Origin of the sequence: Nocardia sp. NBC_00508 (assembly GCF_036346875.1) — a bacterium.
Taxonomy (GTDB): Bacteria; Actinomycetota; Actinomycetes; order Mycobacteriales; family Mycobacteriaceae; genus Nocardia.
Genome location: NZ_CP107852.1, coordinates 5102300 through 5159970, shown reverse-complemented (window position 1 = coordinate 5159970; position 57671 = coordinate 5102300). Strand labels below are relative to the sequence as shown.

At 68.4% G+C, this 57671-nt stretch carries 52 protein-coding genes (2 of these 52 running past the window's edge); 35 read left to right on the top strand and 17 right to left on the bottom strand.

Annotation, left to right across the window (positions count from 1 at the left end):
- Together nudC and OHA40_RS22945 are read right to left on the bottom strand one after the other, a co-directional pair.
- Positions 1 to 404, bottom strand: the 5' end (the start) of a protein-coding gene (gene nudC / locus OHA40_RS22950) for an NAD(+) diphosphatase (RefSeq protein WP_330228943.1). It extends 502 nt beyond the left edge of the window; only the first 404 of its 906 coding nucleotides appear in the window; it begins with the start codon at positions 402 to 404; its stop codon lies off the left edge, out of view.
- Positions 405 to 448: 44 nt separating this feature from the next.
- Positions 449 to 1504: a potassium channel family protein gene (locus tag OHA40_RS22945; RefSeq protein WP_330228942.1), complete on the bottom strand. Its 1056-nt coding sequence runs from the start codon at positions 1502 to 1504 to the stop codon at positions 449 to 451.
- Between the two features lie 304 nt (positions 1505 to 1808).
- Here OHA40_RS22945 and OHA40_RS22940 point away from each other — a divergent pair, with 304 nt between their 5' ends.
- Positions 1809 to 2222, top strand: a complete 414-nt coding sequence (locus OHA40_RS22940; protein ID WP_330228941.1) for a DoxX family protein — start codon at positions 1809 to 1811, stop codon at positions 2220 to 2222.
- On the opposite strand, the gene OHA40_RS22935 is transcribed toward OHA40_RS22940, so the two are convergent.
- Both OHA40_RS22935 and OHA40_RS22930 read right to left on the bottom strand, forming a co-directional pair.
- Positions 2179 to 6018 carry an ATP-dependent DNA helicase gene (locus OHA40_RS22935; RefSeq protein ID WP_330228940.1) on the bottom strand — a complete coding sequence of 1280 codons (3840 nt, stop codon included), beginning with the start codon at positions 6016 to 6018 and terminating at the stop codon, positions 2179 to 2181. The genes OHA40_RS22940 and OHA40_RS22935 overlap by 44 nt on opposite strands.
- A gap of 85 nt (positions 6019 to 6103) precedes the next feature.
- Positions 6104 to 9523 carry an ATP-dependent helicase gene (locus OHA40_RS22930; RefSeq protein WP_442943793.1) on the bottom strand — a complete coding sequence of 1140 codons (3420 nt, stop codon included), beginning with the start codon at positions 9521 to 9523 and terminating at the stop codon, positions 6104 to 6106.
- Positions 9524 to 9595: 72 nt separating this feature from the next.
- On the opposite strand from OHA40_RS22930, the gene OHA40_RS22925 reads away from it, so the two are divergent.
- From OHA40_RS22925 to narI, 15 genes are all read left to right on the top strand, one after another.
- On the top strand, positions 9596 to 10372 hold the full coding sequence (locus OHA40_RS22925) for an alpha/beta hydrolase (RefSeq protein WP_330228938.1): 777 nt from the start codon (positions 9596 to 9598) through the stop codon (positions 10370 to 10372).
- Between the two features lie 4 nt (positions 10373 to 10376).
- On the top strand, positions 10377 to 10730 hold the full coding sequence (locus OHA40_RS22920) for an MGMT family protein (protein ID WP_330228937.1): 354 nt from the start codon (positions 10377 to 10379) through the stop codon (positions 10728 to 10730).
- Positions 10731 to 10739: 9 nt separating this feature from the next.
- Complete coding sequence (locus tag OHA40_RS22915) at positions 10740 to 11495, top strand: VOC family protein (RefSeq protein WP_330228936.1); 756 nt, start codon at positions 10740 to 10742, stop codon at positions 11493 to 11495.
- A gap of 82 nt (positions 11496 to 11577) precedes the next feature.
- Positions 11578 to 13320, top strand: a complete 1743-nt coding sequence (locus OHA40_RS22910; protein WP_330228935.1) for an NTP transferase domain-containing protein — start codon at positions 11578 to 11580, stop codon at positions 13318 to 13320.
- Between the two features lie 548 nt (positions 13321 to 13868).
- Positions 13869 to 14042, top strand: coding sequence for a hypothetical protein (locus tag OHA40_RS22905; protein WP_330228934.1), 174 nt, complete (start codon positions 13869 to 13871; stop codon positions 14040 to 14042).
- 162 nt (positions 14043 to 14204) lie between these two features.
- Positions 14205 to 14555 carry a DUF1330 domain-containing protein gene (locus OHA40_RS22900; protein WP_330228933.1) on the top strand — a complete coding sequence of 117 codons (351 nt, stop codon included), beginning with the start codon at positions 14205 to 14207 and terminating at the stop codon, positions 14553 to 14555.
- Positions 14556 to 14634: 79 nt separating this feature from the next.
- Positions 14635 to 16332, top strand: a complete 1698-nt coding sequence (gene mtnA, locus OHA40_RS22895; protein ID WP_330228932.1) for an S-methyl-5-thioribose-1-phosphate isomerase — start codon at positions 14635 to 14637, stop codon at positions 16330 to 16332.
- Positions 16329 to 16904 carry a 1,2-dihydroxy-3-keto-5-methylthiopentene dioxygenase gene (locus OHA40_RS22890; RefSeq protein WP_330228931.1) on the top strand — a complete coding sequence of 192 codons (576 nt, stop codon included), beginning with the start codon at positions 16329 to 16331 and terminating at the stop codon, positions 16902 to 16904. Before mtnA ends, OHA40_RS22890 begins: the two co-directional genes overlap by 4 nt.
- Positions 16901 to 17593: an acireductone synthase gene (gene mtnC / locus OHA40_RS22885; RefSeq protein ID WP_330228930.1), complete on the top strand. Its 693-nt coding sequence runs from the start codon at positions 16901 to 16903 to the stop codon at positions 17591 to 17593. Before OHA40_RS22890 ends, mtnC begins: the two co-directional genes overlap by 4 nt.
- A 139-nt stretch (positions 17594 to 17732) precedes the next feature.
- A complete protein-coding gene (locus tag OHA40_RS22880; protein WP_330228929.1) occupies positions 17733 to 18578 on the top strand; it encodes a hypothetical protein in 846 nt (281 codons plus the stop codon).
- A gap of 2 nt (positions 18579 to 18580) precedes the next feature.
- The gene (locus OHA40_RS22875) at positions 18581 to 19054 is read left to right on the top strand and encodes an LOG family protein (protein WP_330228928.1); all 474 of its coding nucleotides are present in this window, start codon (positions 18581 to 18583) and stop codon (positions 19052 to 19054) included.
- Between the two features lie 908 nt (positions 19055 to 19962).
- Positions 19963 to 23673, top strand: coding sequence for a nitrate reductase subunit alpha (locus tag OHA40_RS22870; RefSeq protein ID WP_330228927.1), 3711 nt, complete (start codon positions 19963 to 19965; stop codon positions 23671 to 23673).
- Between the two features lie 10 nt (positions 23674 to 23683).
- Entirely contained in the window at positions 23684 to 25459 is a 1776-nt protein-coding gene (narH, locus tag OHA40_RS22865; protein ID WP_330234335.1) for a nitrate reductase subunit beta, read from the top strand.
- Positions 25456 to 26136 (top strand): nitrate reductase molybdenum cofactor assembly chaperone, encoded by a 681-nt coding sequence (gene narJ / locus OHA40_RS22860; RefSeq protein ID WP_330228926.1) that lies wholly within the window; start codon positions 25456 to 25458, stop codon positions 26134 to 26136. Before narH ends, narJ begins: the two co-directional genes overlap by 4 nt.
- Positions 26133 to 26891, top strand: coding sequence for a respiratory nitrate reductase subunit gamma (gene narI / locus OHA40_RS22855; RefSeq protein ID WP_330228925.1), 759 nt, complete (start codon positions 26133 to 26135; stop codon positions 26889 to 26891). The genes narJ and narI overlap by 4 nt, the downstream gene beginning before the upstream one ends.
- Before the next feature lie 60 nt (positions 26892 to 26951).
- Here the strand turns inward: narI and OHA40_RS22850 are convergent, their stop codons facing one another.
- Positions 26952 to 27404: a VOC family protein gene (locus OHA40_RS22850; RefSeq protein ID WP_330228924.1), complete on the bottom strand. Its 453-nt coding sequence runs from the start codon at positions 27402 to 27404 to the stop codon at positions 26952 to 26954.
- Positions 27405 to 27479: 75 nt separating this feature from the next.
- On the opposite strand from OHA40_RS22850, the gene OHA40_RS22845 reads away from it, so the two are divergent.
- From OHA40_RS22845 to OHA40_RS22800, 10 genes are read left to right on the top strand one after another with little or no spacing between them, the layout of a single operon-like run.
- Positions 27480 to 28406, top strand: a complete 927-nt coding sequence (locus OHA40_RS22845) for a hypothetical protein (RefSeq protein WP_330228923.1) — start codon at positions 27480 to 27482, stop codon at positions 28404 to 28406.
- Positions 28407 to 28411: 5 nt separating this feature from the next.
- Positions 28412 to 29662 carry an SRPBCC family protein gene (locus tag OHA40_RS22840; protein WP_330228922.1) on the top strand — a complete coding sequence of 417 codons (1251 nt, stop codon included), beginning with the start codon at positions 28412 to 28414 and terminating at the stop codon, positions 29660 to 29662.
- A complete protein-coding gene (gvpJ, locus tag OHA40_RS22835) occupies positions 29659 to 30066 on the top strand; it encodes a gas vesicle protein GvpJ (protein ID WP_330228921.1) in 408 nt (135 codons plus the stop codon). The genes OHA40_RS22840 and gvpJ overlap by 4 nt, the downstream gene beginning before the upstream one ends.
- On the top strand, positions 30063 to 30866 hold the full coding sequence (locus OHA40_RS22830) for a GvpL/GvpF family gas vesicle protein (RefSeq protein WP_442943791.1): 804 nt from the start codon (positions 30063 to 30065) through the stop codon (positions 30864 to 30866). Before gvpJ ends, OHA40_RS22830 begins: the two co-directional genes overlap by 4 nt.
- A 3-nt stretch (positions 30867 to 30869) precedes the next feature.
- Positions 30870 to 31094, top strand: coding sequence for a gas vesicle protein GvpG (locus tag OHA40_RS22825; protein ID WP_330228919.1), 225 nt, complete (start codon positions 30870 to 30872; stop codon positions 31092 to 31094).
- Positions 31095 to 31127: 33 nt separating this feature from the next.
- Entirely contained in the window at positions 31128 to 31460 is a 333-nt protein-coding gene (gvpO, locus tag OHA40_RS22820; RefSeq protein ID WP_442943790.1) for a gas vesicle protein GvpO, read from the top strand.
- Positions 31457 to 31849, top strand: coding sequence for a gas vesicle protein (locus OHA40_RS22815; protein ID WP_330228918.1), 393 nt, complete (start codon positions 31457 to 31459; stop codon positions 31847 to 31849). The genes gvpO and OHA40_RS22815 overlap by 4 nt, the downstream gene beginning before the upstream one ends.
- Entirely contained in the window at positions 31842 to 32636 is a 795-nt protein-coding gene (locus tag OHA40_RS22810; RefSeq protein WP_442943789.1) for a GvpL/GvpF family gas vesicle protein, read from the top strand. Before OHA40_RS22815 ends, OHA40_RS22810 begins: the two co-directional genes overlap by 8 nt.
- Positions 32633 to 32866: a gas vesicle protein gene (locus tag OHA40_RS22805; RefSeq protein ID WP_330228917.1), complete on the top strand. Its 234-nt coding sequence runs from the start codon at positions 32633 to 32635 to the stop codon at positions 32864 to 32866. The genes OHA40_RS22810 and OHA40_RS22805 overlap by 4 nt, the downstream gene beginning before the upstream one ends.
- Positions 32859 to 33164, top strand: a complete 306-nt coding sequence (locus tag OHA40_RS22800) for a gas vesicle protein K (RefSeq protein ID WP_330228916.1) — start codon at positions 32859 to 32861, stop codon at positions 33162 to 33164. The genes OHA40_RS22805 and OHA40_RS22800 overlap by 8 nt, the downstream gene beginning before the upstream one ends.
- Before the next feature lie 48 nt (positions 33165 to 33212).
- Here the strand turns inward: OHA40_RS22800 and OHA40_RS22795 are convergent, their stop codons facing one another.
- Positions 33213 to 33662, bottom strand: coding sequence for a cupin domain-containing protein (locus tag OHA40_RS22795; protein ID WP_330228915.1), 450 nt, complete (start codon positions 33660 to 33662; stop codon positions 33213 to 33215).
- Between the two features lie 346 nt (positions 33663 to 34008).
- Here OHA40_RS22795 and OHA40_RS22790 point away from each other — a divergent pair, with 346 nt between their 5' ends.
- Positions 34009 to 35712, top strand: coding sequence for a metallophosphoesterase (locus OHA40_RS22790; protein ID WP_330228914.1), 1704 nt, complete (start codon positions 34009 to 34011; stop codon positions 35710 to 35712).
- A 6-nt stretch (positions 35713 to 35718) separates the two neighbouring features.
- On the opposite strand, the gene OHA40_RS22785 is transcribed toward OHA40_RS22790, so the two are convergent.
- On the bottom strand, positions 35719 to 36057 hold the full coding sequence (locus tag OHA40_RS22785; RefSeq protein ID WP_330228913.1) for a TfoX/Sxy family protein: 339 nt from the start codon (positions 36055 to 36057) through the stop codon (positions 35719 to 35721).
- Positions 36058 to 36519: 462 nt separating this feature from the next.
- Between OHA40_RS22785 and OHA40_RS22780 the strand changes: the two genes are divergently transcribed.
- On the top strand, positions 36520 to 38793 hold the full coding sequence (locus tag OHA40_RS22780; RefSeq protein WP_330228912.1) for a hypothetical protein: 2274 nt from the start codon (positions 36520 to 36522) through the stop codon (positions 38791 to 38793).
- 16 nt (positions 38794 to 38809) lie between these two features.
- On the opposite strand, the gene OHA40_RS22775 is transcribed toward OHA40_RS22780, so the two are convergent.
- Both OHA40_RS22775 and OHA40_RS22770 read right to left on the bottom strand, forming a co-directional pair.
- Entirely contained in the window at positions 38810 to 39787 is a 978-nt protein-coding gene (locus OHA40_RS22775) for an alpha/beta hydrolase (RefSeq protein ID WP_330228911.1), read from the bottom strand.
- Positions 39788 to 39990: 203 nt separating this feature from the next.
- Positions 39991 to 40902 (bottom strand): NAD-dependent epimerase/dehydratase family protein, encoded by a 912-nt coding sequence (locus OHA40_RS22770; RefSeq protein ID WP_330228910.1) that lies wholly within the window; start codon positions 40900 to 40902, stop codon positions 39991 to 39993.
- A 140-nt stretch (positions 40903 to 41042) separates the two neighbouring features.
- On the opposite strand from OHA40_RS22770, the gene OHA40_RS22765 reads away from it, so the two are divergent.
- Positions 41043 to 42035: a GlxA family transcriptional regulator gene (locus tag OHA40_RS22765; RefSeq protein ID WP_330228909.1), complete on the top strand. Its 993-nt coding sequence runs from the start codon at positions 41043 to 41045 to the stop codon at positions 42033 to 42035.
- Between the two features lie 303 nt (positions 42036 to 42338).
- Entirely contained in the window at positions 42339 to 42914 is a 576-nt protein-coding gene (locus OHA40_RS22760) for a hypothetical protein (RefSeq protein ID WP_330228908.1), read from the top strand.
- Positions 42915 to 43081: 167 nt separating this feature from the next.
- On the opposite strand, the gene OHA40_RS22755 is transcribed toward OHA40_RS22760, so the two are convergent.
- From OHA40_RS22755 to OHA40_RS22730, 6 genes are all read right to left on the bottom strand, one after another.
- On the bottom strand, positions 43082 to 43834 hold the full coding sequence (locus OHA40_RS22755; protein WP_330228907.1) for a sirohydrochlorin chelatase: 753 nt from the start codon (positions 43832 to 43834) through the stop codon (positions 43082 to 43084).
- Positions 43831 to 45072: a uroporphyrinogen-III synthase gene (locus tag OHA40_RS22750; RefSeq protein ID WP_330228906.1), complete on the bottom strand. Its 1242-nt coding sequence runs from the start codon at positions 45070 to 45072 to the stop codon at positions 43831 to 43833. Before OHA40_RS22750 ends, OHA40_RS22755 begins: the two co-directional genes overlap by 4 nt.
- A gap of 5 nt (positions 45073 to 45077) precedes the next feature.
- The gene (gene nirD / locus OHA40_RS22745; protein ID WP_330228905.1) at positions 45078 to 45479 is read right to left on the bottom strand and encodes a nitrite reductase small subunit NirD; all 402 of its coding nucleotides are present in this window, start codon (positions 45477 to 45479) and stop codon (positions 45078 to 45080) included.
- Between the two features lie 64 nt (positions 45480 to 45543).
- A complete protein-coding gene (gene nirB / locus OHA40_RS22740; RefSeq protein WP_330228904.1) occupies positions 45544 to 48069 on the bottom strand; it encodes a nitrite reductase large subunit NirB in 2526 nt (841 codons plus the stop codon).
- A 29-nt stretch (positions 48070 to 48098) separates the two neighbouring features.
- Complete coding sequence (locus tag OHA40_RS22735) at positions 48099 to 49613, bottom strand: nitrate/nitrite transporter (RefSeq protein ID WP_442944072.1); 1515 nt, start codon at positions 49611 to 49613, stop codon at positions 48099 to 48101.
- A gap of 286 nt (positions 49614 to 49899) precedes the next feature.
- Positions 49900 to 51144 carry an MFS transporter gene (locus OHA40_RS22730; RefSeq protein WP_442943788.1) on the bottom strand — a complete coding sequence of 415 codons (1245 nt, stop codon included), beginning with the start codon at positions 51142 to 51144 and terminating at the stop codon, positions 49900 to 49902.
- 65 nt (positions 51145 to 51209) lie between these two features.
- Here OHA40_RS22730 and OHA40_RS22725 point away from each other — a divergent pair, with 65 nt between their 5' ends.
- Positions 51210 to 51881, top strand: coding sequence for a FadR/GntR family transcriptional regulator (locus OHA40_RS22725; RefSeq protein WP_330228903.1), 672 nt, complete (start codon positions 51210 to 51212; stop codon positions 51879 to 51881).
- A gap of 200 nt (positions 51882 to 52081) precedes the next feature.
- Positions 52082 to 53563, top strand: a complete 1482-nt coding sequence (locus OHA40_RS22720; RefSeq protein WP_330228902.1) for a nitrate/nitrite transporter — start codon at positions 52082 to 52084, stop codon at positions 53561 to 53563.
- 194 nt (positions 53564 to 53757) lie between these two features.
- On the opposite strand, the gene OHA40_RS22715 is transcribed toward OHA40_RS22720, so the two are convergent.
- Complete coding sequence (locus OHA40_RS22715; RefSeq protein WP_330228901.1) at positions 53758 to 54072, bottom strand: WXG100 family type VII secretion target; 315 nt, start codon at positions 54070 to 54072, stop codon at positions 53758 to 53760.
- Between the two features lie 92 nt (positions 54073 to 54164).
- Between OHA40_RS22715 and OHA40_RS22710 the strand changes: the two genes are divergently transcribed.
- From OHA40_RS22710 to OHA40_RS22700, 3 genes are all read left to right on the top strand, one after another.
- Complete coding sequence (locus OHA40_RS22710; RefSeq protein ID WP_330228900.1) at positions 54165 to 55856, top strand: alpha/beta hydrolase; 1692 nt, start codon at positions 54165 to 54167, stop codon at positions 55854 to 55856.
- A 1-nt stretch (position 55857) separates the two neighbouring features.
- The gene (locus OHA40_RS22705; RefSeq protein WP_330228899.1) at positions 55858 to 56430 is read left to right on the top strand and encodes an LppA family lipoprotein; all 573 of its coding nucleotides are present in this window, start codon (positions 55858 to 55860) and stop codon (positions 56428 to 56430) included.
- Positions 56431 to 56502: 72 nt separating this feature from the next.
- Positions 56503 to 56892 carry a DUF2511 domain-containing protein gene (locus OHA40_RS22700; protein WP_330228898.1) on the top strand — a complete coding sequence of 130 codons (390 nt, stop codon included), beginning with the start codon at positions 56503 to 56505 and terminating at the stop codon, positions 56890 to 56892.
- 134 nt (positions 56893 to 57026) lie between these two features.
- On the opposite strand, the gene OHA40_RS22695 is transcribed toward OHA40_RS22700, so the two are convergent.
- Positions 57027 to 57671 carry the 3' portion of an ESX secretion-associated protein EspG gene (locus OHA40_RS22695; protein WP_330228897.1) on the bottom strand. The gene runs 129 nt beyond the window's last position, so only the last 645 of its 774 coding nucleotides appear in the window; its start codon lies off the right edge, out of view; the stop codon is at positions 57027 to 57029.

The window sequence follows — 57671 nt, the reverse complement described above, 5'->3', positions numbered from 1 at the left end:
ACCGTGCCGTCCGCGCCGTTGAACCCGGCCTTGTCGTGCCAGTTCAGCAGTGCGATCGCGGCGGAGAGCAAACCGGCGGTGCGGTCGTCGACGCTGCCGCCCGCCAACGCGCGCAGGTCGGTGAGCGAACCCTCCAGCTCGGGATCGCGGACCGCCCACAGGTGGATGCCGTCCTCGATGCCCAGGAACACAGCGGCCGGGCTCGGCTCCGCGGACAGCTCGAGCGCGGCGGCCAAAACCAGCACGCCATCCTCGAAGCGCACCTGCCCGCGCCGGTTGATCCGCAAGAGTTTCGCCTTGCCCCAGGCCTCCTTCAGGGCCTGGGCGTCGCCCCGGATCTCCTCCGCGCGATCGATGACGGAACGGGACAGCAGAGGAACACCATTGAGCTGAAACGCAGGCACGGTTCGAGACTATCGCGCCGAGTTACCGCCCGGCTCGCCGCCGGTCACTTGCTCGTCCGGCGGATGTACAGCAGTTTGTCGCCCGCTTCGATCGCGTCCACCTCGGGCTCGCCGACACGGACCAATACTCCGGCGCGCACCACGCCGAGCACGATATCGCTGAGATGCCGTGGCGAGCCGCCGATCTCGGACGACTCCACCTCGCGTTCGGCAACCGCGAACCCTTCCTGGGGCGTCAGCAGGTCCTCCATCATCTCCACGACGGTCGGCGTGGTGGTGGCGATGCCGAGCAAGCGGCCCGCGGTCTCCGAGGACACCACCACCGAGTCCGCCCCCGACTGCCGCACCAGGTGGGTGTTCTCCGCCTCGCGGACCGCGACCACGATCTTGGCGCCCTTGTTCAGCTCGCGGGCGGTCAGGGTGACCAGCACGGCGGTGTCGTCACGGTTGGTGGCGACCACGACCGACGCGGCGTTCTGCACGCTCGCCAGCCGCAGCACGTCGGACTGGGTGGCCGAGCCGTGCACCGTGACCAGCCCGGCGTTCGCGGCGGCTTCCAGGGCGGCGACGTCGGTGTCGACCACGACGATGTCGGCGGGCTTCACCCCGTCGCCGAGCATGGCGTCGATCGCGCTCCGCCCCTTCGTGCCGTATCCGACGATCACGGTGTGATTGCGCACGCTGTGCCTCCATCGCTGAATCTTGAAAGCCTGCCGGGACCGTTCCGTCAGCACGCCGAGCGTGGTTCCGACGAGGACGATGAGGAACAGGATGCGCAGCGGGGTGATGATGACGATGTTCGCCAGCCGCGCCCCGGGGCTCACCGGGTGGATGTCGCCGTATCCGGTGGTCGACAGCGACACCGTCGCGTAATAGAGCGCGTCCAGGAACGACAATTCGTTGCCCGAGTTGTCGTGGTAGCCATCGCGACCGACGTACACCACCAATGCGGCGAGGACCAGCAAAGATGCCGCGAACGTTACCCGCCTGGTCAGCGAAATCCACGGGCTGATCTGCACTTCCGGGATCCGCAACATCCCGACCAGGGCGAAGTGCGGACGACTGGCCGGCCCGAAGCCACGGGCTCGATCACCGAACACCGGACACCTGTGCTTGTTGTGCGGCGCCCGCGGCGTTGCGTGTTCGCGGCCCCCTCATGGCTCGAACCGAGAAGGCTCGATTTCGCTTCGCTCGAAAAAGGGAGTCGAGCCGAGTGGTTGCGTACCTGCTCGTGTCGGTCATCTCCGGTATTTCTTGTCCCTCCGGCACAGCACGCGAGCCTACCCGTGTCTGTTCCCGCGGCGCTCGCGGCGCTCGCGCCCGACTGTGGCTCGCGCACGGGAATGCTCGGTCTGGCGCCGGCCTGGGCTCGACGCGGACACCGGACGGATGCAAGGGTGCCTCATGGCAGAAAACACGCTGACACCCGCGCGCGACGCCGGGCGACGCCCCGCGCTCGCCTTGGCCGCCCTGCTGTTCGGCACCGGAGTGCTGCATTTCGTGTGGCCGAAGCCCTTCGACTCGATCGTGCCGCGCGCTCTGCCCGGACGAGCCCGCGACTACACCTACGCCTCCGGTGTGGCCGAACTCGGCGTCGCCGCCGCGCTCGCGATCCCGCGGACCCGCGGCTTCGGCGGGCGCCTCGCCGCGCTGCTGTTCATCGCGGTGTTCCCGGCCAATGTCCAGTTCGCGGCGGACATGCTCGCCAGCGAGAAGGCGCCGCGGCTGGTCAAGATCGGCTCGGCGCTGCGGCTTCCGCTGCAGATCCCGCTGATCACCCAGTCGCTGGCGGTGAGTCGACGGGCGCGGCGTTCCTGATCAGCTCGGCCAGCTCGCCGGGGCCGGCCAGCGTGGCCGGCGCGATGGTGCGCCCGGTACGCACGTAGTGGAACGCGGCGCCGATCCGAGGCAGCATCTCCTGTTCTGGGCGGCCCTCACGCGCGGCCATCAACCGCGCCCAGGCCAAGCGATAGACGGCCAGCTGCATGGCGACCGCGGGTTCCTCGGCGGGGCCCGGCTCGGCGCCGGTCTTCCAGTCGACCACGATCCAGCGGCCGCCCGGTTCGGCGAATACCGCGTCCATGCGCCCGCGGATCACGGTGCCTGCGATCGAGGTCTCGAACGGGATCTCCACCTCGACCGGGCTGCGGTTGGCCCATGGCGAGTTCAGGAACGCCTCCTGCATCGCGGTCAGCTCGGCGTCCGATCCCGCGTCGGCCGCGCCACCATCGGCCGCGCCGGGCAGCTCATCGAAGCCGAGCAGACGGGTGGAGCCGAACCAGCGCTGCACCCAGGCGTGGAACGCGGTGCCGCGGCGGGCCAGCGGATTCGGCGGGTAGGGCAGCGGACGACGCAGGCGGGCGGCGAGTTTCGCGGGGTCGGCGCGCAGTTCGACCAGCGCCGTCGCCGCGATCTGACCGGGTAGCTCGACCGCCTCGGCGGCAGCCGCGGCCGCCTGATGCTCGGCCAGCAGGGCGTCGACGTCGGCGGCCCAACCTTCGGGATCGTCCGGGTCGGGCGCGCGGTGCGCCTGCTCGGGCGGGTAGGCGTCCTCCGGTGGGGGCGGAGCGAAGCCGCTCGCGAAGGCGGGCTCGTCGGCCGACAGGTACTCCTCGACCGGGTCCGGGGCGGTGCCGTAGTAGGGCTCGAGATCCGCGTACGGGTCGGCGAATTCGGTTGCGATGAAATCGAAATCGGGGGGATCCGCGAACTCGTCCAGTGGGTCCGGGGGGAACTCGTCGTCCGGCGGGTAGTGGTCAGAGGCGTGGATCGCGTCCTGGTATGCGGGCGCGACGCGGTCGGCCGCGGCGCTGTGCGAGTTCGGATCGCGGTGCGCGGTCGCTGGGCGCGCACGAAGGTCGGCGAGGGCGGCGCGGACCAGTGCGGCGCCCTGTTCGATGGGGTCGCGGCGGGTACTGAGCGGGTCGCGCGGCCACTCGGCGGTGGCCGGGTTGTGGGTGAAAGGGTTGACGGCGTCGGGCGCGGGCGGGTCGTCCCACCGGTCGATCGCCAGGACACCGTGCGCGGGGCTGTCGGGGTCCTCGTTCGCCCGCTTCAACTCCAGCAGGAAATCCGAGGGCCCTTTCGGGCTGCTGCCGGTCTCCGCCCAGTGGTGCGCGGAAACCAGCAGCACGCGTTCGGTTCTGGTGAGCGCGACATAGAACAGGCGGCGTTCCTCGTCGATCCGGCGGCGCTCCAGCGCCTCCTTGTGCGCCTTGATCGCGCGGTCTAGGTCGGCGCGGTCGTACAGGTCGGTGAGGTCGAGCACCGGAACGCCCTCGGCCGCGTCGTCCTGTTTGCGGTCACCCCGCAGAGAAGTGGGCAGCTCGGCGAGCGCGCCCAACCACGTGCCGGTGCCGACCTTGGACGGAAACACGCCCTCCACCACGTGCGGGACCGCCACGATCTCCCATTCCAGGCCCTTCGCAGCGTGCACGGTCAGCACCTGTACACGGTCCTTGGCGACCTCCACCTCTCCCGGTTCCAGCCCGTTCTCGACCTCTTCGGCGGCGGCGAGGAACGCGAGCAGCCCGCCGAGAGAGGCGCCGGTGTCGGCGGCGTATCCGGCCACCACCTCGGCGAACGCGTCCAAGTGCTCGCGTCCGGCGCCGGTTCCCGCCATCGCTCGGCGCGTCTGAGTCTCCACGCCAACGCCGATGGTGCGTTCGACGTCGGCGACCAATTCCGCGAGCGGCTGGCCGCTGCGTTCGCGCAACGCGGCCAGTTCCCGGCCCAGCGCCTCGATCCGGGCGAAACCAGCTTCCGAATATTGCTGCGGCGTACCGGGATCGGCGATCGCGTCGGCCAGACCGGCTTGTTCCGCCGGTTCCGGCGCCACCTCACGCAGCGCCTCGTCGAGTGCGGCGCCGTCGGCTATCTCGGCCGTGGCGTCGGACGCGGGACGCCGGATCGACAAGTCCCGTGCCCGGCGGGCGAGCGCGGCGATGTCGGCGACGCCGATGCGCCAGCGCGCGCCGGTCAGCACCCGCATGGCGGCGCTGCCCGAGCCCGGTTCGGCGATCAACCGCAGGGTGGCGACGACGTCGGCGACCTCCGGTGTGGCGAGCAAGCCGCCGAGCCCGACGATCTCCACCGGGAGTCCCTGCGCGCGAAGCGCTTCCGCGAGCGGCGCGGCATCCGCGTTGCGGCGCACGAGCACCGCGGAGGTCGGCGGCGGCTGTTGGTCCGCGCGCCGGGCGGCCCACTCTGCGGCGATCCGCTCGGCCAGCCACGCACGTTCGGTGGCCACGGTCTCGGTCAGCGCCAGTGCCACGACGCCCTGCTCCGCCTCGGGTTTGGCGCGCAACGTGTCGACGGTGACCCCACGGCCCTCGATCGCCTTGCGGCGCAATGGTTCCGCGACCAGATTCGCCAGTGCCAGCGCCTGCGGCGGATTGCGCCAGCTGGTCAGCAGCGCCAAGGTGGGCGCGGGGACGCCGGGCGCGTCGGGGAAGTCGGTGGCGAACCGGGGCAGATTCGCCGCGGACGCGCCACGCCAGCCGTAGATCGATTGCATCGGGTCGCCGACCGCCGTCACCGCAAGACGCTGTGCATCGCGCGCCCCGTCCGGTGCCAACGGGCCGCGCGCACCACCGCGCGGCGAAGCGACATCCTCCGTACTCCTGGCGAAGTGCGGATCATGCGCACCGGCACGCCGCGACTCCTCATGCGCAACAGGCCGGGTAGCCGCGTTCTCCTGGTCGCCGCCGAACAGGGCGGCGAGCAGGACCCGCTGAGCGTGGCCGGTGTCCTGATACTCGTCGAGCAGGACCAGCCGGAAGCGGGCGCGTTCGGCGGCCGCTACTTCGGGGTGTTCGGCGGCGAGCCGGGCGGCGAGTGACATCTGCGCGCCGAAATCCAGTGCGCCGCGGCGGCGCAGCGCCTCGGCGAGCTGGTGCACCAGCGGCAGCAGGGCTACCCGTTCCCGCTGCACCTGCACGATGTTCAGCAGCGTTTGGCTCGGCCCGCCGCGCTGGCGCGGACCCGCGGGCAGCGTGTGCACCAGCTTCTCCAGCTCGGTATGCGCCTCGGCCAATTCCTCGGGCTCGACCAGATGCTCGGCCAGCTGGCCGGACAACGCGAGCACCGCCTCGGTGACCGACACCGGCGTGCGATCGGTGTCCAGGTCGCCGTCCCAGGTCCGGACCACTTGGTGGGCCAGCTGCCAGAGCTGGGTCTCGGTGAGCAGGGTCGCCGAAGGTTCCACCGGCAGCAGCAGCCCGTGTTCGGTGAGCAGCCTGCCCGCATAGGAGTGATACGTGCTGATTTCCGGTTCCGCGCCGGTCAGCTGCGCCCGCAGCTGTCCGGTCGGATCGAGTTCACGCAGCAACGGCGCACCAGCGAGCCGGGCGAGCCGGGTCCGGATGCGGGTGGTCAACTGCTGCGCGGCTTTGCGGGTGAAGGTCAGCCCCAGCACCTCATCGGGCTGGACGATCCGATTGGCGACCATCCACACCACGCGCGCGGCCATCGTCTCGGTCTTGCCCGCCCCCGCGCCCGCGACCACCAGGGTCGGCCCCGGCGGCGCCGCGATAACGGCCGCCTGCTCGTCGGTCGGCGGCGGCAGACCGAGCGCCTGCGCCAGCTGATGCGGCGTCACCTGGCCGCCGCTCACGGCGGCGCCTCACCCGGGTGCGTCATCGCTCCGTGCGCGATCATCCGCGGCGGGTACGAGCGTGTGGCGGCCTCGGTCGACCCGCTCACTCGTCGGTCACCTGCCTCCCCCGGTCCTGCACGGGGCAGCTGCCCGCGACCGCGCAGTGGCGGCACGCGTCGTTGCGCATGGCGAGATAGCTGGGGCCCTGGGTGGACGCGGCGGCTTCGTGGATCGTGTCACGCCATGTGTCGAGGGCCTCGGCGTCCAGCGGAGGCTGCATGCGCTGGGTCGCGCCCTCCGCCTTGCTCGGTTTGGCGACATACACCAACCGTGCGCCACCGGGATCGTTGACCGCATCGGATTCGCCTGCGGCAGAAGTTTCTTCATCACCGGCGTCGAGCGCGCCCATGGCGGCCGCCACCTGATAGGTCGCCAGCTGGGCGTGATCGGCGGCGGCCTGCTTGGTGACCGGGGACTTGCCGGTCTTCACGTCCACGATGACGAATCGGCCATGCGCATCACGTTCCAGCCGGTCGACTCGGCCCCGAATCCGCACGGCGAGTTCGTCTTCCGTGCGCGCGGGCAGCACGCAGTCGACCGGTACCTCGACACCGGCCTGGGTGAGTTCGCCCCGGGTGTTGCGGACCCAGGCCAGGAAGGTCTCCAGCATCGCCTCGGTGCGGCGCAGCTCCTGCCTGGAGTGCCAGCCGGTGCCGGGATCGACCGCCTGCCAGGCGCGATCCAGCGCCGCGCGCACCTGAGCCTCGGGCACCTTGCCCGCCAGCGCCTGCACCAGGGTATGCACCAGGTTGCCCTTGACGGCATGCGGATTGTCGCCGTCGGTGCCGCCGTTGCGTTCCAGCGCCCAGCGCAGCGGGCAGGTGCGCAGCAATTCGACGGTGGAGGGCGAGAGCGCGACAGCGCCGTCGTCGTCGGTCCACAGCGGGCGGCGCGAGCTGAGTTCGGCGGTGCCGTACCAGTCGTCGGGATGGCTGCCGCGCACGCCCGCGTCCGCCAGCCGCGCCAGCTGCTGCGCTGCCCGCCGCCTGCGGTCGGGGTCGGCGTCGGGATCACAGACGACGCCGCGCAATTCGGCCATCAAAGAGTGCATCACCAGCGCACGGCCGGGATCGACCACCGGAAGCGCGCCGGGCTCGCCGTCGTCGTCGGGCCCGAGCAGCTCGGCGAGGAAACGTGACGGCACCAGATCGCGTTCCCCCGCGACCGATTCCACGGCCGTAACCAGCAGCGATCGCCGGGCCCGGCTGCACGCGACGAGCAGCAGTCTGCGTTCCTCGGCCAGGATCGGCGCCGCACGGCTCACCCGCTCCCCGGCATCGGACACGCCCGCGGTGAGATCGACCAGGTCCTCGGTGTGCAGCAGGGTGCCGCGCGATCGCGGGTTGGGCCAGATCCCCTCCTGCACCGCGGCGACGGCGACCACGTCCCATTCCCGCCCGGCGGCGGCGTGCGCGCTCAGCAGCGCGACCGCCTCGCCCGGCGCGGTCCGCGGCGCCGCGTCGTGCGGAATCTCCTGCTGCATCAGGTAGTCCACGAAACCCTCGATGCCGGCCCGCGGCAGCTGGTCGACGTAGGCGGCGGCCGCGTCGAACAGCCCGACGGCGGCGTCCAGATCGCGATCGGCCTGCATGCCGACCGCGCCGCCGCGCTCGGATTGGGCCACCCAGCGCCGCTCCAGCCGGGAACCGGTCCACAGCGCCCACAGCACGTCCTCCAAGCCCGCGCCACGCCCACGCGCCTTGCGCCCCCGGTTCAGCGCGTCCGACACCCGGCGCAGCGGAGCGGCCTCGACCTCGGTGAGCCGGTCCAGGATCGCCGCATCGCCGGTTCCGATCAGCAGGTCACGCAACACCTGCGCCGAGGGGCGGTCCAGGTCCGCGCCGCGATCCGGCGGCGAATCATCCGTAGTCTCCATGGTTTTCGCCCCGCCGCGCGCGGACTGGAGCACCACGCGCCGGATGCCGCGCCGCAGGCGGCGCAAAGCGATCTGATCAGCGCCGCCGAGCGGACCGGCCAGCAGGTCGAGGGCGTCTTCCGGCTCGAACGCCGATTCCGCTCCCCGTCCTACGGCCTCGCCGGCCAAAACCGCGCGCAGCGACAGCAACATCCAGGCCGCGCCGCGCCTGCGCGCCAACGGTGTGTCGAGCGCGGGCTGTTGCACCGGAACGCCCGCGGCGAGCAGGGCGCGGCGCAGCGGTGCCAGTGAGAGCGGCACCGAGCGGACGATCACCGCCATCCGCGACCACGGCACCCCGGCGGTGAGGTGCGCGCGGCGTAAATGGTCAGCGATGAGCGCCGCCTCCTTCGCCGGTGTGGCGAGCACACGGACGCGCACCTCCGCGCCGTCGTCCTGCGGCGCCACCTGGTCGGGCACCGGAAGGCGCTGCGGCGCACTGCCCGGCAGACGCGCGGCGATCCGCGCGACCGCCACCTCCACCTGACCGCTGAACCGATGGTTGTCCCGCAGGACGATGCGCTGCCCGTCCGGCGTGTCCAGGTCGGCGACGAACCGCGCGTCCGCGCCGCGGAAGGCGAAGACGGCCTGATCGGGATCGCCCGCGATCACCGTGGTCCGTGCGCCGCGCCCGATCGCCTTGACCAGGATCGCGGCCTGCGGATCGAGGTGCTGGGCGTCGTCGACCAGCAGGTACCTGATCCTGGCGCGTTCTGCGGCAAGCAGATTCGGGTCGGCGGCCAGCGCGTCCAGCGCCGCACCGATCAGTTCGGCGGCGTCCAGCGCGGGCGCCGTCGCCTCCGGCGCCTCCACGCCGACCGACCAGCGCAGCAGCATCGTCTGTTCGTAGCGGATGGCGAATTTGCCCGCCGCGACCCATTCCGGTTTGGCGTGCTCACGGCCCAGCCGGACCAGATCCTCCGGTCCGATACCCCGCTCGGTGGCCCGGAGCATGAGATCACGCAATTGCTCGGCGAATCCGCCGAGGGCGAGCGCGGGCCGCAGTCGCTCCGGCCACAGCCCGGTGGCGCCCGCGGCGATATCCGCCAGGTCGCCGCGCAACATTTCCCGGAGGACCGCGTCCTGCTCGGCGCCGGTCAGCAAACGCGGCGGCGGGTTGCCATGCGCCAGCGCGTGTCTGCGCAGCACCGAGAAGGCATACGAGTGCAGCGTGCGCACCAGCGGCTCCCGTGTGGCGCCGGGCACACCGTCCTCGGCACCGGGCCCGGCCAGCCGCGCGGTGATGGCGTCACGCAGTGCGCTCGCCGCCTGCTTCGAATGGGTCAGCACCAGCACCGATTCGGCGTCGGCCCCGACCGCGATGCGCCCGGCGGCGATGTCGACTAGCAGGGACGTTTTGCCCGTACCCGGGCCGCCGAGCACCTGCCAGGGTCGCCACCCGGGGCGCGTCGGCCCCGCCTCCGCCGGGGCGTCCAACAGCGCGCGAACGTCGGCGCCCCAGGCTCGCGGCCGAGGCGCCACCACATTCCGGCGAACAAGTCGCACCGCGCCATCCGATCGCACCACGCGGGCTATTGCAACAGACACGACCGACACGCCGGTACGCCCCTCCGCTCTGCTGGGTCTGCGAGTGCTTCCGGCGCAGGTCACAATGAACCGGTGTCTGTTTTGAATGTCCATCGGTTCGGTCCGACGACGGGACCGGTGGTGCTCGCCCTGCACGGTGTGACCGGTCACGGCAAACGCTGGGAAGACCTGGCCACCCGGCATCTGCCCGACCTCCGCGTGCTCGCCCCCGACCTGCGCGGACATGGTCGCTCGACCGCGCTGCCGCCGTGGAACTTCGAGACCATCGTCGCCGACCTCGTCGAACTGCTCGCCACCGAGGCCGACGGACCGGTGGTGGTGGTCGCGCATTCGTTCGGCGGCGCGTGCGCATTGCATCTTGCGCACCGTCATCCGGAATTGGTGCGCAAGCTCGTGCTGCTCGACCCGGCCATCGCGCTGGAACCGGAATGGCTCAACGAGATCGCGCTGTCCACGCTGGTCTCCGCCGACTACGCCAGCGTCGAGCGGGCGCGGCAGGACAAGTTGAACAGTGGCTGGAGCGACGTGGAGCCGCGGCTGCTGGAGGCCGAGCTCACCGAGCATCTGATGCCCACCGCGGACGGGCGCGTCGGCTGGCGGATGAGCCTGCCCGCGATCAACTCCTATTGGGGTCAGCTGGCCCGGCACTGGGTGTTGCCGCCCGCCGAGCTGCCCACCGTGCTGGTGCAGGCGATGAAGGTCGACCCTCCGTTCGTCACGCCGGAGTTCCGCGCGGCGCTCACCGAGCACATGGGCGCCAACCTGACCGTGCTCGAATGGAATTGCGATCATATGGTCGCCCAGGCGTATCCGGCCGAGACCGGCGAACTCGTGCGTTCGGTGCTCTGACCCGATGCCGACGACCGACGCCCAGATCGAGCAGGTACGCACGCTGGTGGCGTCGATCCCGCGCGGCCGGGTGGCCACCTACGGCGACATCGCCGCCGCCGTCGGCCTGTCCACGCCGCGCACGGTCGGCTGGATCATGCGCACCGACGCCGCCGACCTGCCCTGGCATCGCGTGCTCGGCGCGAGCGGTCGACCCGCCGCGCACCTGGCCCATCGCCAGCTGCGCCTGCTCGCCGAGGAAGGCGTGCCGATCCGGGAAGGTCGCGTCGACCTGCGCGCCGCCCGCTTCCCGTTCCCCGATCCCCCGCACTGCGTGCCGCCTGCCGAAACAGCTCCGCGACGCACCGAAGGCCAGTAACGTTGATCCGTGCCCACGCGTCTGGCGTGCGTCGTGTTCCATGCCGACCGGCAGCGGTCGGTCGCGGACTTCTGGGCCGAACTGCTCGGCTGGAGCGTGACGCTGGACCGTCCCGATCGAGTGGACGTCGTAGCCGCCGACCCCGACGGCCCCCGACTCGCCCTCACCTTCTTACCCGCGATGCGCGCCAAGATCGGCAAGAACCGCCTGCACCTCGATCTGGCCACCCGCTCGCTCGACCATCAGCGCACCCAGGTGGACCGGGCGCTGGCGCTGGGGGCGCGCCGGGTGAACATCGGCCAGGGCGCGGTGCCGTGGACGGTGCTCGCCGATCCGGAGGGCAACGAGTTCTGCGTGCTCGAGCCAAGGGAGGAGTACGTGGACACCGGAGCCGTCGCGGCGATCGTGGTCGACACGCGCGACCCGGCGCGCCTGGCCGAATTCTGGTCGGTCGCCACCGGCTGGTCGTTCGCACGCCGCGGCGCGCAACTGGCCGGGCTGCGTTCGCCGACCGGGCTCGGCTCCTGGCTGGAGTTCGTGCACACTCCCGACGCCGGGTCCGGCCGCACCAGGCTGCATCTGGATCTCAGCCCGTTTCCGGACGATGACCAGGCCGCCGAGGTGGCCAGGCTGCATGCCGCGGGCGCCACGACGGTCGATCGGGGCGCCCCTGCTCCCGACCGGGAGACCGACCTCGTGCTCGCCGATCCGGAGGACAACGAGTTCCGTCTGCTGCGGCCCGCCCGCTTCTGGTCGAACGCCTGATCCGCGCCGTCCGCTCCGGGGCTTCCCGGCACTGACGAATTAGCATGGCCGCCATGGTGTACCTAGCTCGAGGTCGTGGCGTGTGACGGCCGCCGACGCGATCGTGCTCGCCGGAGGCCGGGCCAGCCGGATGGGCGGTGTGGACAAACCCGCGATCGTCATCGGCGGCCGTTCCATGCTCGAGGTGGCGCTCGCCGCGGTCGGCTCCTGCGCGCACACCGTGGTGGTCGGTCCGCATCGACCCGAACTGCCGCCGGAGATCATCCAGGTCAGGGAGGTGCCGCCCGGTTCGGGGCCGGTGGCCGCGATCGATACGGGGTTGCACGCGCTCGGCTCCGCCGCGCCCCTGGTGGTGGTGCTCGCCGCGGACCTGCCTTTCCTGTCCGAGTGGGCGATCGCCGAACTCGTGCGGCACAGCACCGAATCCGGCGCGGACGCGGTGTTCGCGGCCGACGAGTCGGGACGCCCGCAGTACCTGATCGGAGTGTGGCGGCGCTCCGCGCTGGCGGCCGCGCTGTCCGGGCTCGGCGCGTTGATCAACCAGCCGATGAAGGCGCTGGTGCCGCCCGACGCCGCCATCATCCCGCTGCCCGGCGTCGGCGATTGCGACACCGAGGAGCAGGTGCGACAGGCCAGGGCCGCGGTCGGAATGCCGCGCATGCACCCGCCGCTGGCCCTCGACGAGGCACGAAACATCTTGCGCGGCAAGCTCACCCGGCTGACCGCGTATGAGGCGGACCTGCGTTCGGTAACCGGCGCCGCGCTCGCGGGTCCGCTGACGGCGGCCGGTCCGCTGCCCCGCTTCGACGTGTCCGCGATGGACGGCTACGCGGTGGCGGGCGACGGGCCGTGGCGCCTGCGCCACGATATCGGCTTCGCGGGCGGGCGGCGTCCGGTGGGGCTGCTGTCCGGTGAGGCGGTGCGGATCGCGACGGGCGCGCATGTTCCGGACGGCACCACCGGCGTGCTGCGCGACGAGTTCGTGCACATCGCCGACAAGACCCTCTTCCGGCTGCCGGATACGCCACAACGCGACGACATCCGCCGCCGCGGCGAGGACCGCGAGGTCGGCGATCTGGTCGCGGCGGAAGGTGCGCCGGTCACCGCGGCGCTGATCTCCGCGGCCGCGAGCGTCGAGGTCACTGTGGCGGCGGTGCGCGGCCCGGTGCGCGCCCGCATCGTGATGACCGGTGACGAGATCCGTAGCGAGGGTCCGTTGCAGGCGGGCCAGACCCGCGACTCGATCGGCCCGATTCTGCCGGACCTGTTGTCCTGGTATGGCATTCGCACCGCCGACCGGGTACATCTGCGCGACACTCCGCACGGCTTCGACGAAGTCCTGGCCGCGACACCGGACGGCGATCTGCTGGTGATCGTCGGCGCGACCGGCGGCGGAGCTGCCGACCAGCTCCGTGCGGCGCTGGCCCGCACCGGGGCCGAGATCGTCGTGCCGCGCCTGCGCCTGCGTCCCGGCGGTTCCACCGTCGTGGCCGAGCTCGCGTCCGGCACCACGGTGCTCGGCCTTCCCGGCAACCCGTTCGCCGCCGTCGCGACGCTCATGGCCCTGGCCCCCGCGATCGTCGAGGGGCGCACCGGCGCGCCTTCCGCGCGTCCGCAGCGCGGGCCGCTGCGCAACGCCGCCGAGATCGCGGGCCAAGTGCCGCGCATCGTCCCCGCCCGCACCGTCGACCAGGGCGGCTGGGTCGGCGACCCGACCGTTCGCACCGCGCACCTCGGCGGGCTGATCGACCGCGACGGTCTGGTCATCGTCCCGCCCGAGGCCGTCGACGGCGCGATCGTCGAATTCCTCCCGCTGCGCTGGTGAACGCGGACGAGTGGTCCGCCCTCCAGCGAGCGGACCGTGCGAACCATGATGGCGCGGAGGACGAAAACGACTGTGGTACTTGAGTTTCCAGTGCAGAGGCGAGAACGAGCTGGACATGACACTCGCCTCCCGGAGCACGATGCGCATGGAACCCGTTCCGCCACAAGTTTTTCCGTCTCCGCATGACCGTCATCCCAGGCGGCGATCACATGCACCACGACAGCAGAATTGAATTCGTCGGCATATACGCAAAGAGGTCCGGTCCAGGTCGATATCGGCACGAAGAAACGTTCCCGCGAGACGGTGCGATTGTTCCTGATTACATTTCGATAGAGCGGCACCCGAGAGGCTTCGGAAAATGTATCATGCGCCGTCGGAACGGCCGGATTCGCCAATGAATCCCGCCATCAACAACGCATCTACCTGCAAGAACACGGCAAACGGCCGCTACGGACCATATTTTTCACTTCCCCTTCCGAAAGCCATTCCCGCTCGCTATCGTGTGATCGTTAGGCGAATATCAATCCCCCGGAAAGGACCGAGTGGAGATGGCTGAAAAGTCGAAGAAAACGCCTAAGAAAATGCCGAAGCAGATGCCGAGGCAGCAGCAGCAACAGCGCCAGGAGCAGGGCATGCCCGAGGGCGCGAATCCGGAAAGCCGTCGGGGCAGCAAGTCCGAGATGCCCGACCGGCGCGGCGAGCAGGACCGCCGCTACCAGTAGCTGATCTGCGCCACGCCGCGCCGCCGGTTCCCTACTCCTCCCGGGACCGGCGGCCGCGGTCTGTATGCGGGCGCTTACCACCGAGATAATTGCCCGGCCATGCGGCGCGAACTTACGGTCGATTGGACGCCAACCCCGGCGTCATCGGAACGAAGGAACGCCATGTCCGCCTATGGCTTCGCCCACCTGCGCAATCGCAGGCCCCACCCCGACATTCTCCAGTACCTGGAACGCATCCAGGCAACGTTGGACCCGTTCGGCGGTCGTTTCGTCATCCACGGACCCCCGGCCGAGGTCGTGGAAGGCAGTTGGCCCGGCAGCATGGTGCTGATCGAGTTCCCCGGCATGACCGAGGCGCGGGAGTGGTACTACTCGTCCGCCTACCAAGAGATCTTGCCGCTGCGCGCCGATCACATCGACGGCGACCTGGTGCTGATCGAAGGCGTCGGCCCCGCTTACGACCCACGCGATCGCGCCGCGAAGCTGCGCGCCGAGACGCCAGGGGCAGCCTGACGCGATTGTCGGCCATCCACCGCCGTCCGATACCGTTGACCAGGCACGACCCGGCTCGACGCGACGAAGGATGCGCCTGATGGACGACAGCTCTCTGCTCTGGGACGACGGTGCACTCGTCACCATCGACCAGCGCGGACTGCCACACGAGGTGCGAGAACTGCGGCTGAGCACGGTCGACCAGGTCATCGACGCGATCAGAACGCTGGCCGTTCGCGGCGCGCCCGCCATCGGCATCGCGGGGGCGTTCGGCGTGGTGCTCGCCACCGCCGCGCACACGATCGAGGGCGTCGTCGACGAGGCGGCGGTACAGGCCGAGGCGGATCGGATCGCCGCCGCTCGCCCGACCGCGGTCAACCTGGCCTGGGCGGTGCGGCGGGTCCGGGCGAAGGTGGCCCGGGGCGCGGACGCGGTGCTCGCCGAAACGCTGGACATGCTGGCCGAGGACGGCCGGGTCAATCGGGCCGCCGCCACCAACGCCGCAGACCTGGTGCAGCGCTTGTGCCCCGACCGTCCGCTGCGGGTACTCACCCACTGCAATACCGGCAGGCTCGCGACCAGCGCGTTCGGCACCGCCATCGGCACGCTCCGGGTGCTGTCCGAGCGCGGCGCGATCGAGCAGGTCCTGGTCGACGAGACCCGCCCGCTGTTACAGGGCGCGCGCCTGACCACCTGGGAACTGGCCGAGGCGGGCATCCCGCATCGGCTGACCATCGACGCCGCGGCCGCGTGGGCGATGGCGAGCGGGCAGGTCGATTGTGTGCTGGTCGGCGCCGACCGCGTCACCGCCAACGGCGATGTCGCCAATAAGATCGGCACCTACGGCCTCGCGCTGGCCGCACGGCATCACGGCATCCCGTTCGTCGTGGTCGCCCCGGAGTCGACCCGCGATCCCGATATGGCCACCGGCCGCGAGATCGTCGTGGAGGAACGCGCGGCACATGAGGTGATCGGATTCGGCGGTGTGGCAACGGCTCCCGCGCAGACCGAGGTCTTCAATCCGGCTTTCGACGTGACGCCGGGTGAGCTGGTGACCGCGGTGGTCACGGAGGACGGCGTGGTGCATCGCTCTGATGCGGAGCACGGCACGGCAATCGCGGACACCCCCCGCGAACTCCGATCCGATCCCCCGCACGGCGCGGCGATCGCCGACATCGCCCGCGAGCTCTACCGGCGCGGCTGGATGCCGGGCACGGCGGGCAATATCTCGGTGCGCACCGGCGCGACCGCCGTCGTCACCGGTAGCGGGCTGTCCAAAGGCGAACTCACCGAGCGCGACATGGTCACCGTGCGCGTCGCGGATTCGGCGCCGGTGTCCGATCATGGCCGCAAGCCCTCGGCGGAGACCACGATCCACAACGCCGTCTACCGGACCCGCCCAGCCCAGGCCGTGGTCCATATCCATCCGCCGTTCGCCACCGCGCTGGCCACCCACTCGGCCGTGCCCGGCGTGCTGAGTGCCGTTCGGATCACCGACTACGAGCTGATCAAGGGGCTCGGCGGCAGTGATCCGGCCGCCGCCGACATCCCGGTGTTCCCGAACTGGCCCGACGTGCCGCGCATCGGCGCGGACATCGAGCGCTACCTCCTCGACCATCCCGACGCTCTCCCGGTGCTGTTCATCGCCGGGCACGGAATCACCGCGTGGGGGGATAATCTCCCTCAGGCGCGCGATCGCGCCGAGTGCCTGGAAGCGTTGTGCGAGCTGGTCTCCCGCACCGGCAGCCCGGCCGCGTTCGGCCCGCGCGACGACGTTCTCGAGATTGGACTGACATGACTCTGCTGCAGGTGATGGCCGCCGACAACGCGGCCGACGTGCGCGTCCGCACCACCGACGACGAACAGATCGGCACCGAACTGGCCCGGCACGGCATCACGTTCGGCCGCTGGCCGGTGGTCGAGAACGCCGCGTCCACTTCCTCCGACGACCTGCTCGCCCACTACGCGAGCAACGTCGCCGACCTGAACGAGTCCGGGCGCTACAAGCACGTCGACATCGCCCGCATCCACCCCGACGACGCCGACCCGAACTGGCCGGAGGTCGCCAAGGGCGCGCGCGGGAAGTTCCTCGACGAGCACCGGCACGCCGAGGACGAGGTGCGCTTCTTCGCCGCCGGACGCGGCTGCTTCTACCTCCATCTCGGCCATGAAGTCCTCGCGGTGGTCTGCGAGGGCGGCGACCTGCTCTCGGTGCCCGCGGGCACACTGCACTGGTTCGACATGGGCGAGCGCCCGGATTTCATCGCCATCCGCTTCTTCGAGGAGGAGGACGGCTGGGTCGGCGACTTCACCGGCGACAAGCTCAGCGCGGACTTCCCCACCCTCGACGACCTGCTGACCGCGCCGTGACCGGCGCCGTCGTCGTCGACATCGAGGGCACCACCAGCCCCACCGCCGCGGTCCGCGAAGATCTGTACGGCTATACCCGGCAACGGCTTCCGGCGTGGCTGGCCGAGAACAGCTCCACCGCCGCGGCACCCGTGCTGGCCGCCACCAGGGAGCTGTCCGGGCGCCCGGACGCCGACCCGGCCGAGGTCGCCGCGATCCTGCGCGAGTGGCTCGACTCGGACGTGAAGGCCGAACCGCTCAAGACCGCCCAGGGCCTCATCTGCGCGGAGGGTTTCCGCAGCGGCGCACTGCACGGCGAGTTCTTCTCGGACGTGCCGCCCGCGCTCACGGCCTGGCATGCCGCAGGCTTCGCGCTGTACGTCTACTCGTCGGGATCGATACGCAATCAACAGGACTGGTTCGCCTTCGCGCGCGGCGGCAGCCTGTCCGGCTTGATCAGCGGGTACTTCGATCTGTCGACGGCGGGCGGTAAGCGCGAATCCTCGTCGTACGACAAGATCGCGGGCGCCATCGGCCTCCCGTCCGAGCGGATCCTGTTCCTGTCCGACCATCCGGACGAACTCGACGCCGCCACCGCCGCCGGTTGGCGGGTCGTCGGGCTGGCCCGGCCAGGCGAGCCCAATCCACCACGGCCGCCGCATCGCTGGGTCGATACGTTCGCAGATATCGATCCCGCCGGTCAGCCCTGACCAGGGTGCCGCCTCCCTCAGCACAGTCCGCACGCTTTATCAAGCGTGGTCCAGGCGGCGTCGATCAAAACGTTCTGGACCAGCTTCATGCCGATGTCCGGCACTTGGCAGGCAAATACCTGACGGATCCCCACTGTCGTTGATTCCCGCGCTGTCCACGTTCCGACGCGAGGTGTTCGACCTGATCGACGCGCGCCAACGCCCTCGTTTCTTGCCGGATCTGTACTTGGTGGCTGGTCAGGTGTGCGCGCTCATTGCCCATGCGTGCGCCGACCTCGGCCGCACTTACGACGCAGACACCCATGCCCGGACAGCATGGTTCGCCGCAGACTACGCGGAAGACCAGCACCTGCGCGCATACGTACGGTGGATTCAGGCGAACGTCGCGTATTGGGCCGACGACTACAACCGCGCAGCCCAGTACGCGCAATCCGGATTGACCGATATGACCGACGATTCGACGCGCCTTCGGCTCGCCAGCCAGCTTGCTCGCGCTGAAGCTGCACGCGGGGACGAGCGGGCAGCGATGAGCGCGTTGGATGTCGCCATGGATGCACTGTCGCGCGTCTCACCTGTCGCCGCAGAACCAGGCGTGATGTACTTCGATCCCGGTAAAGCTCGCTACTACGCCGCCGAGGTACACCTGGCACTAGGCGGGCATGCACATGATCGGCGTGCGCTTGAACAGGCCGAAGCGGCGCTCGAGGTCTTCACTCCGGCGTCACCACCCGAATTTGTCGCTGCGGCCGAACTGGACGCTGCCAGAGCACATCTGAGTCTCGGCGACTTGGAATCGGCCGCCGACCGTATCGGGCGCGTACTCGACCTCCCGGTTGAGCTGCGTACTACGCCGATCGTAGAGCGGGTCGCCAGGGCTGCTTCAGACTTGACTGGCGGGCAACTCCGGGCGCAAGCCGGTCGCGAACTCGAAGGTCGAATTAATCTGTTCACCACCTACACCGCGCAGACCCACAGCAAGGAGTAACCGTGCCGCCCGTACAGGTCGCAGTCTGCGGTCCTCGGCATTGCACCGATACCGATGAAGCAAACGCTCGGGAGGTGGGGCGGCTGCTGGCCGAGGCAGGAGCAACGGTCCTGTGCGGTGGTGGAACCGGTGTAATGGCGGCAGTCGCCGATGGTGCCGCCAAGGCGGACGGCTTGGTCATTGGTGTACGACCCGATGCCAACCGCGACGCGATCTGCGATGGGCTCTCCGCTGTGCTGTACACCAACATGGGTGAGGCCCGTAACGCCATCCTGATCTGGTCGGCCGACGCCGTGATCGTGATCGGCGGTTCATGGGGCACGCTGTCGGAACTGGCACTGGCCAATCGGCGCGGTGGCGTGCCGGTCGTGTCCCTCGGTGGGTGGCAGCTACTGGACGCTGACGGCAACCCTCTCATCGCGTCGAAAGTCGCCGGAAGCCCAAAGGAAGCAGTGAAGGTCGCGTTGGCAGGTTGATCGCTTTTGACGTTCCTGCGGCAACGACGCCGAGGCGCTGCTCCCGCTCGGGGATGCCCTTGATCAATGCCATGCGCCGCACGCCAGACCCGCGGCGACGACGCCGACCAGTTCCGAACACGATTCGATGACCTGGTTCCCACAGCCTAGATCGCTCGGCGGACACGGACAGCCGACGGATCTCAGCTAAGGACACCCCGAGGGCAGATGCAACAGATCGGTTGGACATCCCCAGTTCGCCAGCTTCGCTAGCGACTTCGCGTCGTTCCACCACCAGGAGCTTGAACCCGTCGAGTTCAAAGTCGCACCGGCACGGTGGTGGAGCTGGCCCGCGAATAGGGGTATGTGCCGGTGAACGTCGTGCGGCCGGACGGAGCGGCCCGGGAGTGGGGGCGCCGACAGGTCTACCGCTTGCCGAGACACAGCCGAACGCGGACGCCCTCGCCCTACCGGCCCTTCCCGGGATCGAATGGGCCCTATCGAGTCCTGGCTTCCGTATGCTATTTCCGATCATTCGCAAACTTTCAGCGAATTGTGATCCAGGCTACTGAACGTGTCCGGGAATGCTCTGCGGAAGCGGCCGAAAACAGGTAAAAAGAGCACTGCCGAAGCGCGTTCAGTTGTGTTAACAAATGTAAAGCGCGAGAGAACCGGTCGTTTCCAAAGCATCACCGACCCGGCAGCGAGCCATCCCCTCCGAGCCCCTTTTGCCCAGGTCATCGCGCATCCGCCCTGGTCGCCTCGCCAGGCACACCCCGACCGCGTCGCACCGGGATGACCACCACGTTGCGCCGATCTCACAACTCACCACGCGCCGGAATGGGCTGTGAGAGAGTTGTTTGGCGAGCCGTCGACGTCTCCTTACAGTCGAAACATCTGCCCGATTCTCACAGCTCGAAGGGGACGTCGTGGTTAATTCGCGCACCCAGGGTCGCGTACCCTCCGCCCCGGCCGCCGACGCCGGGGACGCCCTCCTGCGGCTGGGGAAATACTTCCACCGGGGCGAGGTGTCCGCCGACCAGCGGACCCTGCACAAGGTCGGCGGTCGCAGCGCCGACGAGTTCTACCGGGACCGCTGGTCGCACGACAAGGTGGTGCGCTCCACGCACGGCGTGAACTGCACCGGGTCGTGCTCGTGGAAGATCTACGTCAAAGACGGTGTGATCACCTGGGAATCGCAGCAGACCGACTATCCTTCGGTCGGCGCCGACAAGCCGGAGTACGAGCCGCGCGGGTGTCCCCGCGGCGCGTCCTTCTCTTGGTACACCTACTCGCCCGCCCGGGTTCGCTACCCCTACGTGCGCGGCACGCTGATGGAGCTGTACCGGGAGGCCAAGTCCCGGCTCAAGGACCCGGTGCTGGCCTGGGGCGAGATCGTCGAAGACCCGGAGAAGGCGCGTAGCTACAAGGCTGCGCGCGGCAAGGGTGGATTCGTCCGCGCCGAGTGGTGGGAGGCGGCCGAAATCGCCGCCGCAGCACACGTTTACACGATCAAGCAGTACGGGCCGGACCGGGTCGCCGGGTTCTCGCCGATTCCGGCGATGTCGATGGTCAGTCACGCCGTCGGCGCCCGGTTCATCTCACTGCTCGGCGGCTCCATGCTGTCGTTCTACGACTGGTACGCGGACCTGCCGGTGGCCTCGCCGCAGGTGTTCGGCGACCAGACCGACGTGCCGGAGTCCGCGGACTGGTTCGACGCGGGCTACCTCATCATGTGGGGCTCGAACGTTCCGGTGACCCGAACGCCGGACGCGCACTACATGACCGAGGCCCGCTACCGCGGCCAGAAGGTGGTAGTGGTCTCCCCCGACTACGCCGACAACACCAAGTTCGCCGACGAATGGGTGCCCGCGCGCCCCGGCACCGACGCGGCCTTGGCCATGGCGATGGGCCATGTGGTGCTGAAGGAGTTCTTCGTCGAGAAGTCGACGCCGCGATTCCTCGACTACATCAAGCGCTTCACCGACCTGCCGTTCCTCATCACGTTGGACGAGCGCGATGGGTCATATGTGCCCGGAAAGTTCCTCACCGCGGCCGATCTCGGCCACACCGGGGAGAATGTGCAGTTCCAGACGGTGCTGCTGAATGGCGAGGCGCAGCCGGTGGTGCCCAATGGGTCGCTCGGCCATCGATTCGGTGAAGCGGGCGCCGGAAAGTGGAACCTCGATCTCGGGGACGTCGATCCCCTGCTGACTCTGTACGGCCGCACCGACGACGCTGCGGCCGTACAGGTCCCCCGCTTCGACAGCGACACTCCCGGCGTGCTCACCCGCGGTGTGCCGACCACGACCGTGGCGGGCAAGCGCGTCACCACGGTCTTCGATCTGCTGCTCGCCCAGTACGCCGTCGGGCGCGACGGCCTGCCCGGCACCTGGCCGAGCGGCTACGATGACCCGGCCGAGCCCTACACCCCGGCTTGGCAGGAGACCATTACCGGCGTGCCCGCCGTGCAGGCCGAGCGCATCGCGCGAGAGTTCGCCGACAACGCCGACCGCTCCGGCGGCCGGTCGATGATCCTGATGGGCGCGGGCACCAACCACTGGTTCCACTCCGACCAGATCTACCGCGCGTTCTTCACCCTGACACTGTTGACCGGCTGCCAGGGCGTGAACGGTGGCGGCTGGGCGCATTACGTCGGACAGGAGAAGTGCCGTCCGGTCACCGGATGGTCCACGCTGGCCTTCGGGCTGGACTGGCAGCGCCCGCCGCGGCAGATGCAGGGCACGGTGTTCTGGTATCTGACCAACGACCAGTGGCGCTACGACCCGTTCACCGCGGAGTCGTTCGCCTCGCCGCTCGGCGCCGGGAAGTTCGCGGGTCGCACGGCTGCCGACAATATCGCGCTGGCCACCCGGCTGGGCTGGATGCCGAGCTACCCGACCTTCGACCGCAATCCACTCGACTTGGCGGACGAAGCCGAGGCCGCGGGCAAGACCGCGCCCGAGCACGTGGTGGACGGGCTGAAGTCCGGCGACCTGCGGTTCGCCTGCGAGGACCCGGACGCGCCGGAGAACTTCCCGCGCTGCCTGACCGTGTGGCGGGCGAATCTGCTCGGCTCTTCCGGCAAGGGCAACGAATACTTCCAGCGCCACCTGCTCGGCGCCGACTCCAACCTGCAGACCACCGACGCCACCGGCGTCCGGCCGCAAGAGCTGACCTGGCGCGAGACCGCCGCCACCGGCAAGCTGGATCTGCTACTGTCGCTGGACTTCCGGATGACCAGCACCACGCTGTTCTCCGATATCGTGCTGCCCGCCGCCACCTGGTACGAGAAGCACGACCTGTCCTCCACCGACATGCACCCGTTCGTGCACGCGTTCTCTCCGGCCATCTCACCGCCGTGGGAGACCAAGACCGATTTCGACGCCTTCCACCGGATCGCGCGGGGCTTCTCCTGGATGGCCGAGAAGCACCTGGGCAAGCGCAAGGACATCGTGGCCGTGCCGCTGCAGCACGATTCGCCGGACGCCACCGCGCAGGCGGGTGGCCGCGTGCTGGACTGGAAAGCCGGTGAGTGCGAACCGATTCCGGGCAAGACCATGCCGAAGCTGGTCGTCGTCGAACGCGACTACCCGAAGATCGCCGAGAAGATGGCCGCGCTGGGGCCGCTGATCGACACCCTCGGCGTCACCACCAAGGGCGTTACCACCTACCCCGACCAGGAGGTCGAGTACCTCGCCGGGGTGAACGGCACGGTCGTGTCCGGCGTCGCGCAGGGACGCCCTTCGCTGGCCAAGGACACGCACGCGGCCGAGGCGATCCTCGCGCTGTCGGGCACCACCAACGGCAGGCTCGCGGTGGAGGGCTTCCACGCGCTGGAACGCCGCACCGGCACCAAGCTGGCCGACCTGGCCGCTGAGCACGAGGGCAAGCGGATCTCCTTCGCCGACACCCAGGCTCGCCCGGTACCGGTGATCACCTCACCGGAGTGGTCGGGCAGCGAGACCGGCGGACGCAGGTACTCGCCGTTCACCATCAACACCGAGCGGCTCAAGCCCTGGCACACGCTGACCGGGCGGCAGCACTTCTACCTCGACCACGACTGGATGATCGAGCTCGGCGAGCAGCTGCCGATCTTCCGCCCGCCGCTGGACATGACGGCGCTGTTCCGCGAACCCTCGGTGGGCGAGGTCGGCGAAAAGGGCGTCACCGTCCGCTACCTGACGCCGCACTCGAAGTGGTCGATCCACTCCGCCTACCAGGACAACCTGCACATGCTGACGCTCTCCCGCGGTGGGCAGACGATCTGGATGTCCGATCGCGACGCCGCGAAAATCGGTGTGGCCGACAATGACTGGATCGAGGCGATCAACCGCAACGGCATCGTGGTCGCCCGCGCCATCGTCAGCCACCGGATGCCGGAGGGCACGGTGTTCATGTACCACGCCCAGGACCGGGCGGTGGACGTGCCGCGCATCGAGGGCATCGGCGAGGACACCAAGGGCCGCGGCAAGCGCGGCGGCATCCACAACGCGCTCACCCGCATCATGATCAAACCCTCGCATCTCATCGGCGGCTACGCGCAGCAGTCCTTCGCGCTGAACTACCACGGCCCCACCGGAAATCAGCGCGACGAAGTCACAACGATCCGCAAACGGTCGCAGGAAGTGGAGTACTGACATGCGAGTCATGGCACAGCTGGCCATGGTGATGAACCTGGACAAGTGCATCGGCTGCCACACCTGCTCGGTCACCTGCAAGCAGGCGTGGACCAACCGCGGCGGCACCGAGTATGTCTGGTTCAACAACGTGGAAACCCGTCCCGGACAGGGTTATCCGCGCCAATACCAGGACCAGGAGAAGTGGAAGGGCGGCTGGACGCTCAACAAGCGCGGCAAGCTCACCCTGAAGTCGGGGTCACGGCTGAAGCGACTGCTGAACATCTTCGCCAACCCGGATCTGCCCACGGTCCAGGACTACTACGAACCGTGGAGCTACGACTACGACAACCTGCTGTCCTCGCCGCCCACCGACACTACGCCGGTCGCGCGCCCGAAATCGCTGATCACCGGCCAGGATACTAACGTCACGTGGGGCGCCAACTGGGATGACGACCTCGGCTCCGGCCCCGAACAGGTCGGCAAGGACCCGCTGCTGGCCAAGCTCTCCGACCAGGTGAAGCTGGAGTTCGAAGAGACCTTCATGTTCTACCTGCCGCGGATCTGCGAGCACTGCCTGAATCCGTCGTGCGCGGCCTCCTGCCCTTCCGGCGCGATCTACAAGCGCGCCGAGGACGGCATCGTGCTGGTCGACCAGGACAAGTGCCGCGGCTGGCGGCAGTGCGTGTCGGGCTGTCCGTACAAGAAGATCTACTTCAACCACAAGACGGGCAAGGCGGAGAAGTGCACCTTCTGCTACCCGCGCGTGGAAGTCGGCATGCCGACGGTGTGCTCGGAGACCTGCGTCGGGCGGCTGCGCTACATCGGCGTCATGCTCTACGACGCCGACGCCGTCCTGGAGGCCGCGTCGGTCACCGAGGACGAAGACCTCTACCCGTCCCAGCTCGGGGTGTTCCTCAACCCGCACGACCCGCGGGTGGTCGCCGAGGCCGAGCGGGCCGGGATCTCGCCGGAATGGATTCAGGCGGCCCAGGATTCGCCGGTCTACCAGCTGATCGTGGACTACCAGATCGCGCTGCCGCTGCATCCGGAGTACCGCACCATGCCGATGGTCTGGTACGTGCCGCCGCTGTCGCCGGTGGTGGACGTGCTCACCGAGACCGGGCACGACGGCGAGAACGCGTCGAACCTGTTCGGCGCCATCGACGCGCTGCGCATCCCGGTGGAGTACCTGGCCGAGCTGTTCACCGCGGGCGACGTGGGTCCGGTGCGCGCGTCCCTGCAGCGCCTGGCGGCGATGCGCTCGTTCATGCGCTCGGTGAACCTCGGCGAGGAGCCCGATCCCTCGATCGCGCCGTCGGTGCGGCTGGAGCCGGAGGAGATCGAGGCGATGTACCGGCTGCTGGCCATCGCCAAGTACGAGCACCGGTATGTCATCCCGACCGGTGCGGGCGCCCGTGCGCACGAACTGGATTCGCTGGCCACCGGGTGCAGCCTGGACACCGACGGCGGCCCCGGCATGACGGCGTTCGACCAGATGGTGGAGAAGTTCCACCTGACCGACACGAATGGTGCTGCGCCGGAAGAGAAGTCGGCGCGGATCAACCTGCTGAACTGGGACGGCAAGAACACCGAGGGCCTGGTGCCGACCAACGGGGCCGGGAACGGCACGCGCAACGGGCATGGAAGCAACGGCGTTCCGGCCAATGACTCGGCAAACAGCGAGCCCACCAATGGCTCGGCAAACAGCGAGCCCACCAATGGCTCGGGCATCGGCGTGGTCGCGAATGGCGACGGCGCCCCCGCCGATGCCCCGGCCTCCGCACCGAGCGGGGCGCAGCGATGAGCCTGCTGAAGCTGCGCCGCCGCCCGGAACCGGCTGTCGAGCTCGCACAACGCGACCGGCAGCTGGTGTGGCGGATCGCCGCGCTGCTGCTGGACTACCCGACCGAGCAGACCCTTTCCATGGCCGGTCAATTGGCCACCGCGGCGGCGGAATTGCCGGAGGAGGTGCGCGCCCAGCTGAGCGAATGCCTCGACTACCTGCGGACGACCTCACCGCTGGAACTCGCGGCCGCCTACGTCGAGACCTTCGACATGCGCCGCCGCGCCAGCCTGCACCTGACCTTCTACGCCTATGGCGACACCCGCAAGCGCGGGATGGCGCTGCTGCGGTTCAAGCACGCCTACCGGCACGCCGGTGTCGAACTCGGCGACGAAGAACTCCCCGACCATCTGCCGGTGCTGCTGGAGTTCGCCGCCACCGTCGATCCGATCGGCGGCGAACGACTGCTCGGCGAGCACGTTCCGGTGCTGGAGCTGTTGCGACTTTCGCTGTCCGACACCGGTTCCCCCTATGCCGGGGTGCTCGCCGCGGTCGGGGCGACGCTGCCGCCGCCGACCACCGCGGACCGGCGGCGCATCGCCGAGCTCGCCGCACAGGGCCCCCCGGAGGAAGAGGTCGGCCTGGAGCCCTTCGCGATGGACCCCTCCCTGTTCGACGGATCGGAAGGCCGACGATGAACGCAACCCCGCATCTGCCGTCCTCGCTGTGGCTGATCCTGCCGTACATCGCGTTCACCTCGTTCGTGCTCGGGCACCTGTGGCGCTACCGCAACGATCAGTTCGGCTGGACCACTCGCTCCTCGCAGATCTACGAGAGCCGTCTGCTGCGCCTGGGTAGCCCGCTGTTCCACTTCGGCATGGTCGGGGTGTTCGGCGGACATGTGCTCGGCGTGCTGATTCCGGAGTCGTGGACCGCCGCGGTGGGGATCTCCGAGCACGCCTATCACGTCATCGCCGTCGGGGCGGGCTCGGTGGCGGGTCTCGCCGTGCTGGTGGGCGTCGGCATCCTGATCTACCGGCGCATCACCGTCCCCGCCGTCCGCAAGGCCACCACGGGCAACGACAAGTTGATGTACGTGCTGCTGGCCGCGGCGCTGATCACCGGATTGCTCAACACCTGGGGCAGCAACCTGCTGTGGGGCACCTACAACTACCGCGAGACCGTCTCACCCTGGTTCCGCAGCCTGTTCACGCTCAGCCCACAACCCGAGCTCATGGTGGACACGCCGTGGACCTTCCAGGCGCATGGACTGGTCGTGCTCGCGCTGATCGGGTTGTGGCCGTACACCCGATTGGTGCACATGTTCAGCGCGCCGGTCGGGTATCTGGTTCGGCCGTACGTGGTGTACCGCAGCAAGGAATACGACGCTCCCGACAAGCGCCGCTACGCCCGTGCGTGGGAGGCGCCGGTCACACCCGAGCGCTGGCGCTGACGACGCCGTCGCGCCACGCGAAGACCCGCCCGGCCATCGTCGTCCGGGCGGGTTTTCGTGTCAGGCGCTGTCGTAGGCATCCTGCAGCGTCTTGACGTCCAGCTTGGACATCGTGCGCAGCGCGGTGCCGACGGCGATGGTCTTGGCGGGATCGTCACCGCTCATCAGCTCCAACAGCACCGAGGGCACGACCTGCCAGAACAAGCCATAGCGGTCGGTGAGCCAACCGCACGGGCCCGGCTGGCCGCCCTCGGTGAGGGCGCCCCACAGGCGATCCACCTCGTCCTGGGTGTCCACGACCACCTGCAGCGACGCCGCATCCGTGAGTGGGTGGTCCGGTCCGCCGTTCATGATCGTGACCGCCTGGCCGTCCAGGTCCAGCGAGACGATGAACGCCGACCCGTCGGAGTTGCGCGAGATGTCGACCACCCGCGAGTTCGGGATCACCGAGACGTAGAAATCGGCCGCTTCCTCAGCGCCGTTCTCGAACCAGAAGAACGTGTTGACGGACATGATGTGCTCCTTGTGGGTTGCTGTGTGACCTGCTGTCATCCCTTGGTCGGAGCCGGCGGCACGGTTTCGACCCAGTTGGCGAACTTCCTCGAGAAATATTCTTCGGCCCGGTCGGCCACGTCGAGCACTCGTAAGTCGCTGGCAGACACTGCGCAATCCGATCTGGAGGACTTTTCGCAGGCAGAACCGGCCGCTCATCCGGTAACCAAGCATGCGCTGACAGGTTTGGTCAGCGCGATGTGGTCTAACCCGCCCACATGGGGGCAAAGAGGGGCCTCGGCTGCCTTCCCCTCTCTCCACGCAGCGGCAGCCGAAGGCAAGCAAGGAGTGATGATGAAGGGCGGAGCGAAGATAGCTGTAGGGGTGGGTGCCGGATACCTGCTGGGTCGTACGCGCAAGATGCGCCTGGCGTTGAGTCTGGCGGGCGCGGCGATGGCCAGGCGGTCTTCCGGCGGGGTCACCCAAGAACTGCTGGAGCGCGGGACGTCGCTGCTCAAATCGTCGCCGGAGCTGGCCGGGATCACCGACACGGTCCGCGAGGAGTTGATGGGCGCCGCGCGGGCCGCGGCGGTCACCGCTGCGAGCAACCGCATCGATGCGTTGAACGCCCGCTTGCAACAACGGGCCGCGATACCCGAGACGGACGAAGAACTTCGGGACGAGACCTCGGACACCGGCGAAGAAGAGTACGAGACGACCGAGGGCGACGAGCAGGGATACGCCGACGAGGACATGGAAGACGAGTACCCGGAAGAAGAAGAGGACGAGTACCTGGAAGAAGAAGGAGAAGCGGAGGAGGACGAGTCCGAGGAGGGCCGGGACGAGTCCGAGGAGTCCCGGACGCCCACCCGGGCGCGCCGGACGGCATCCACCAGCCGGCGTCGCGCCGGTGAGCCCCGCCTCCGGAAATCCGGTTCACCGGATCGGACGGCGGCTTCGCCTCGTCGGCGCCGGATTCGCGCCGAGGCCGAGGAAGCGCCCATCCGGCGCACGAGGAGGTGAGTCCGATGGCGTCGAGACCTCTGTCGGACGCAGCGGACAAGGTAGGCAAGACCGCCGCCCGCACTACGGGAAAGGCAGGCAAGACCGCCGCCCGCACTACGGGAAAGGCAGGCAAAACCGCCGCACGCACTACGGAAAGGGCGGGCAAGACTGCTGGTCGCGTCGCGGGAAAGGCAGGCACGACCGCCGGCCGCGCCGCAGGCCGGGCGGGCGGAGCCGCCACCCGCGCGGGTGCGACGGCCCAGAAGACGGTTCAGGAAGCCACCCCGGCAGGCCAGCTTCAACAATCACTGCAGACCCTGGCCGGAACCGTGGTCGACCGCGCTCTCATAGGAGTCTCCGGCAAGCTGTCGAACACGGCCGGCCGCCTGAACGAATACGCCGAAGGAGGCGGGAGCCTGCTGTCGGCGATAACCGGGGCGGAGAAGCTGGCCGGCGGAGCATCGCCGATCAAGGCGGCCATGGGTGCTGGGCTGGAGCAGATCAGGCACTCCGTCCAGGACAAGTTCCAGGAAGCCAAGGAGACCCTGACCGGTGGGAAGGGAAAGGGCGCCGGCGGCAAGAAACTGAAACTGACGAACATCGTCGAGCAGATCGATGTCGGCGTTCCGATAGAGCTCGCCTACGACCAGTGGACCCAGTTCGCGGACTTCCCGAAGTTCATGAAGAAGGTCGAGCAGGTGGAGCAGGTATCCGACGAGAAGCTCGCGTGGACTGCCAAGGTGTTCTGGTCCAAGCGCTCCTGGGAGTCCACGATCGTGGAGCAGGTGCCGTACGAGCGGATCGTGTGGCGCTCCAAGGGGCACAAGGGCTATATCGACGGCGCGGTGACCTTCCACGAACTCACGCCGGATCTGACCCGCATCATCCTGGTGCTCGAGTACCACCCCGGCGGCCTGTTCGAGAAGACCGCCGATCTGTGGCATGCGGTCGGCCGGCGCGCTCGCTTGGAACTCAAACATTTCGAGCGGCACGTCATGACCCAGAGCGCTCTGCACCCGGACGACGTCGAGGGCTGGCACGGCGAGATCCACGACAGCAAGGTCGTCAAGGACGACGAGACCGCTCGCCGAGAGGAGCGGGACAACACCGAAGGCGAAGACACCGAAACCGAGGAAGAACCCGTAGACGACGTGCGGGACGAGGAGGAGGCCGAGGCCGGGGACGAGGAACCCGAGCCACGCCGTCGACCCGCGACCCGGCACCGCAGCACCGCCGCACGCCGACATAGTGATAGGCAAGGAGACCGGACATGACACTCGAACCCGTAGGCGGCGGCGGTGGCGGCGGCGCAGGCACAATGGCGCGCCCGAACTCGTCCAGCTTGGCCGACGTCATCGATACGATTCTCGACAAAGGACTGGTCATCGACGCGTTCGTGCGCGTGTCGTTGGTCGGCATCGAACTTGTGACCATCGACGCCAGGGTCGTCGTGGCCAGCGTCGACACGTATCTCCGCTTCGCCGAGGCCGTCAACCGGCTCGAAATCGGCACCGAACCGAAAGGCCTTACGGATCTGGTCGGCGACGTCACCAGCGGCGCGGCGAAGCACAAGACGAAGGGGGCGCTCGAGGCCGCGGGCGAGAAGGTCTTGGGGTTCCTCGATGAGGTCGAGGACAAGCGCCAGCCCGTGAGCCGGCCGAAGCGCAAGGAGGAATGATGGCCACGCAACCCGCAACCGAAGCACGGGAAACCGAGAGCGCTCAGCGCACCGGCGTATATGTCTACGGCATCGTGCCCGCCGACGTGGAGCCCGAGGAGCACGCCGCCGGTGTCGGCGACCCACCGAGCGCCGTCCAGGTGGTGCGGCACGGCGAGATCGCCGCGCTGGTCAGTGATGTCGCGGTAGATCGGCGGTTCGGCACACCCGATGACCTGACCGCGCACGCGCGCCTGCTCGACGGTGCGGCAGCCGTCGCCCCGGTGCTGCCGCTGCGGTTCGGAGCGGTCATGTCCGATCCGAAGGCGGTGGAAAAGGAATTGCTCGAGGCGCACCGCGACGAGTTCCGCGCGGCGCTCGAGGAACTCGAAGGCCGAGCACAGTTCGTGATCAAAGGACGCTATGTCGAGGGCACGGTCCTGCGGGAGGTGCTCGACGAGAACGCCGAGGCAGCGCAGCTGCGGGACGAGATCCGCGACAAGCCGGAGGATGCCACCCGGAATGCCAGGATCGCCCTGGGCGAGATCGTCAATCAGGCGGTCACGACCAAACGCGCGGAGGACACCCGCCGGATGCTCGCCCTGCTCGAACCGCTCACATCCCTGGTCAACCAACGCGAACCCACTCATGAAGAAGACGCGGGCCACGTCGCGATCCTTCTCGAACTATCCCGGCAGAGTGAATTGGAGGAGGCGTTGAGTCAACTCGCCGAAGGGGAATGGGAAGGGCGCGTGGAGCTGAGCCTGCTCGGCCCGATGGCGGCGTACGACTTCGTGACGAAGCGCGCCCCGGAGGGCTGACGCATGGGCTTGCTCTCGTCGATCCTCACGTTGCCGATCGCTCCGGTCCGGGGCGTGATCTGGCTGGGTGAACTGATCCAGGACCAAGTCGAACAGCAGTTGCGGGATCCCGCCGCCATCCGCCGTGAGCTCGAGGAGATCGAGCAGGCGATGGCATCCGGTCAGCTCTCCGAAGAGGAGGGGAAACAAGCGCAGCAGGCAGTGCTGAATCGCATGCTCGAGTCGTAGCGACGGACCGCCCGACGAAAGGGAGTGACGAGCGTGAGCCGCAATCCCACCCATGAAGAATCCGAGGACGTCGACTCGGAGACAGGTCGGCAACCCCTCAGTGCGGCGCAGGCGGTCGCGGCGGCGATCGAGAACCTGGTGGAACTGACCTCGAAGCAACCGGAAGGCGTCACCTCCATGGAGCCCACCGAAGACGGCTGGCTGGTGGAGGTCGAGGTGCTCGAGGACCACCGCATCCCCTCGTCGTCGGACATGCTGGCGCTCTACCAGGTCGAGATCGACCTGGACGGGAATCTGCTGGCCTACCGCAGAACCAGGCGCTATGCCCGGGGCAGCACCGACATCGGCGGAAGGAATCAGCGATGACGGTGGTTGGAGGCGGGTCGTCGGCGCCGATGCCCTACGAGGGCGGGCGTCAGTCGACCAACCTCGGTGACATCCTCGAGCGGGTGCTCGACAAGGGTTTGGTGATTGCGGGCGATATCCAGGTGAACCTGCTCGACATCGAACTTCTCACCATCAAACTGCGCTTGGTCATCGCGTCGTTGGAGACGGCCAAGGCGGTGGGTATCGACTGGTGGGAAACCGATCCCTGGCTCAACAGCAAGGCACGCGCGCTCGAGCGACAGGATCACGATCTCGAACTCGAGAACCGGAAACTCCGCGACCGGATCGCCGAGCTGGAAGCCTCGGATGATCGCCGCATACCCCTCGAACGCCGCCGCGAACCGAGGGAAGCGAGGGACAGTGACTGACGGCGTCGGCGTCTGGCTGTACGTGGTGACGACTGCCGGAAGCGTCGCGGAGGGGTTGGGCGAGATCACCGGGGTAGCCGGTGAGCCGGTGCGCACCGTGTTCGCGGATGGTTTGGCGGCCGTTGTCGGTTCGGTGCCGCTCGAGGTTTTCGGGGAGCAGCCGTTGCGCCGGAACCTGGAGGATATGGACTGGCTGGAGGCGACGGCCCGGGCGCACGACGCCGTCGTCTCGGCCGTGGTACGCCGAGGCCCGGTGGTCCCGCTGCGCCTGGCCACGGTCTTTCTCGACGACGACCGGGTACGCGGCCTGCTCGACGAGCGGCGAGCGGACTTCGATTCGGCGCTGACCCTGGTGAGCGGCCGGACGGAATGGGGTGTGAAGGCCTATGGCGACCGCGCCGCACTCGTCTCGGCTGTGGCCGAGGCCGCAAGCAGTGACAAGGGCAGTGGAAAGGGCTCGGGCACAGCATATCTGGCCCGTCGCCGCGCGCAGCTGTCCGCACAGGAAACCGTCGAACGCGACGCCGCGCTGCGCGCCGACGAGATCCACGCGCGCCTGGTCCGGCACGCCGCCGCGGGCCGCCGTCAACCGGCGACGGACCCGGCGCTGACCGGCCGCCGGGAGTGGATGGTGCTCAACGGCACCTATCTGGTGGACGACGATCGCGCCGACGATTTCGCGTCGATGATCGACGAGCTGGGCAAAGAATTCTCCGGCATCCGGCTCGAGCTCACCGGCCCGTGGCCACCGTATTCGTTCGCGGGCGTGGAAAGGGAGCCGACATGAGACACGTCGCCGAGAACGTCGACGGCGAGCGCCGCGTCGCGCTGGTCGACCTGCTGGACCGGGTGCTGGCCGGTGGGGTGGTCATCACCGGCGACATCAAGCTCTCCATCGCGGACGTCGACATGGTCCAGATCTCGCTGCGGGCCCTCATCTCATCCATCAGCGCCCTGTCCGCACCGTCGCTGGACTCCGCCGCACCTCGCGCGCTGGAGCCGCCCCCAGATGACTGAATTCGGCGGCATTCCACCGCGTATCGACACCGACCCCGAATCCGTCGAGCGCGGGCTCGTCACACTCGTCCTCACCCTGGTGGAACTCCTCCGGCAACTGATGGAGCGGCAGGCGCTGCGACGCGTGGACGACGGAGACCTGACCGACGCCCAGATCGAGCGAATCGGCACCACCCTGATGCTGCTCGAGCAACGCATGGACGAACTACGCGACCACTTCGGCCTCACACCCGAGGATCTCAACATCGACCTGGGCCCGTTGGGCACTCTCCTCCCGCAGTACCCGGACGAACGCTGAGATCAATGGCACATGTCTGCGGCACTTCGCGTGCAGACCCCTCGTTGATCATGAAGCGCAGGGGGGCGCGGGGGCGTCCACGAACAGCGGTTTGCCGGTAGGTGGGGCGTAGACCACGTCGAGGACCAGTGGTTCGGTGCCGAGGTTCCGGCCGATGTGGACGTTCCATTCGCCCGCGGGCTCATAGATGAAATCGCCGGTGCGGTAGACCGGGGCGACGCAGTCGGGGCCGGGATGGGTGAGGGTGCCCGCTCGGACGAAACCGAAGACCGGGCCGTCGTGGTAGTGCCAGCCGGTGGAACCGCCTGGGCCGATGGTGATTTCGCGGATGACGAGGTCGGTGCCTGCGACGAACGGGAGCAGCCCGGCGGGGATCTGCGCCTGGCCGAGGGTGACGGCGGTGATGTCCGTGCCGGGCGTCGCGTTGGCGTTCGCCGCGCCCGCCAGCGCACCGGCGAGCACGACCGGCGCGGCGGCGACGCGGAGGAAGGGCGTCATCCTCGCAGCCTAGCCACGGTGACGTCGCGGGGGAACCCTGGCGCTGACCGCGGCGATCGACGCAGACCCACAGCATCGCACTCATGCCGCCGCCGTCGCGGGGAACCAGGCGCCGGACGCGTCGACCGAACCGGCGGCACTTCCGCGGCGAGCCCCGCCTTCCTGGTCCGTCGAGTCGATCGCGATCGAGAATCTCTGACCCACCGGACAATTCGCCCATTTCACACCAATGGCACATACCGGCGCCGCTCTCTCGCGACCGAGTCCAACTGCTGGCGCGATGTTCCCGCCCACGGTGCGGGTGTCGAGTTGCCCGGGTACGCCATGCCCGGACAACATCGGCGGTATGCCGTCCACACCGCTGAATCCAGCAGGAGACATCCCGGACACCGGAATTCCCGGCCGTCTCGCCGCCGACATGACGATGACCGAGCAGTACGAATGGCACCGCGCCCATCTGCGCCGCCATCCGGTGTCGCGGCGCAACATCCTGCGTGGCGCCGCGGCGGCAGCGGCCGTGGCGGCGGTCGGCGTCGCACCATTCGGCAGCCGCGCCTACGCCGAGGATGCTCAGCTCGCGGTCGGCGGACGACGGGTGGCATTCGGACCGGACGCGGCGAGTCAATTGCGTTTCGCGGCACAGCTGTCGCGGCGGCCGGCGGGCGCCACCGTGTACCTCGACCACGGACCCACTCCGGCACTGGGCGCGACGGTCGAGGCCGAAGTGCGCAATCTGCTGACCCAACTGCCCACGGCCGATGGCGGAGTGCTCGCGGCCGAGCAGTTCTACGTCCATGCCCCGGTGGACGGCCTGCCCGGCCGGGTGCCGCACTTCTACCGCTGGCGCACCTCCGACGGTTTCGTCGGCGACCTCCGCGCCGCCGCGCCCGCGATGCCCTCTGGACGGGCCGCGATCCTGCCGTTCCGCTTCACCATGATGGGCGACCAGGGCACCGACGAGACGCCCGCGCTGCCGGACGGCGGCGCACCCGGCGACTACGACGACAAGTACTACAAGGCCGACAACGATCCGGCCGCACCGCACGCGAGCAATGTGCTGCGTCAGATCGCCGCGGCCCGGCCGGATTTCCACATCCTCGCAGGCGATATCGCCTATGCCGACCCCTCCGGCAAGGGCAAGCCGGGACAGTTCGTAGCGCACGGCGCGCACCCGTCCAGCGGGTTCGACAAGTACAACCCGTACGTGTGGGATGTCTACTTCGGCGCCATCGAGCCCAGCGCCGCCCAGACCCCGTGGATGTTCGCCACGGGCAACCACGATATGGAAGCGACCTACGGCGACCATGGCTACGGCGGACACCTCGCGCGGCTCGACTTCCCCGGCAACGGCCCCGCGGGCTGCCCCTCGGCGTACTCGTTCACCTACGGGAACGTCGCGGTGCTCTCGCTGGACGCGAACGACGTGACCTACGAGATCCGCGCCAACACCGGCTATTCCGGTGGGGCGCAGACGAGTTGGGTGGAGCACACGCTGGCCGCCTACCGCGCCGACCCCGACATCGACTTCATCGTCTGCTTCTTCCACCACTGCGCGTATTCGACCACCGAGGCGCATGCCAGCGACGGCGGCGTGCGCGACGCCTGGGTGGGGTTGTTCGACCGCTATCACGTGGACCTGGTCCTGCAGGGGCACAACCATGTCTACGAGCGCACCGATCCGATCCGCGGCGGGAGCGCCACGAAGGTGGCCGGCGACAACTCGATCGTCTACCCGGAGACCGACGGAACCGTCTACTACACCGTGGGCGGCGGTGGACGCCCACGCTACGACTTCCAGCCCGGTTCGCGAGAGTCCTTCCGCGGCAACGAACTACCCGACACCACAGTGCCGAACAGCTACGTCTGGACGCCGGGCGGCGGCAAACAGGACGAGGCCGCGCCGTGGTCGCGAGTCCGCTTCCGCAACTACTCGTTCCTGCGCGTCGACGTCCGCCCCGGCGTCTTCGCCAGCGAGATGGACGTGGTCGCGGTGGACGAGTACGGCCGCGAATTCGACCGGGTGCTCTTCCGCCGCCAGGTCCGGCTCTGAGACAAGCTACTTTCTCTTTTTCGGTGGGAGGGTCCGGGCGTAGGCGACGCCGCGCTCGACCCATTCCCGCAGGACTTCGTCGTCGTCGGCCGCCGCGGCACTGACATGCAGCCAGCCGACCATCTCGCGCCCACCCATGACCATGGGCTCGACGGACTCGCCGAGCAGCCGCTCGCCCTCGTCCGGGTCGACGCGGACCAGGAGCCCGCCCTGTCTGCTGGCCGCTACCGCCATATTGCCGCTGATCAGGAATGCCAGCCCACCGAACATCTTCTGCTCGGTGAGCTCGGGCCCCGGCACGATCCGCTCCCGGATCCGCTCGGCCAACTCCTCGTCGTATGCCATAGCGGCATTGTCCGCCCTCGGTACGACAGATCGGCGGAGAACCAGCTCGCCTCGGCCTGTGCGGTCCTGACGCCGCCACAGTGCCGGTGTCCAGGCACAGCGCTGATCGAACGGCCCCCAGACACGCTCGTCCGGCCGGGAAACTGCACGGTCCTGCCCCAGGGTCGACAAACTGAGCGCCCGACCAGTACTGAATCATGCTGCACCACAGTGTGATTGACGTTACCGTCACGCGCCGTCTCGAGTACGTACGTACACTCCCGAGCCGTCTGGATGTCATTGGTCGTTCAAGCGGATGTTTCCGTGCCTCTCTGTAATACAAAGCATGAGACGGGGGCCCGAGCTGTCATCGCCGCTCGCGTACAGCCAGTTTCAGAATCCGACCGCGCTCCCCCAGACGGGACGAAGGACTCTTCCGTGCACATCTGCTCCCCAGTGGTGCGATCTCGCACTGTCAGCCGTATGACATCCAGGCGGTTTTCGGTTCGAGTTCCCGGCAAGTTCTGCACTGCCCGATACGCGCCTCGTGGTCCCGTTCCGCGTCGGCGGCCGTCCTTCGGGACAGGCGCTTGGCGACGGCGCGCGGTCTGGCTTGCCCTGACCATCTTCGCGCTCTTCGTATTTCCCGGCTTCGTCGGTGCGCTGGCCGTCGCCCAGGACGCGGCAGGCACCACGGCCGGGGTATCCGAGATCGACGGCCTCAGCTGGATGAATATTCGCGACTCGTCAGGAATTCGGCTGTCGGACTATCGGTTCGCGACCGGCGACGAGAGCATGTTCAAGCCTCGCGCCACCATCCTGTGGGCCGTATTGGGCTTGGAATTCATCGGCTATATCGCCATTGTGACGACGGCGATCTGGTTGATCGGCTACGCGTTGAGCTTCCGGTGGCTGGATATGTTCAGTGTGGCGTTGCGTGGTGTGGCCGATGCGGTGACAGAACAGATCGCGACCCCGATCGTGCTGGTCACCGCGGCGAGCATCGGCGCGTTCTTCGTCGCGTGGTTCATCGTGCGCGGTTACCACGCGAAGGCCACCATGCAGGTGGTGACGATGGTGGGTGTGGCAGTGCTGGGACCGGTGTTCCTGGCCGAGCCCCTGGCGGATGTGCTGTCCTCCGATGGGTTGCTTGCTCAGGGCCGCGATCTGGGTATCTCGGTGGCGGCCGGGTTGAACGGGAACGCCAACCCGAATCCGTCCCAGCTGGTGACGACGATGCAGAGCGATCTGGCCGACAATTTCGCCCGTCAGCCGCTGCAAGTGTGGAATTTCGGGCATGCGGTAGACGTGCGGCCCGCCTGCCGGTCGGCATGGTCGGCAGGGGTCGCGGCCGGTGACGACGGCCGGGTGATCACCGGCATGAAGGCATGCGGGGACACCGCCGCGCAAGCCAAGGCCGAGAATCCCTCCATGGGGCAGGTCGCTACCGGACTCATGCTGTTGGTCTGCGGCGGCATCCTCTTGATCTTCGCGATGTACCTCGGAATCAAGGTGATCAAGGCCGCGCTGGACACGATCTATCACGGCATCATGTCGATATTCGGCTTCGCCGCAGGCGGATTCGTGTACGGCCCGACACAGACGTTTCTGGTCCGCAACCTCGTGGACAGCTTCGTCGCGGCGGCGCGGATGACGGCGTACACCATATTCCTCGGTGTCTACGTGCTGTTCATGGGCAACCTGTTCGCGCAAGCTCGCGGCCAGGTCATGGCGGTGATCATCATCGCGGGCACCGTCGAGATCGTCGCCATCTTCCAGCTGAAACGACTCAGCAGCAGCCTGTCCCGCGGCAACGACTGGATCGCCAACCGATTCTCCCTGACGATCCAGGGCAGTCAGACCAAGTCGTCGAGCAGCGGCGCCATGGCCCTCGGCATGGGCGGTGGCGGTGGGAATGCCTCATCCGGAATGGGGTTCGTGAGCTCACTCGGCGCACTCAATACCATCAACTCCTCGCCCGTGACGGCGTGGCTCGCCGGGGGAACCATCAATCCGTTCAATCCCTTGGCCAACACACGCAGGAGTATCGAACGGTCCACCGGGAGAATCTTGGCCAGCCGCGAGCAGGGCTACGTCGAGCATCAGCTGTCCCGCACGAACTGGCGGCGTGTCGCGGTTACCGCAGCCACGCAAGCCGGGGGCATGCACACCCAACTCGGTGTCTCCCGTGCCCTGAAAGCCCTGCGCGACAACAAGGTTCCCGAATCGCGCGTGCATCACGTGCTACTCGCCTCGGGTGCCCGCCACGAGATGGTCAACCATTCGCTGGCCGCACTGTCAACCCAGGAATCGACGGTGTCGCAGAATCCGTACGGCTTCGCACCATTGCAGAAGGCGATCGCGACAGCGTGGGCCGTGGACAACCATGTCGGCCACGAGGCGCACGATGCCTTCGCCGCCCAGGCGGTCATCGCGGCGGACAGCTTCGTCCGGCACAGCAACGCGCCGGCCCCGGGCGCCGCGATCGACCACGCGTTCGTGCAAAGGGTGGAGAGCAACTGGCATTCGGACCGGGCACTGCGCGCGGCGATCACCCCGGACGAATGGAACGGCGCGGGCCGCGACACCCGCTGGGCCATCGGCCACCGGGCGGCGACCATGCACCAGGACGCGGCCCAGACCTACTACGCGAATCCGACCGACATCAACCGCGACGCTCTGATGCAATCGGCCAGGCGCGTCGCCAATCTCGATCACCTGGATCCCGAAGGGGGACTCGACCCCTGGAATCCGTGATCAGGCCGGATCTCGATCAGACGCCGAGCGCGGCGGCGAACATCGGCCAGGACTCGTGCACGTCGTCCTGCCAGTACGTCCAGGCATGCGTGCCCGCGGGGCGGAGGTTGGCCGTGACCGGGATACCGAGCGCGTGCAACCGGTCCACGAACTGGCGGGTGCAGCCGCCGATCAGCGTCTCCATGGTCCCGCCGACCAGCAACCGATCCGCCAGCCGAAGGGGATTGCCGTCGATGCCGGAATCGCCGAGCGTCTCGTGGGCCCCCGGTGCGCCGGTGCCCGCCGAGACGTAGAGCGCCACGCCGCGCAGCCGTTCCGCCTGCAGCGTCGGATCGTGCTCGACCCAGTCCGGATCGCCCGGCGGGCCCCACATATTCGCCGCGTTCGCACCGAACACGGCCAGTTGCGTGTTGACGATCGCCTGGCCCATCGGATCGCTGGTGCGGGGGCACCCGCTGTAGGAGCCGACCGCCCGATACAGGCCCGGCGCGGCGATCGCCAGATTCAACGCCGACGTCGCCGACATGGAGACTCCCGCGACGGCGTTGCGGCCGTTCATCCCGAACCTACCTGCGAGCAGCGGTGGCAGTTCCCTGGTCAGGAAGGTGGTCCACTGGTTGCGGCCGAGCGCCGGATCATCGCGCAGCCAATCGGTGTAGTAGCTGGCGCGCCCGCCCATCGGCACGATCACATTGACCGGCTTGTCGGCGAAGAACTCCGCGACGTCGGTGCGCCGAGTCCATGGTCCGCCCTCCTCTCCGCCGTCCACGGCGTTCAGCAGGTACAGGGCGGGCGCGCCGGCACCCGGATGCGACAGCCACAGCGTGATCGGGCGACCCATCGCTGCGGACTGGACGACGACCTCGAACTGCCGCCCGCCCAGCGCCCGCACCTCGAGAATGCTCGCGGCGGGATCCGCGGCGGCGGTCGCAGCCGGAACGAGGGCGGCGCTCGCCGCGAGGAGGGAAACCAGGCATCGCATGAGCCGGTACATGGGGCGAATTTCTATCACGACGCGACCGGCACACCCAGCATTAACCGGGCGTGTTCCTCCCGGCGAATGAATTCGCAGGCAGTCGATGACGTCATCAGAGACATGCGACGGCCAACAGGAGATCAGCAATCGATCAGCGACTTAGAGAGGCCAGGGCCGAGTCCGCCGCGCCCGTTCGGCAGGCGGAATTCCCGCCGCCACGCTCAGGACCCGCGCACCACCTCCGCGAACACCTCGTCCGGATCGGATGCCTTCAGGCCGAAGGTGTCCCGGATGGCGGCGTCGTCGACCGTGAACGTCGCGTGCGACATGTGGTAGGTCTCGAACAACTCGATCCAGAATGGGTCGGCATACCCGAGTAGCGTCAGCTCGCGATCGCTCATGACCGCCAACTGGGGTTCGGGCGCTCCGGCCGCCGCAGCGAAGCGCACGGCCAGGTCACGCACCGTCGCGGTGATGACGGGCGCGTGCCAGGCCCGTCCCCACGCGCGTTCATCGCGCGCGACCGCAACCGCGGCAGCGGCCGCGTCACCGATCGCGGTGTAGGCGTGCGGCAGGTCGAGCGCCTGCGGCATCAGCACCAACCGGCCGGACCGGATATTCGGCTGGGCAAACATCGTGAACACCGATATCGCGCCCGGGCCGACGAACTGACTCGCCCGCACCTCGGTCACACGTACCCTGCCTGCGCGGTGGGCCTCCTCGGCCTCGCGCCACATCCGGGCGCGGACCAGCCCTTTCGGTCCGGTGGCCGCCAGCGGGGACTGTTCGGTGAGCGGTCCGTCGGCGGGTCCGTAGCCGTAGAGGTTGCCGAGCATCACGTAGTTCGCGCCGGACTGCTCGGCAGCCGCGAGTATGGACCCGAACAGCGGCGGAATGGCGTCCGGCCACGTGTGATACGCGGGCATGGCCATGTTGAACACGGTCTCGGCGTGCTCGGCGATCGCGGTCAGCGCGGCCGTATCGAGCGCGTCCAGGGCGATACGTTCGATATTCGGGTGCTCGGGTCCGGCGCCGCTGCGGCTCACCATGCGCACTCGGTCGCCGGATTCGGCCAAGAGCGCCGCGGTAGCCGACGCGGTAGCGCCCCGGCCGACGATGACATGCGTAACCATATGACTTCCCTTCTGCAACAAGAGGTTTCGCGATCGATGGCAAGCCGTCGTGCCGATTGCCGATCGCGTGCCATTCAGCCTGCCGTCGCCTGCCGGGGTAAGCTAGTGACCGGATTGCCAACTATCCCAAGGATCAGGCCATGCAGACTGTCGCGGTCGTCGCGGTGCCTCCGGTGAAGGCTTTCGACCTATCCATGCCCGAAACCGTGCTCGGCGCGGCGATGGTGGACGGCGCGCCCGGCTATCGGATCCTGGTATGCACCGCTGCGCCCGGCGTGCTGCCCGCAGGGTTGGGCGGATTCGACGTGGTGGTGTCGCGGGGGCTGAAGGCGATCGAGGAAGCCGACATCGTCATCGTGCCGAGCACCGGAAGCCGCGGCAGCACCGACGAAGCCACGCTGACCGCCCTGCGTAGCGCCGTGGCCGACGGCAGACGCGTCACCTCGATTTGTAGCGGCGCCTTCGTGCTCGCCCAGGCGGGCCTGCTGTCCGGACGCATCGCCACCACCCATTGGGCCCTGGCCGACGAGCTGGCGGCGATGTTCCCGGACGTGTCGGTCCGCGCCGACGCGCTGTTCATCGAGGACGGCCCGATCACCACCGCCGCGGGCGCGGCGGCCGGAATCGACCTGTGCCTGCACCTGATCCGCGCCGACTACGGCGCGACCGTGGCGAATGCGGCCGCCCGCGCCGCCGTCGTCACCCCGGTGCGCCCCGGCGGGCAGGCCCAGTTCGTGGACGTCGCCCTACCTGCGGAAAACGGCGTGACCCTGTCGGGCACCCGCACCTGGGCGATGCAACGCCTGGACACGTCACTGTCGCTGGAAGACCTGGCCCGGCATGCCCGCACCAGCGTCCGCACGCTGACCCGCCGTTTCCACGAGGAGACCGGCCTCAGCCCGCAGAAATGGCTCCTGCACCAGCGCCTGCAGCGCGCCAGGGAACTGCTGGAATCCACCACCCTGCCGATGGACCAGGTGGCGCGGCACAGCGGCATCGGCTCGGCGGAATCGTTGCGCCAGCACATGATTCGCCACGTCGGCGTGTCACCGAGCAGCTATCGCGCGTCGTTCACGCGCTCGCCCGCCGGTCTGCAGCCGGAGGTCGAAGCGCAACACCGACGCCGTCCGTGACGCGCCCGGCGCACATGTCCACCGCGAGCAGCGAGTCACCCGGCCCGAATCGGCGCGAGCGACACCGGTGGAAATCACGATCGCACTGCGGAGCGCCGCGTCCCAGGCCCCACGGAAGCGCTGTGATGGCGAACGCGGCGGTGGAATCACGGCCGGACCTGACCTGAGACGGAAACTCTGCTGCACGCGGACGGATCACAGCCCAGAAATGGGAACAGACCCGAGCGGGAGGAAGCCCACGTGATCTGGATACTCTCTGCTCGTCGCGGCCGCTCGAAAGTATGTTCCCCCGAGGAGGAGTTGATGGATTCCGAACACACCGTCCGCGAAGTGGTGGACCTGATCGTCGAACTCGGTCTTGTCGATCAGTCCACCGCCGGGCAGACCGTGCAGCCGGACGAACTCGACAAGCCGCTGAGCTACTACCGCGACGCCCCCCAGCAGGCCGTGCTGAGTCTGCTCGACCACCTGGGGATCCGATTCGCTTTCGACTACAAGACGTTTCGCGGCATCGAAGAGGCTGACGACGACGCGCGGCTGGAGTGGTACGAAGACGTGTTGCAGTCGATCGCCTCCTGCAGCCGCGGCTCGGTGACCATCACCAACGTGCGGCTGGTCGAGGACGACGAAAACTGGGAGCTCCAGTTCGACTGCAACGGCGAGACCGAGGCATGGCCGGTATCCCCCGGTGACGAAGATGAGGACGTCGAAGCCGCGATCACCTTCGCCACATACCTTCCCGGGATCCCCGCAGACTCCCTCGAGCGCTTTTGCTCCGTGGATCCCCCGGATGTAGATCTGAGCGGGCAAGCCGTCTTCGGCGACCCGGAGGCGCTCAATCGGCTGGGCGCGCACTTCGGGCTCACCTTCAGGGCGTAGCCGATCGACACAGCCGGAATGAACCTCCCCGGAGGGTGACCTGCGACGAGGACGGTCCGCGGAGGTCATCTCCGCATCGGCGCTCCCGATCCGCCCGCCGGGCAATCGGTTACGCGTTCTGCGGACTGTGCGCAGCGGGCGCGCATGCGGACAATTTGTGCGACTGCTCAGCGAGCGCGCGCTCGGACCATCTCGTGGGCAGCCGCCCGGTAGCGCTCGGCGATGAGCCGGACCACGGCCGGGTGGACGCCGATGGGTTCGGCGACGCCGTCGGCGCCCGCCTCGTGCAGGCGCTGCTGGAACAGGCCGTGTGCCAGCAGGTACGAGGCGACGAAGACCCGTCGTGCGCCCCCGGCGCGCAGTTCGGCGACCACCTCCGGTACACGCGGCGCGCCGGTGGCGACATAGGCGATACGGACGGGAACACCGAGACGTTCGGTGAGCAGCGCGGCCGCGCGCCGAACGTCTTGTCGGGCACGAGCGTCCGAGGAGCCCGCGGCGGCGAAGACCACCGCGTCACCGGGGGCCCAGCCCGCGGCGCGCAGGCGCATCTTCATGATGCGCGCCAACGCGGAATCAGGGCCCATGGCCGGAGTGACCAGCACCGCGGGATGCGCGCTCTCCGAGACCTCACGCGGTACGTCCTGGTAGACGTGGTAACCCGAGGCCAGGAACGCCGGAACCACTACGGCGGGCACGGATTCCCCGGTCGGTGTCGCCAGATCGCGGAGCACTTCCGACGGCGAAGGACCGAGCACGTCCACGAAGGCCGTACGCACCCACGGCGTTTCCTCGGTGCCGGGCCCCGAGACCCCGGCCCCGAGCTCCTTCGACACGGCCTCGGCGAGCGCCGCGATCATCTGCACGCCCTTGGTGCTGCGGGTCCCGTGGGCCACCAGCACCAGGGCGGGCGCGGTCACCAGCTCCCCGCAGTCTGGATGTACCGAGGTGCCCGGGTCGGAATTCCGACGCCGGGCACCTGCGGGCCTCCTGTCGCGGTGGGCCGTGGGTTGTTGTCGGTGCATTCGGCCGGGTCCAGCGCGAGCCGGTACCCGCGTTTGACCACGGTCTGAATCGCTTTCGGCGTGCCGAGCCCGGCGCGCAGCCGGGCGATGGCGGTCTCCACCGCGTGCGTGTCGTCCCCGCCGCCGGGCAGCGCGGCGAGCAGGTCTTCGCGCGAGACGACCCGGCCGGGCTGGCGGGCCAGCGAGCGCATCAGCGCCATCGGCGCGGGCGCCAGCTGACGCACCTGACCGTCGACCACCACGCACGCGCCGCGCACGCTGATGTTGTGTCCCGCGGCCTGAATCCGGTTGGCGCGCCTGGGCAGTTCCTCGGTGACGTGGCGGGCCAACGCGCCGAGCCGAGCACGCCCCGGCATCGACGTGGGCACCCCGAGCTCTTCCAGCGGGGCGGCCGTGATCGGCCCGACGCAGGCGGGCAGCACCCGGCCGCGCAGTGCGTACAGCAGCCCTTCCAACAGTCCGGTTTCCTTGGCGCGCATCAACATGGACGCGACCGCGGGCGCACTGGTGAAGGTGACGCAGTCCAAACCGGACGTGACGATGCCCTCGATCAGGTGATCCATCGGTCCCTGGTCGTCCGGCGGCACCCAGCGGTACACCGGCACCGGCACGACATCCGCACCCGCGCAACGCAGGACCTCGCAGAAGTCGGGCACCGGCTCCCACTCGGTGGTGGCCCCGTGCAGCTGCACCGCGATCCGGACGCCCTCCACGCCCTCGGCGAGCAGGTGGTCCAGGACCTCCGCGGAAGACTCGGAGGCGGGCGACCATTCCTCGCGCAGTTCGGCGGCGCGGATGGCGCCCTTGGCCTTCGGGCCGCGGGCGAGCATGCGGGTGCCGCCCAGCGTGCGGCGCAGATCCTCGGCCAAGCCCCAGCCTTCGGCCGCCTCCATCCAGCCGCGGAAGCCGATACCGGTGGTGGCCACGGTGATCTGCGGCGGATCGGCCACCAGCTGCCGGGTGACCCGCTCCAGCTCGGCGTCGTCGGAGAGCGGGATGATCCGGATGGCCGGTGCGGACACGATGGTCGCGCCACGACGTTCCAGCAGTGTGGCGAACTCTACGGCGCGCCGGGCCGCCGTGATGCCGACCGTGAATCCGGCCAGGCCGCCGCCCGCGTCAGGTGTTGTCATGCCGATCATCCATCCGAGGTCGCGAGCCCGGATGCCACCGGCTCATTGGAAACCGCAACGATGCCGTCGTCCACGCGCACCGCGTACACCGGCAGCATCGCCGATTCGTCGTCCAGGCACTGCCCGTCGACCAGGGAGAAAGCTTGCTTCAGCAGCGGCGAGGCCACGACGGGCACGCCGCCGCGATCGCCGACGATCCCGCGCGACATGACCGCAGCCCTGCCGAACGGATCGATATTGCCGACGGCATACAGCATGCCGCTCTCGAGCAGGAACAGGGCAGCCTGTCGGCCACCTTTCAGCAACACCGCAACGCCGCGGCCGGGAAGCAGGTAGTCGAGACGGCATGCCTGCGTCCAACCCGTGGTGGTAGCTGCGGCAATGCCGGGGGTATCGATCACGGTCATCGGTGTCATCCTCCAAACGCCTTACCCATTGGTACCGGCGTTCTGTTTCCAGGCGGTTAAGCGGTCATTTCCCCGGCGTGGCGACCGGGACTTCCGGCAGTCCCAGCAGGACGGGAACCTTCCGCTCTCCGGTTTCATCGAAGGAAATCGTCGGATCCGACTCCTCCGGGGCGTTGACGAACGACACGAAGCGAGACAGTTTCTCTTCGTCTTCCAGGACCGCGGCCCACTCGTCGCGGTAGCCAGCGACATGCTGGGCCATCGCCGCCTCCAGATCATCGGCGATGCCGAGGCTGTCATCACAGATCACCTGCTCGAGGTAATCGACGCCACCCTCCAGCGCCTCCTGCCACGGCGCGGTGCGCTGCAAACGATCGGCGGTGCGGATGTAGAACATCAGGTACCGGTCGATGTACTTGATCAGCGTCTCGTCGTCGAGCTCGCCGGCCAGCAGCACCGCGTGCTTGGGGGTGAGGCCGCCGTTTCCGCCGACATAGAGGTTCCAGCCGTTCTCGGTGGCGATCACACCGACGTCCTTGCCGCGCGCCTCGGCGCATTCGCGAGCGCAACCGGAGACGGCCAGCTTCAGCTTGTGCGGCGAGCGCAGGCCGCGGTAGCGCTTCTCCAGCAGCACGGCCATGCCGACCGAGTCCTGCTGACCGTAGCGGCACCAGGTGGAGCCGACGCAGCTCTTCACGGTGCGCAGCGACTTGCCGTAGGCGTGGCCGGATTCCATGCCCGCGTCCACCAGCCGCTTCCAGATCATCGGCAGCTGCTCGACGCGCGCGCCGAACAGGTCGATGCGCTGGCCGCCGGTGACCTTCACATACAGGCCGAATTCCTTGGCCACCTCACCGATGGTGATCAGCTGCTCGGCGGTGACCTCGCCGCCGGGCATCCGGGGCACCACCGAGTAGGTGCCGTTCTTCTGCAGGTTGGCCAGGAAGTGGTCGTTGGTGTCCTGCAGCGCCGCCTGCTCGCCGTCGAGGATGTGGTCGCTCGAGGTGGAGGCGAGGATGGAGGCGACGGTCGGCTTGCAGATGTCGCAGCCGGTGCCCTTTCCGTACTTGGCGATCAGGGCGGAGAAGGTGCGGATGCCGGTGACCTGGACGATCTGGAACAGCTCGGCGCGCGACTGCTCGAAGTGCTCGCACAGCGCCTTCGACATCTCCACGCCGGACTGCTCGAGCAGCTTCTTGAGCATGGGGACGCAACCGCCGCAAGAGGTGCCGGCGGTGGTGCACTTCTTGATCGCCGGGATGTCGCAAGCGCCCTCGGCGATCGCGCCGCAGATCGAGCCCTTCGACACGTTGTTGCAGGAGCAGATCTGCGCGTCGTCGGGCAGCGCGTCGGCGCCGAGTTCCGCGCCCGCGGGCGAGATCAGCTGGGCAGGCTCGGCGGGCAGCGGACGGCCGACCAGTGGCCGCAGTGCCGAGTAGGCGGTGGCGTCGCCGACCAGGATGCCGCCGAGCAGGGTCTTCGCGTCGTCGGAGACGACGAGCTTGGCGTAGGTGCCCTTGGCCGCGTCGTGCAGCACGACCGACAGCGCGCCCTCGGTGACGCCGTGCGCGTCGCCGAAGCTGGCCACGTCGACGCCGAGCAGCTTGAGCTTGGTCGACATGTCCGCGCCGGGGAACTCGCCCGCGCCGCCGAGCAGCCGGTCCGCCACGATCTCGGCGGTGCTGTAACCCGGGGCGACCAGGCCGTAGCACACGCCTTCCACGGCGGCGCATTCGCCGATCGCCCAGATATTCGGGTCGGAAGTCTGCAGACCGAGGTCGGTGATGATGCCGCCGCGCGGGCCGACCTCCAGTCCCGCGTCGCGGGCGATCTGGTCGCGCGGGCGGACACCGGCGGAGAACACCACCAGCCCGGCCTCGATCACCGACTCATCCGACAGCGTGACCTTCAGTCCCTTGTCGGCCGACTCGATCGAGGAGGTGCCGACGCCGGTGTGCACGTGCAGGCCGAGGTCGGTGACCAGCCGCTCCAGGATGGCGCCGCCGCCCTCGTCGACCTGGGCGGGCATCAGCCGCGCGTTGTACTCGACCACATGCGGGGTGATGCCGAGCAGCCGCAGCGCGTTCGCGGCCTCGAGGCCGAGCAGACCGCCGCCGACCACCACACCGGCCGCGCCGGGTCCGGCGGCCTCGGCGGCGGCACGGATGCCGTCCAGGTCGTCGAGGGTCCGGTAGACGAAGCATTCCGGGTGGTCGTGGCCGGGCACCGGCGGCACGAACGGGTAGGACCCGGTGGCCAGCACGAGCGCGTCGTAGGCGAGCGTGTCACCCGCCGACGTGGTCACCTTGCGCGCTTCCCGGTCGATCGACTCGGCGCGCTGGCCGAGCCGCAGTTCGACCAGGTCGTCACCGGCGTACTCGTTGCCGGGCAGCGCGAGCGCGGCGGCGTCCCAGCTGCCCACGTAGGACGAGAGACCGACGCGGTCGTAGGCGGGCAGCTGCTCCTCGCTGAGGATGACCACCTGCCAGCGGCCTTCGGTGTCGCGCGAGCGCAGCGCCTCGACGAACCGGTGCCCGACCATTCCGTGGCCGACGACCACCGCGGTCTTGCGAGCGACTGTGGGGTTCATCTGTTGGTCCTCCTGGACTGGATCGGGTGTCAGGCGCGGGCCGACGAGCTGCTGGACTGGGACGGGGCGCTCGGCGAGCGGCCGGCTTCGGCTTCGAGCACGAAGCTCTCCGCCTCCACGACGACATCGGAATCGGCGACGACGCGGGCGCCGGGGCGGCGCAGGAAGACCGCCCAGACCACCAGCGCACAGACCACGTAGAAGACCATGAACACCCAGAACGCGGTGGTCGCCGACGCGGTCGAGGCGTAGGAGGAGCGCAGCACCAGGTTGATGCCGACGCCGCCGAGCGCGCCGATGGCGCCGACGAAGCCGATGAGCGCGCCGGAGGTGTTCTGCGACCACGCGGACCGTTCGGCAGGGGTGGCGTCCAGGCTCTTGGACTTCGCCTCGAAGACCGAGGGGATGATCTTGGTGACCGACCCGTTGCCGATCCCGGACAGCACGAACAACGCGATGAAGCCCGCGACCAGCGCGGTCATCACCGCACCGCCGGCCACCCCGTTGTTGCGGTCGGCCATCGTGCTGGCCACCGTGACCAGCGCCGCGGCCCCCATCATGGCGCCGAACACGTACAGCGTGACCCGGCTACCGCCGATGCGGTCGGCCCACTTGCCGCCGTAGGGCCGGGCCAGCGAGCCGAGCAGCGGACCGAGGAACGCGATCTGCGCGGCGTGCAGGGTGGCCTGCGCGACGCTGTCGCCACCGGCCTTGAAGCTGATCTGCAGGATCTGGCCGAAGGCGAAGCTGTAGCCGATGAACGAGCCGAATGTGCCGATGTAGAGGAACGCGATCGCCCAGGACTGCGGCACCTTCAGCGCGGTGAGCATGTAGGACAGGTCGGCCTTCTGGTTGGGCAGATTGTCCATGTACAGCGCGGCGCCGAGCCCGGCGAGCGCCACGAACACCAGGTAGATCGCGCAGATCAGCGAGGCGTAGCTGTTGCCGAGGGTGGCGATCACCAGCAGGCCGATCAGCTGGATCACCGGAACGCCGATATTGCCGCCGCCCGCGTTCAGGCCCAGCGCCCAACCCTTGAGCCGCTGCGGGTAGAAGGCGTTGATATTGGTCATCGAGGAGGCGAAGTTGCCACCGCCGAAGCCCGCGAACGCGGCGATCACCAGGAACGTGGTGTACGAAGTGCCCGGCTGGTTGATGAAGTACAGCGTGAGCAGCGCCGGGATGAGCAGCAGGGCCGCGCTCAAGACGGTCCAGTTGCGCCCGCCGAACCTCGCGGTCGCGACGGTGTAGGGGATCCGCAGGAACGCGCCGACCAGCGTGGGCATCGCGACCAGGAAGAACTTGCCCGCCGGGTCGATGCCGAACTTGTCGGTGGGCATGAACAGCACCATCACCGACCAGATCGACCAGACCGAGAATCCGACGTGCTCGGCGACGACCGACCAGATCAGGTTGCGCTTGGCGATCTCCTTGCCGCCTGCCTCCCAGGCGGCCACATCCTCGGCATCCCAGTGCTCGATGCGCGGCCTGCGGATCGTCGTCCGTAGCGCTTCCCAACGGTTACGCGTCAGCGTGCTCAACAGGGCCTCCCAAAGTCGGTTGGCCCCACGGTAGGAAATGGGTATTGCCGAAATGCTGCGCGAAATGACCGTCAAATCAACGGTTGCTCACGATTCCCGATTACCTCGGGTGAGTTTCGCGTGAATGTTTCGCGCGTGTGACACAGCGGTTTCCGTGCGTCACAAATAGCCGATCTCGAATTTCGCGACCGGTGAGGTGTGACGCGCGCTACCCGCGACGCCCACATCCTCACCCGGTTCGCACAGCCACGCAACCCGAACTGTGAGACTTCGGCGCGAGCGGCAGGGCTCAGCTCCAGGTGTCCTCGAGCATGCACGGCTTGCACGCCTGCCAGGCGCCCGCGAGCAGCACCAGCACCGCGACGCCGAGCATCGCGAACGGAACGAGCCACCCGCCGGTCGCCGTGCGCAGCATGCCGAACAGCAGCGGACCGACACAGGCCACCGCGTAGCCGACGCCCTGGGTGAAGCCGGACAGCGCGGCCGACCCACCCGGTGTGCGGGTACGCAGGTTGATCAGCGTCAGCGCCATCGGGAAGGTGCTCGGGCCGAGACCGAGCAGCACGACCCACAGGATGGGCGCGGCCATCGGCGCGATCAGCAGCCCGGCGAACGAGGTGAAGAACAGCACCGCGCAGCCGACCACGACGGGGAACGGATTGCGGAACCGGGCCACCACGGTCGGTGCGGTGAGCGCGGCGACCAGGCCGACTCCGGCGAACAGCCCCACCATCGCTCCGCCGTACCCGGCACTCGCGCCCGCCTCGCGCAGGATCTTCGGCAGCCAGGTGAAGATCGAATAGGTGGTCAGCGAGGTCATGCCGAACATGCCCGCCATGCCCCAGGCGATCGGCGAACGCCACACGCGTCCGGCGCGCGCCGCCTGCCCCGGTGCGGCCGTGGCCGCGTCGTCACCTCCGCGCAGCACCGCGAGCCAGGGCACGGCAGCCGCGAAGCCGACCAGGGCCCACACCCCGAGCGAGACTCGCCATCCGTGCGCCTCGGCGACCGGCACCGTGGTGAAGGCGGGCAGCACCGTGCCGAGTTGCACCATGACGATGTACAGCGAGCTCACCGCGGCGAGACGATCCGGGAAATACCGCTTCACCAGCGGCGGGATGACCACGTTGCCGATGCCCATGCCCGCGAGCGCGAGGGCGGAGAAGATCAGCAGTTCCGCGGCGCCCGACATCAGCACCCGGATCAGCATGCCCGTACCCGCCATCAGCATGGCGGTCAGCGCGGTGCGCTCCAGTCCGAGCCGGGTGGCCAGGATCGGGGTGAGCAGTCCGGACAGCGCGAACATGGCGGTCGGGATCATGCCGAACAGGCCGACAACGGCGGTGCCGTAACCGATTTCGGCGCCGATCTGCTCGGCAAGCGGGCTGAACGCGGTGACGGCGACCCGCAGGGCGAGCGCGGACATCACGATTGCGGCCAGTACCAGCAGGCGACCCTCGGTACGCGCACGTCGACGACGCTCGAGCAGGGCCGATTCCTGACGAGTCACGATTTCCGGAAGGGTCGCAGTCACCGAGAAATCATAGGATGACCGGATGATGAGCGGCAATGATTTGTGATGGGCGGTACTCTATCGAGGTGCAACCCGTCCGGCGCACCAGCCTCATCGCCCAGGTCACCGAGCAGCTGCGTGCCGAAATTCGTTCCGGCCGTTGGCCGATCGGCTCACGCATCCCCACCGAGCCGGAGCTCACCGAGCTCACCGGCACCGGCCGGAATACCGTGCGCGAGGCCGTCCAGGCCCTGGTGCACGCGGGCATGCTGGAGCGTAGGCAGGGCTCGGGCACCTATGTGATCGCGGCTTCCGACCTCGGCGGCACCTTGGGAAAGTATTTCGCCGACGCCGAGGAACGCGACGTGCTGGAGCTGCGCCTCGCGCTGGACACCACCGCCGCCGCACTGGCGGCCCGCCGCCGCGACGACACCGACATCGCGAACCTGCTGCGTCTGCTCGCCGAACGCGACAAGGAATGGGACGAAGACCAGGCCGCCGCGATCGAGGCGGACGTGCAACTGCACCGCGCGATCGTCGTCGCGAGCCACAACGCGGTATACCTCGAGTTCTACGACTCGCTGCTGCCTATCATCGAACAGGTCATCCGCGCACGGACCGCGAAGTCCGACGACTCCTATCCCGAGGAGCACGCGGCGTTGGTGCACGCGGTGATCGACGGCGATCCCGAACGGGCCGCCTCGGCGACGCGGTGCTTCCTCGATTCCCTCATCGCCGAATATCCGGACGCGCGATAAACGCAAGAGCGGCGAGGTAACCAAGTGGTCACCATCGGTATCCGGCCAGTGTGAGTCGGAATTGCCGGGAACGTCATCGAAAGCCACGGGCACGCAACAAGCGGCCCCTACCTTTGTCTCGACCGTAGCTAGGCACTCGACAGCCGCCGGCGGCAATGCGCCGCGATGAGGGCCGGTCGAGCCGAATCGAGAGGAAGCCGATGACCGCCGTAGCAGCCCCCGGCCAGCAGTCGCAGCCAACGACTTTCGAACACAAGAAACGCGGACGCTGGATCGACCACTGGGACCCGGACAATGCGAAATTCTGGGAATCCGGCGGTGCGAAGACCGCGCGTAAGAATCTGATCTTCTCCGTGTTCGCCGAGAATCTCGGTTTCAGCGTCTGGGTGATCTGGGGCACCGTGGTGACCAGCATGGGCGCCGCGGGCTTCGACTTCCTCGCCGGCCTCGGCAAGGGCAACCCCACCGCGGTGAGCAACGCGCTGCTGCTGACCTCGACCCCCACCCTGGTCGGCGCCGCGCTGCGCATTCCGTACACCTTCGCCATCCCCAAATTCGGCGGACGAGCGTTCACCGCGTTCAGCGCGGCCATGCTCTTGTTCCCGACGCTCGGCCTGGCGTACTTCGTCAACCAGCCCGGCACGCCCATGTGGGTCTTCCTGCTGCTGGCCGCGCTGGCCGGCGTCGGCGGCGGCAACTTCTCCTCGTCGATGGCGAACATCTCGTTCTTCTTCCCCGAAGGGAAGAAAGGTGCGGCCCTTGGCATCAACGCGGCGGGCGGCAACCTCGGCGTCGCGCAGACTCAGCTCGTCCTGCCGCTGCTGATCACCCTCGGCACCCACATCCTGGCGAAGGATCCCGCCGGCTACCGGTTCGGCATCACCCTGTCGGTGCTGGTCTGGATACCGTTCATCCTGGTCGCCACGTTCGGCGCGCTGCGCTACATGGACAGCATCAGCACCGCGAAATCCGACGGCAAGTCCTACAAGCTGGCCCTCACCAGCAGGCACACCTGGGTGATGTCGTTCCTCTACATCGGCACCTTCGGCTCGTTCATCGGGTTCTCCTTCGCCTTCCCCACCCTGATCAAGGCCAACTTCCCGGACCTGGCCAAGATCGGCTGGATCACCACGCTCGGTAACCTCGCCTTCCTCGGCGCGCTGGTCGGCTCGTTCAGCCGTCCGTTCGGCGGCTGGGTCTCCGACAAGATCGGCGGCGCCAAGATCACCGCGTTCGTGTTCGGCGGCATGTCGGTCGCGGTCGCGCTCATCATGATCGCGCTGGAGCTGAAGAGCTTCCCGCTGTACCTGACCGCGTTCCTGATTCTGTTCGTGCTCACCGGCATCGGCAACGGCTCCACCTACCGGATGATCCCGATGATCTTCAGCGCGCAAGCCAAGAAGTACGCCGCCGAGCACGGCCTGGACATCACCGAATCGGTGGCCTCGGCCAGGCGCCAGGCCGGTGCGGCCATCGGCGTCATCGGCGCGATCGGCGCCTCCGGCGGCTACCTGCTCCAGCAGGCGCTGCGTCTGTCGAACATCAACTTCGGCACCATGGCCCCCGCCTTCTGGGCCTACGCCGCGACCTTCCTGGTCATGGCGGGCGTCACCTGGTGGTTCTACCTGCGGTCCTCGTTCGCCATCCAGCGCGTCCCCTCGCTGTCCTACGCGAACGTGTAACCGCCACAGCGTGTCCCGCGGTCCGGACCCCGCGGGACACGGGCGCGACGGCCGCCGTTCCCCTCCGGCGACCGCGCGCCCACCGTGCGAGACCGAACGTCCGCCCCATCGCCCGGGTGAAAGCCCGGGTCCGGCAACGGGTCCCGGCCTGCACCGGGACGAGGGCGGACGTTCGGTTTTGTCGTACCGCCCACTCAGAGGTCGAGGCTGGACGATTGCGACGTCAGCTGGGTACTTCTCGATTGGTCCTGCGACTGGAGGTTGTTGGCCGCTGTGGTCAGCGATTCGGAAAGCTCGGCGAGGTTCTGTTGCAACAGGTTCCGGCGGCCTTCCAGATAGGTGGTGAACCGCCCGAACGCGCTCGCCGCCGCTTCCTTCCATCCGTCGCGGCTGTCGGCGATCGCCTGATCGACCTCCCGAAGCTTTACGCCGGAGTCGTTGAACAGAACGTCGAGCCGACCGGCCGCACCGCGAAGCAGTTCAGGATCGACAGATACGGAATCAGCCACCAAAGCCCCCCTGTGTCTAGCGAATACGCGTGATCGCCCGCTACGATACCGGTCGGCACAAGCGATGCGATTTCTATGGGGGACGCAGATCGATGCTGTTACCGGACATCCGTTGGTGGAACGAACTCGCACTGGAAACGCTCGAAACATCGCTGTCTCGGCGCCTCACCACGCTGGACGATGTCAACAACCTGCTCGCGGACATCGGCAAGCTCCCGGGTTGGCAAGGCGACGCCGCGGACGCGGCGCGGCGCAGGTTCACTGTCACCGCTGATCAGCTGACCGACGAAGCCGCGGCGCTCGGCGCGGTCCGGGAACTGACGAAACAGACCAGGGAAGCCGTCAAACACCTGAAGACGACGCTGGCCACCATCGACCAGACGGCCGCCGCGAACGGTCTCGAAGTCTGGGACAACGGACACGTCACCATCGCCGACCAGCCCAATGCGCCGGATGCGGCGTCGGTGGAGGCATTGCGACTGGAGCTGATCGAGGCGGCACGCGCGGTCATGCGCCAAGCCGACGACATCAACGCGGACGCGGCCGCGGTACTGAACAAAGCCGCCGACGGACAGATCGACGACAAGGGCGCCACGGATATCACTGCCGCATCCACCACCGGCGCATCGCAAGGCGGACTGACCGCGCCCGCTCCCCCGGAGAAGGGAACTCCGCAGCAGAACAAGGAGTGGTGGGATGCGATGGACGAACAGCAGCGCCGCGAGGTCATCGAGCAGCATCCGGAATGGATCGGCAACCGGGACGGCATACCGTCCATGGCCCGCCACGAAGCGAACGTCAACCGGATCGACGACGAACGTACTCGGTTGACGCAGGAGCGCGACAAGCTGCGAGAGGAGCTGAAAGACGCGCCCGATGGGTCGAGGTATCCGAACGCGCCGGATCCGTATGGCGAGGACAAAGCCGAACTGGCTCGCGTCGAGGCGAAGCTGAAGGATCTCGACGCGATCGAGGGCATCTTGAAGGACCGTCCGCTGGACCCGGCCAACCCGGACAAAGGCGCCCGCCTGCTATTGCTGGATATGCAATCAGGAGAGAAGGGTATGGCCGCGGTCGCCGTTGGTGACCCTGATAACGCGGACCATGTCTCGGTCACCACGCCTGGCGTATCTACGACCGTGCAGTCGTTGGGGGGAATGACCCGCGAGGCCGCAGCCGTGCAGGAAGAGGCGATGGACCAGTTGCGGCGGGCGGGCCGTCCTGATGAGCGGGTGGCGTCGATCGCTTGGCTCGGGTATGAACCCCCACCGGAAATAGGACCGGAGGCGGCAAGCGCCGATCGAGCCAAGGAAGGTGCACCCAGGCTGGCGAACTTCTTCAACGGTCTGGATGCCGCCTCGAACAAACCGGATCCGCATATCACGGCCTTGGGCCACTCCTACGGGTCCTACACGACGGCGCTGGCGTTGCAGGATTCTGGCCCTGGTCAGCCCGTCGACGACGTTGTCTTCTACGGCTCACCCGGTATCAACGCCGATGACGAACCAGATCTCGGTCTGCCACAGGGTCGTGGTTATGTGATGCGCGCACCCGACGACCCGATCACATGGGCCGATGGCACCGGCATGTTCGGCCCCGATCCCGTAAAGACAAACCTGGAACAACTCTCTGTCGCCGAGGCTACGACGAGCGACGGCGTCCATCGCGAGGACTCGAACGGCCACAGCGAGTACCCCCGGCCGAGCGCGAACGGCGAACTTCGCACAGCCGGATACAACATGGCCGTGATCGTCGCCGGATTACCCGAACGGGCGGTGCGCTGAGATGGCGAAGAAGGCAGTTGCACGCATACTGGCGTCGATCGTCGTCGCGGCGATCCTGAGCGGATGTGGAAGCAATTTGGATAACCCCGACCACCCGGTGACCAAGGACGAGATCGCGCGCGCCGAAGCGAAGATGCGGGAGCTGCCGTCTGTGGAAGCCACTGAGCGACAGCTCATCGCGACTATCCAGCAGATCGCAGATGCCGCGAAAACCATTGCACCTGAACTCGACTGGCGGGTCGATGTCAATCGCGGACAGGACACGCTCGGATGCCCATCCCCGTACCTGGAGACCGACGGGGTATCGATGTCAACCGACCGCCTCGTTTCGCTGGTGCCGATTGCCGACAGCGAGTGGCCCAGCGTTCTGATTGTCGCGCGCGACATCGCCGCACAGTACGGAATAACATCGCTCACCGTTCGCGTCGATAAGCCCGGAGACCACGACGTGATACTGCACTCCCCTGACAACGGCAACGAGATCAAGCTCGGCACATACAAGGCCGCTCTTATCGGCGGCTCAACAGGCTGCCGCTACCGCGAAGAAGACTTGCGACAGCAGCCTGGAAACTGATCGGCGGCGGTCTCCATGAGAATGCGCCACCCAGTGGACAGACGAGCTGCCGCTCTGTTTGGAGGAGAGATCATGCAGCTTCGAGGCTTCCTGTTTGCCGCGGCGGCAGCAGCGGGTGCCATCGTGGTCACCGCGTGTGGGGGCGGTTCCGGACCGAAAAATCCCGCACACACGAGCCCAGTGCCCCTGCCGGATCCGACCTCGAGCAGCCAGGTAGTGGCCAGTGAGAACCTCGGCTACCTGTGGCCGTTCACCATCGACCACGGCACTATCGAATGCCGCTCGGGAGAGCAGGTCCTGTTCATTGCACCGGACGGCCATGCCTATGCGCTCAACGACCAGGCTGAAAGGGCGGGTTTGCCGAGCGTCGAGCCCTTGCGCGCTACCGGTTCCGGCGGCGACAAAGTCAGTCTTGGCGCGTTGCGGAGCCGGGCGATGCAGTTGTGCAAGTTCGCCGAGTAGAACCGCAGCGGACTTTCAGGTTCAGCGGAACAGTCAGATTCGCACTGCTCACATGCGCCGTTACTGCAGACTTCAAGCCGAGCCTGCGACGCGGTAGCGACCGAACGCGCCCAATTCCTGGAACGTGGCGCCGGTCAATAAGGTAGGTGGACGCCGTCGCGGACTTCTGTGATGGTCCGGCTGATCATCTGTTGCAAGGTGGCGGCGATGCGTTCATTGGTGGTGGGTTTGATTGTCACCGTGTCGGTACCGAAAGTGACGTAGCGGCCGTCATTTTCGACGTCATTGACCTGGAAGTCCTTGCGGCCATGGATGTGTCGATTGTCGACGCTGCCCATGGCGTAGACGCCGACGTGGCCGATCAAGGTCATCGCGCGGGTGAAGAACCGCTCGAACTCCTCTCGTGGCGTCGGGCGCCAAGCGTCGCGGACCGGCGGTCGTGGCCGCCCCAGTTCCTCGGCCGAGACCTGTAGTTGCTTGCCTCGCCCCGGGGCGCAGCTGGGGAGCGCGCCGACCACCGCCCGCGCGACCTCGCCGGCGGGCAGCAACGTCAACACCACGTCACCGCCGGTTTCGTGATCGGGACCGGGCTCCTGCACCGCGACCGCGCCGTGCTGGTAGTGCACCCCGGCGTGCGCACGCAGCTTGCGGTCGCGGCGTGCGCCGGCGAACCCAGCCAGTTCCACCCTCGCCTCCGGCGCCAGCAGCACTTCTACCGTGCGCAGCAGATCGTCGTCGATACTCTGGCGCAACGTCCGCGCAGCCGCCTGCCGCAACCG

Bases quoted from the DNA above. Each gene is read 5' to 3' on its own strand.
- OHA40_RS22940 (WP_330228941.1), top strand. From the start codon at position 1,809: ATGGCAGAAAACACGCTGACACCCGCGCGCGACGCCGGGCGACGCCCC.
- OHA40_RS22920 (WP_330228937.1), top strand. From the start codon at position 10,377: ATGCCGACGACCGACGCCCAGATCGAGCAGGTACGCACGCTGGTGGCG.
- OHA40_RS22905 (WP_330228934.1), top strand. From the start codon at position 13,869: ATGGCTGAAAAGTCGAAGAAAACGCCTAAGAAAATGCCGAAGCAGATG.
- OHA40_RS22900 (WP_330228933.1), top strand. From the start codon at position 14,205: ATGTCCGCCTATGGCTTCGCCCACCTGCGCAATCGCAGGCCCCACCCC.
- mtnA (WP_330228932.1), top strand. From the start codon at position 14,635: ATGGACGACAGCTCTCTGCTCTGGGACGACGGTGCACTCGTCACCATC.
- OHA40_RS22890 (WP_330228931.1), top strand. From the start codon at position 16,329: ATGACTCTGCTGCAGGTGATGGCCGCCGACAACGCGGCCGACGTGCGC.
- narH (WP_330234335.1), top strand. From the start codon at position 23,684: ATGGCACAGCTGGCCATGGTGATGAACCTGGACAAGTGCATCGGCTGC.
- narJ (WP_330228926.1), top strand. From the start codon at position 25,456: ATGAGCCTGCTGAAGCTGCGCCGCCGCCCGGAACCGGCTGTCGAGCTC.
- narI (WP_330228925.1), top strand. From the start codon at position 26,133: ATGAACGCAACCCCGCATCTGCCGTCCTCGCTGTGGCTGATCCTGCCG.
- OHA40_RS22850 (WP_330228924.1), bottom strand. From the start codon at position 27,404: ATGTCCGTCAACACGTTCTTCTGGTTCGAGAACGGCGCTGAGGAAGCG.
- OHA40_RS22840 (WP_330228922.1), top strand. From the start codon at position 28,412: ATGGCGTCGAGACCTCTGTCGGACGCAGCGGACAAGGTAGGCAAGACC.
- gvpJ (WP_330228921.1), top strand. From the start codon at position 29,659: ATGACACTCGAACCCGTAGGCGGCGGCGGTGGCGGCGGCGCAGGCACA.
- OHA40_RS22830 (WP_442943791.1), top strand. From the start codon at position 30,063: ATGATGGCCACGCAACCCGCAACCGAAGCACGGGAAACCGAGAGCGCT.
- OHA40_RS22825 (WP_330228919.1), top strand. From the start codon at position 30,870: ATGGGCTTGCTCTCGTCGATCCTCACGTTGCCGATCGCTCCGGTCCGG.
- OHA40_RS22815 (WP_330228918.1), top strand. From the start codon at position 31,457: ATGACGGTGGTTGGAGGCGGGTCGTCGGCGCCGATGCCCTACGAGGGC.
- OHA40_RS22805 (WP_330228917.1), top strand. From the start codon at position 32,633: ATGAGACACGTCGCCGAGAACGTCGACGGCGAGCGCCGCGTCGCGCTG.
- OHA40_RS22800 (WP_330228916.1), top strand. From the start codon at position 32,859: ATGACTGAATTCGGCGGCATTCCACCGCGTATCGACACCGACCCCGAA.
- OHA40_RS22795 (WP_330228915.1), bottom strand. From the start codon at position 33,662: ATGACGCCCTTCCTCCGCGTCGCCGCCGCGCCGGTCGTGCTCGCCGGT.
- OHA40_RS22790 (WP_330228914.1), top strand. From the start codon at position 34,009: ATGCCGTCCACACCGCTGAATCCAGCAGGAGACATCCCGGACACCGGA.
- OHA40_RS22785 (WP_330228913.1), bottom strand. From the start codon at position 36,057: ATGGCATACGACGAGGAGTTGGCCGAGCGGATCCGGGAGCGGATCGTG.
- OHA40_RS22780 (WP_330228912.1), top strand. From the start codon at position 36,520: ATGACATCCAGGCGGTTTTCGGTTCGAGTTCCCGGCAAGTTCTGCACT.
- OHA40_RS22775 (WP_330228911.1), bottom strand. From the start codon at position 39,787: ATGTACCGGCTCATGCGATGCCTGGTTTCCCTCCTCGCGGCGAGCGCC.
- OHA40_RS22770 (WP_330228910.1), bottom strand. From the start codon at position 40,902: ATGGTTACGCATGTCATCGTCGGCCGGGGCGCTACCGCGTCGGCTACC.
- OHA40_RS22765 (WP_330228909.1), top strand. From the start codon at position 41,043: ATGCAGACTGTCGCGGTCGTCGCGGTGCCTCCGGTGAAGGCTTTCGAC.
- OHA40_RS22760 (WP_330228908.1), top strand. From the start codon at position 42,339: ATGGATTCCGAACACACCGTCCGCGAAGTGGTGGACCTGATCGTCGAA.
- OHA40_RS22750 (WP_330228906.1), bottom strand. From the start codon at position 45,072: ATGACAACACCTGACGCGGGCGGCGGCCTGGCCGGATTCACGGTCGGC.
- nirD (WP_330228905.1), bottom strand. From the start codon at position 45,479: ATGACCGTGATCGATACCCCCGGCATTGCCGCAGCTACCACCACGGGT.
- nirB (WP_330228904.1), bottom strand. From the start codon at position 48,069: ATGAACCCCACAGTCGCTCGCAAGACCGCGGTGGTCGTCGGCCACGGA.
- OHA40_RS22720 (WP_330228902.1), top strand. From the start codon at position 52,082: ATGACCGCCGTAGCAGCCCCCGGCCAGCAGTCGCAGCCAACGACTTTC.
- OHA40_RS22710 (WP_330228900.1), top strand. From the start codon at position 54,165: ATGCTGTTACCGGACATCCGTTGGTGGAACGAACTCGCACTGGAAACG.
- OHA40_RS22705 (WP_330228899.1), top strand. From the start codon at position 55,858: ATGGCGAAGAAGGCAGTTGCACGCATACTGGCGTCGATCGTCGTCGCG.
- OHA40_RS22700 (WP_330228898.1), top strand. From the start codon at position 56,503: ATGCAGCTTCGAGGCTTCCTGTTTGCCGCGGCGGCAGCAGCGGGTGCC.